Raw genomic sequence first — 54954 nt, 5'->3', positions numbered from 1 at the left:
CGGCAGCGGCGATTGCCGCCGAAGCCGGCGTCGACGACTTCCTCGCCCAGGCGACGCCCGAGAACAAGCTGGCGCTCATCCGCGAAGAGCAGGCCAAGGGCAAGCTGGTGGCGATGTGCGGTGACGGCACCAACGACGCGCCCGCGCTCGCCCAGGCCGATGTCGGCGTGGCGATGAACACCGGCACGGTCGCTGCCCGCGAGGCCGGCAACATGGTCGACCTCGACAGCGACCCCACCAAGCTCATCGAGATCGTCGAGATCGGCAAGCAGCTGCTGATGACCCGCGGCGCGCTCACCACCTTCTCCATCGCCAACGACATCGCCAAATATTTCGCCATCATCCCGGCGATGTTCCTGGCCTTCTATCCGCAGCTCGGCGCGCTCAACGTCATGGGGCTTTCCACCCCGCAAAGCGCCATCCTGTCGGCCATCATTTTCAATGCGCTGATCATCGTCGCGCTCATCCCGCTATCGCTGCGTGGTGTGAAATACCGCGCCGTCGGTGCTGCCTCGCTGCTGCGCCGCAACATGCTGGTCTACGGCCTCGGCGGCATCGTCGTGCCCTTCATCGGCATCAAGGCCATCGACATGGCGATCACCGCCATCGGCCTCGCATAAGGACGTCTTCCCATGCTGAAGCAATTGAGACCCGCGCTCGTCATGATCGTAGCGCTCACCGCCATCACCGGCCTTGCCTATCCGCTCGGCATGACCGGCATCGCCCAGGTGCTGTTCCCCAAACAGGCAAATGGCAGCCTGATCGAGAAGGACGGCAAGGTGATCGGCTCCGAGCTGATCGGCCAGGCCTTCACGAGCGACCGCTACTTCCGTGGCCGCCCCTCGGCCGCCGGCAACGGCTACAACGCCGCCGCCTCCTCCGGCTCGAACCTCGGCCCGACCAGCGCCAAGCTGATCGACCGCATCAAGGCCGATGCCGAGAAGCTGAAGCAGACCGATCCCGGCGCGCCCATCCCCATCGAGATGGTCACCGCCTCCGGCAGCGGCCTCGACCCGCACGTCTCGCCCGAGGCGGCCTATTTCCAGGTCGCCCGCGTCGCCAAGGCGCGCGGCATGGACGAGGCGGCACCGCGCAAACTGGTCGACAGCCATGTCGAGGATCGCAAGCTCGGCTTCATGGGCGAGCCCGTGGTCAACGTGTTGAAGCTCAACCTGGCGCTCGACGATCTTGCGCCCTGACAACCGGCCGCCGAAGCTATACCTATGTGGGCAAGCTTCGGCGACCACCCATGCAGACAAGGCCTCCTGATGCCGGAAGACATTCGCGAATGGGAAGCCAGGCCTTCTCCCGAGGCGTTGCTTGACAAGGCCGAGCGCGAAACCCGCGGCCGGCTGAAGATCTTCCTCGGTGCTGCCCCCGGAGTCGGCAAGACCTACGAGATGCTGATGTCGGGCCGCGGCCGGCTCGCCGACGGCACCGACGTCGTCATCGGCGTGGTCGAGACCCATGGCCGCCGCGAAACCCAGGCACTGGTCGAAGGCTTCGAGGTTATCCCGCGCAAGGCGGTCGACTACAAGGGCCGCATGCTCGAGGAAATGGACCTCGACGCCATCATCGCGCGCCGGCCGAAGCTGGTGCTGGTCGACGAACTCGCGCATACCAACGCGCCCGGCAGCCGCCATCCCAAGCGCTACCTCGACGTCCAGGAGCTGCTGGGGCAGGGCATCGACGTCTACACCACGCTCAACATCCAGCATGTCGAGAGCCTCAACGACATCGTCGCCCAGATCACGCGCGTCACCGTGCGCGAGACGGTGCCGGACCTGATCATTGACCGCGCCGACGACGTCGAGATCATCGACCTCACCCCCGACGACCTGATCAAGCGCCTGCACGAGGGCAAGGTCTATGTGCCGACCACGGCGCGCCGGGCCATCGAGAACTACTTTTCGCCCGGCAATCTGACTGCGCTGCGCGAACTCGCCCTGCGCCGCACCGCACAGCGCGTCGACGAGCAGCTGCTCACCCACATGCAGGCCCATGCCATCGAGGGGCCGTGGGCCGCCGGCGACCGCGTGCTGGTCGCCGTCGACGAGCATCCGCGCAGCGCCTCGCTGGTGCGCTTCGCCCGCCGCCAGGCCGACCGGCTGCGCTGCCCCTGGGCAGCGCTCCACGTCGAGACCTCGCGCTCGGCCAATCTGGGCGACGCCGACAAGGACAGGCTGGCAGCCACCATGCGGCTCGCCGAACAGCTCGGCGGCGAGGCGGTCACCATCCCCGGCCAGTCGGTGGCAGAGGACATCGTCCGCCATGCCGGAACCCACAACTTCACCCACATCGTCATCGGCAAGCCGTCCAAGCCGCGCTGGCGAGAGCTGTTCGAGGGCTCGGTCACCCACGACCTGATCCGCCAGGCCGGCAACATCTCCGTCCACGTCACCTCGGGCACCGAACAGGACGCGGCCCTTGCCGCCCGCGACGTCAAGACGGCAGCACAGGGGCGGCGTTTCGATCCGTGGCCCTATCTCGTCTCCACGCTTCATGTGGCCGGTGCGCTGGCGGTCGGCTTCCTGCTCGACCAGTTCCTCGACGTGCGCTCCATCACGCTCGTCTTCCTGATGGCGGTGCTGACGTCGGCTGTCACCCTCGGCCTGTGGCCGGCGCTCTATGCCTCGGTGCTCAGCGCGCTCGCCTACAATTTCTTCTTCCTGCCGCCGCTCTACACGCTGACCATCGCCGATCCCGAAAGTGTGGTGGCGCTGGTCTTCTTCCTCATCGTCGCGGTCATAGCGTCGAACCTCACCGGCCGCGTCCAGCGTCAGGCGGCCGCGGCGCGCGAGCGGGCGCGCATGACCGAGGACCTCTATCTGTTTTCGAAGAAGCTCGCCGGCACCGGTACGCTCGACGACGTGCTCTGGGCAACTGCCTTCCAGATCGCCTCGATGCTCAAGGTCCGCGTCGTGCTGCTTCTACCGGAGGAAGGCACGATTGCCGTCAAGGCCGGCTACCCGCCCGACGACACGCTGGTCGACGCCGACATCGCCGCCGCCAAATGGGCCTGGGAGCACAACCGCGCCGCCGGCCGCGGCGCCGACACGCTGCCGGGCGCCAAGCGCCTCTATCTGCCGTTGCGCACCGGCCGCATGGCGGTCGGCGTCGTCGGCCTCGACAACGACCGCCAGGGCCCGATCCTCACGCCCGAGCAGCAGCGCCTGTTCGACGCGCTGGCCGACCAGGCGGCGGTCGCCATCGAGCGTATCCAACTCGTCGCCGACGTCGACCGCGCCCGCCTCGCCGTCGAGGCCGACCGGCTGCGCTCGGCGCTGCTCACCTCGATCTCGCACGACCTCAAGACCCCGCTCGCCGGCATCATGGGCGCGGCGGGCACGCTGCGCGAATTCGGCGGCGCGTTGCCGGAGGAGGGCAGGGCGGAGCTGGTCTCGACCGTGGTCGACGAGTCCGAGCGGCTCAACCGCTTCATCGCCAACCTGCTCGACATGACCAAGATCGAGTCTGGCGCGATGGAGCCCAACTACGCGCTGCATTATCCCGGCGACATCGTCGGCTCGGCGCTGCGCCGCGCCGCCAAGATCACCGCCCGGCACAGGACCGAAGTCGATATGCCGGCCGACCTGCCGATGCTCAGGGTCGACCCGGTGCTGTTCGAACAGGTGCTGTTCAACCTGCTCGACAATGCCGCCAAATATGCGCCCGAGGGATCGCTGATCCGCATTCGCGGCTGGTCCGACCATGGCTCGGTGGTCATCCAGGTGATGGACGAGGGCCCCGGCATCCCGCAGGCCGACCTGGAACGGATCTTCGATACGTTCTATCGGGTGCGCAAGGGCGATCATGTCCGCGCCGGCACCGGCCTCGGCCTGTCGATCTGCCGCGGCTTCGTCGAGGCGATGGGCGGCACGATCGTCGCCTCCAACCGGGGCGACCGGCCGGGCGCGGTCTTTACCATCACCATGCCGGTGCCGGGCGAGGCATCGAAGCTCGAAGGATTGGCATGACCAACGCCGCCGTGAAGATCCTCGTCGTCGACGACGAGCCGCCCATCCGCAAGCTCCTGCGCGTCGGGCTCGGGACCCAGGGCTATGCCATATTCGAGGCGCCCGCGGCCAAGCCGGCGCTTGCCGTTGCCAGGGCGGAACAGCCGGACCTCGTCCTGCTCGATCTCGGCCTGCCCGACATGGCCGGCCACGACCTGCTCGCCGCCTGGCGGGCGGAAGGCATGCAGGCCCCGGTCATCATCCTGTCGAGCCGCACCGACGAGGCCGGCATCGTCAAGGCGCTCGAACTCGGCGCCGACGACTACGTCACAAAACCCTTCGGCATGAACGAGCTCATCGCCCGCATCCGCACTGCGCTGCGCCACCGGCTGCAGCAGCAGGGCGAGAAGCCGGTGTTCCAGACCGGCGAGCTGTCGGTCGACCTGGTCAAGCGCATCGTCAAGGTCGCCGGCCTGGAGGTGAAGCTGTCGCCCAAGGAATACGACATCCTGCGGGCGCTCGTGCAGCATGCCGGCAAGGTGCTCACCCACCGCTTCCTGCTCGAGCATGTCTGGGGCGGTTCGGCCGACGTGCAGTATCTCCGCGTCTACGTCCGCCAGCTCCGCCAGAAGATCGAGAAGACCCCCGACGAGCCGCAATACATCACCACCGAGACCGGCGTCGGCTACCGCCTGCGCGAGGCCGATTGAGGCCGGAGCGTAGCGAGCCCTGAAGGATGCACTCGGCAGCCGGACAGCACGCCCAGAAACACAATCGCCCCCTGCGCGGCTGCGAAGGGGGCGAAGGATCAAGCGTTCGATCTGCTGCGATCAGACGTCGAGGTTGGCGACGCTCAGTGCGTTTTCCTGGATGAAGTCGCGGCGCGGCTCCACCTCGTCGCCCATCAGGCGGGCAAACAGCGAGTCGGCATCCGTCGCGTCCGTCACCTGCACCTTGAGCAGCGAGCGCACGTTCGGGTCGAGCGTGGTCTCCCACAGCTGCTCGGCGTTCATCTCGCCCAGGCCCTTGTAGCGCTGCATGGTCAGGCCCTTGCGGCCCGAGGCGAACACCGCGTCGAGCAAGGCGAGCGGCCCGGCGATTGATTCCGAGTTCTCTTTGCGGCGCAGCACCGGCGGCTGGCTGTAGACCTCGCCGAGGCGGGCCGCGTAGCGGTCGAGCGCGCGCGCGTCGGCCGAGTTGATCAGCGCCATGTCGAGATGCACATGTTCGGTCACGCCGCGCAGCGTGCGTTTGAACACATAGCCGCCAGGGCCTTCGTTGGAGGTCGACACCTCGCCGCTCCAGCCACGCTCGATGTCCTCGGAGATCAGGTCGAGACGCTTGGCGATGGCTTCGGCCATGTTCTTGGCGCGGCCGAGATCGCCGAAGATATCGGGGTTGAGCGCGCCGGCGATCGCCGCCTGCTCGACCACGGGGCGCGAATAGCGCGTGTGCAGCCCGTCCATGAGCATGCGCACGCCGAGCGCGTCGGTCACCGCCGCGCGCAGGTCCTGGCCGACGCGCACCTCGCCGTTGGCGAGTGTCAGCGACGCCTCGTCCAGGCCGACGTCGACCAGATACTCCTCGAAGGCACCCTCGTCCTTCAGGTACTGCGAGCTCTTGCCGCGCGTCACCTTGTAGAGCGGCGGCTGGGCGATGTAGAGGTGCCCGCGCTCGATCAGCTCCGGCATCTGGCGGAAGAAGAACGTCAAAAGCAGCGTGCGGATGTGGGCGCCGTCGACGTCGGCGTCGGTCATGATGATGATCTTGTGGTAGCGCAGCTTGTCGGCGTTGAACTCGTCCTTGCCGATCGAGGTGCCGAGCGCGGTGATCAGCGTGCCGATCATGTCCGACGACAGCATGCGGTCGAAGCGGGCGCGCTCGACGTTCAGGATCTTGCCGCGCAGCGGCAGGATCGCCTGGTTCTGGCGCGACCGGCCGCTCTTGGCCGAACCGCCTGCCGAGTCGCCCTCGACGATGAAGATTTCGGATTTTGCCGGATCGCGCTCCTGGCAGTCGGCGAGCTTGCCGGGCAGCGAGGTAATGTCGAGCACGCCCTTGCGGCGGGTGAGTTCCCGCGCCTTGCGCGCGGCCTCGCGGGCGGCGGCGGCTTCCACCACCTTGCCGACCAGCGTCTTGCCTTCGGCCGGATGCTCTTCCAGCCAGGTGCCGAGCGCCTCGTTGACCAGGCTTTCGACCACCGGGCGCACTTCCGACGACACCAGCTTGTCCTTGGTCTGCGACGAGAATTTGGGATCCGGCACCTTGACCGACAAAACGGCGGTCAGGCCTTCGCGGCAGTCGTCGCCGGTCAGCGTCACCTTTTCCTTCTTGGTCAGGCCGGAGCTTTCGGCATAACCCGTCACCTGGCGCGTCAGCGCGCCACGGAAACCGGCGAGATGCGTGCCGCCGTCGCGCTGCGGGATGTTGTTGGTGAAGGCCAGCACGTTCTCGTGGTAGCTGTCGTTCCACCACATCGCCACTTCGACGGTGATGCCGTCGCGCTCCGCCTTGATGGCGATCGGCTTTTCGATCAGCGGCTTCTTGGCGCGGTCGAGATACTTCACGAATTCGATCAGGCCGCCGTCATAGAGCAGTTCCTGGCTCTTGATGTCGGCGTGGCGCTTGTCGGTCAGCACGATGCGCACGCCCGAGTTCAGGAATGCGAGCTCGCGCAGGCGGTGCTCCAGCGTGTTGTAGTCGAATTCCACCATGGTGAAGGTGTCGGACGAGGGCAGGAAGGTCACTTCCGTGCCGGTCTCGTCGCCGGCCTGGCCGATCACCTTCAGCGGCGCAACCGCATTGCCGTGGCTGAAGGTCATCTCGTGGATCTCGCCCTTGCGGCGGATCTTGAGCTTCAGCCACACCGACAGCGCGTTGACCACCGACACGCCGACGCCGTGCAGGCCGCCCGAAACCTTGTAGGAGTTCTGGTCGAACTTGCCGCCGGCATGCAGCTGGGTCATGATCACCTCGGCGGCGGACACGCCTTCCGAAGGGTGGATGTCGGTCGGGATGCCGCGGCCGTTGTCGGTCACGGTGCACGAGCCGTCCGGGTTCAGCGTCACCGTCACCAGCGTCGCATGGCCGGCCAGCGCCTCGTCGATGGCGTTGTCCACCACCTCGTAGACCATGTGGTGCAGGCCCGAGCCGTCGTCGGTGTCGCCGATATACATGCCCGGCCGCTTGCGGACGGCATCCAAGCCCTTCAAAACCTTGATGGAATCTGCGCCGTACTCGGCCTGCGCGCCGGGAAGGTTCTCGGACTGGTCGCTCATGGAAATCTTTCGTCTGGCTGCCGCGGGAGGACGCGGCAGAATCGGCCCCGAATCGCACGCCCACTAGTCCCCGAGATATAGGGGTTAAGTGTGTCTTTTCCAAGTTTTACGGGGGTTTTGGGCGGGGATAACGGGCTTTGCGAGCCAGCCGCCGCCGCTGTGCGGGCGGCGGTTGCGAGCCTTCGAAATGTGCGTCGCCACTCGGGACTGTCGGCAGCCAAGATCGGTGCGGGGCGGTTGTCGCCCCGTTGTCATGCAGAGCAGTCAGGCAGCCCTGAGCGGCCTGAGCGCCTCGCTCCAGCGATGCAGTTCGTCCAGCATCGTCCTGGCGCTGTCCTTGACCAGGTCGTTGGCCTTGAACTCGCCCTCCTCGTCGAGGTGCTGTGCGAAGGCGGGAATCGCGATCGCCTCGGGGATCGGCATGATCTTCAGCGTCGTCAGCAGCATCTTTTCCGACTGCACCGCGCGCAGGCCGGCCGAGACGCCGCCATAGCTCAGGAAGCCGGCCGGCTTGTAGTTCCACTCGCGCGCCAGGTAGTTGACGGCGTTGACCAGTGCGGGCGCTGCGAAGAAGTTGTATTCCGGCGTCACGAACACGAAGGCGTCGCCGGCCTTGATCGCCTCGGACCATTTCTTCGTGTGTTCGTTCTCATACTGGCCGAGCCTCGGGTGCCTTGGCTCGTCGAAGATCGGCAGGCCGAAGGCCTCGATGTCGGTGATGACGGGCTCGAACTTGCCATGCTCGCGCGCATAGGCATCGAGCCAGCGGGCGAAAACGGGTCCGACGCGGCCGGGGCGGGTGCTGGCCACGACGATGTTGAGCTGGTGTTTCAAGATTTCAGTCCTTGGTGGGCAGGTATCCAATGGTGACCGGCGAGACATAGTCGCCCGGACCCTCCAGTTGCAAGAAGGCACCTTTCGGTAACTGGATCACATTCCGGTAATCTGGCCGGTAATCAGCGCCTTCTTCCCGGCGATCTCGGTCGCGAGAAAATCGGCCACGCCGCGGATCAGCGGGTCGTTGCGCCGGCTCTCGTGCCAGCACAGCCAGAACGGGCTGGGGAAGCTGCCGAGCGCGTCGCACCGCACCAGCAAGGTCGATCCATGCGCGGCAATCGCGGGCAGGGCGGCGAGCCCGAGCCCCGCTTCGGCCGCGGCAAGCAGTCCCGGCAGCGAGTTGGAGCGCAGCGCGATCCGCGCCGGATCGGCTCGCTTTTCCAGCAGCGCCACCGGCCCGGCGGCGGCAATGGCGCCTTCGCCGGCGATGACGGGGAAGCGGGCGATCGCCGCGTCGTTTTCGGGCATGCCCAAGGTCTCGGCCAGCGACCGCGCCATGTAGATCGCCCACACCGAGTCCGGCAGCCTGCGCCGCACGATGTCGTCGCGCTCTCCGGCACCGCCGGCGCGCAGGGCGATGTCGGCCTCGCCCTTGCCGAGGTCGAGCCTGTCGTCCGTGGAAATGATCTCGGTGGCGATCTCGGGAAAGGCCGTCCGCAGCCTGGACATGGCGGGCGCCAGCAGCAGGCGCGCCGCCAGTTCCGTTCCCGTGATCCTGATCTTGCCCGACAATGCCCGCTTGCGCGCCGCGACCTTCTCTTCGAGCCGCGCGACCGCCTCCTCCGTCGCCCTGGCGAGGTCGAGCACGGCGCGCCCTTCCTCCGTCGCCACGTAGCCGGTCTGCCGGCGGTGGAACAGCTCGATGCCGAGCGCGTCCTCCAGCACCTTGATCCGCCGGGCTACGGTCGTCTGGTTGACGCCGAGCGCGCCCGCCGCCTTCAGCGTCGATCCGTGGCGGGCGGTGGCGATCAGGTAGCGCAGGTCGTTCCAGTCGAACATCGCCGCATTCTGCACTTTCGCAGAACCGTTCTGCAAGTGGCGCACTGCCCGGCGGCGCACAGTCGCGATAGACCGGCCCGAACCCGCACGATCTCGGGCGCCGCAATGCGCCCCTGCCATCCTCTCATGGAGCCCGTCGCATGCTGAGCCAGACCCCCGCCAAGACCGTCGTGCGCGCCTATGTCGAGGCGATGAACGCCAGCGATTTTTCTGCCCTCGCCTCCCTGTTCGCGCCCGACGCCGTTATCCACGGGGTGCTCGGTCACGGCACGCTCGACTTTGCGCTACCGATCTGGCGCGAGCTGCACGAGTGCCTGGCGATGCGCCTCGATGTCCTCGACATGGCCGAGGAAGGCGACAACGTCGTCGTCCGTTTCCGCGAGACCGGCAAGGCGGTGCTCCCCTTTCGCGGCATGCCGGCCACCGGCAGGAGCTTCGAGCTGACGGCGATCGAATGGTTCACCGTCGTCGGCGGCCGCATCACCCAGCGCTGGGGCATCCGCGACAGCGGCCACCAGGCCCGCCAGCTCGGCTGGAGCGCCTGAGCGCCGTTCGGCCGCATGGACGCCCGCTTGTCGCGTAACTACATTGTAGGAACCAGCGGAGCCGTCCATGGACACCAATCCAGCCCCCTTCGTGCCGCCAGCGCCCGTGCCGCGCACCACGCCGCCGTCGACGCTGGAGATGATGCGCATCGTCTACCGAAATCCGCTCGAGCTGTGGGGCGAGCCCTCCTACAACGAACCCTGGATCTCGGTGTCGGGCATCGGCGGGCCGCTGGTCATCGCCAACGATCCCGGCCTCATCCGCCACGTGCTGGTCGACAACGCCAAAAACTACAAGATGGCGACCGTCCGCCAGATGATCCTGCGCCCGATCCTGCGCGACGGGCTGCTGACCGCCGAGGGCGACGTCTGGAAGCGCTCGCGCAAGGCCATGGCGCCGGTCTTCACCCCGCGCAACATCTTCGGCTTCGCCCGGCCGATGCTTGCCCGCACGCTCGACTTCGTCAAACGCTACGACGATGCCGCCGGCCCGGTCGATGTCGCCCAGGACATGACCTTGCTCACCTACGAGGTCCTCGCCGAGACGCTGTTCTCCGGCGAGATCGCCGGCGAGGCGGGCAGCTTCGGCCACGAGATCGACCGGTTGTTCGAGACCATGGGCCGCGTCGACCCGCTCGACCTGCTGCGCGCGCCCGAATGGCTGCCGCGCATCACCCGCATCCGCGGCCGCAAGACCATGGCCTACTTCCGCAAGATCGTCACCGATACGGTGGCGATGCGCAGCGACAGGCTGGCCCGCGATCCCGCCGGCGCGCCGCAGGATTTTTTGACCCTCTTGCTCCGCGCTGAAGGCCCCGATGGCCTCTCGCGCCAGGAGATCGAGGACAACATCATCACCTTCATCGGCGCCGGCCACGAGACCACGGCCCGCGCGCTCGGCTGGACCATCTACTGCCTCGCCGAGGCCACCTGGGAGCGCGAGCGCATCGAGCGCGAGGTCGACGCGGTGCTGGCGCGAGAGCCCGACCCGGTGAAATGGCTCGACGCCATGCCGCTCACCCGCGCCGCCTTCGAAGAGGCGCTCCGGCTCTATCCGCCGGCGCCGTCGATCAACCGCGAGCCGATCGCCGACGACGAGTACAAGGGGCTGAAGATCCCGCGGAAAGCCCAGGTGCTGGTCATGCCCTGGACTGTCCATCGCCACCGCAAGCTCTGGGACAAGCCGGAAGCCTTCATGCCCGAGCGCTTCCACCCCGAGAACAGGGACAGGATCGACCGCTACCAGTACCTGCCTTTCGGCGCCGGTCCGCGCGTCTGCATCGGCGCGAGCTTCGCCATGCAGGAGGCGATCATCGCGCTCGCCGTCATGCTGTCGCGCTACCGTTTCGACGTGCTGCCCGAAACCAAGCCCTGGCCGGTGCAGAAGCTCACCACCCAGCCGCAGGGCGGCCTGCCGATGCGGGTGACGCGGCGCTGAGCCTGAAAGTCGGTCGCCGCAGCCGGCCAACTCAGCCGCCCGGCTGTCCCGGCGCCAGCGCTTCCCGCCGCTTTTCCAGGAAGCGACGGACGGCGGGGTCGGTCTCGAGCCCGATGGCGACCAGATAGGCCTTGCGGGCCAGTTCGGCGTCGCCGGTGAGCGACAAAAGCTCGGCCCGCGCCGCCCAGTAGGGCTGGTATGTGTCGAGCCTCGTGTCGCCGATCGCATCGAGCAGCCGCAGGCCCTCGGCCGGCCGCCCGGCATAGGCGACGGCGACCGCGTGGTTGACCGCGGCGACCGGCGACGCCGAGATCGCCAGGATCGCGGCATAGAGGGTGGCGATCGCCGGCCAGTCGGTGCAGCCGGTGAAGCGCCGAGCCGCATGCGCCGACTGGATCGCCGCCTCGATCTGGTAGCGGCCAAGCGCGGCGAATGGGCCGGCGCGCATGATGAGGGCGTCGGCCTCGCCGGCAAGGTCGGCATCCCAGAGGCGCGTGTCCTGCTGGCTCAGCGGCACGAATTCGCCGGCGGCGTCGCGCCTCGCCTCGCGGCGTGCCTCGGCGTGCAGCATCAGCGCCAGCAGGCCGAGCGCCTCCGGCTCGTCCGGCATCAGCCGCACCACCAGCCGGCCGAGCCAGATCGCCTCGGAGGCGAGGTTGCGGCGGCGCGATTCCGAGCCGGCGGCGTCGCCCCAGCCTTCGGAGAAGGCGGCATAGATCGCCTCCAGCACCGCCTGCAGCCGCTCGCCGAGTTCCGTCCTGTCGGGAATGCGGAAGGGAATGCCGGCTTGGCGGATGCGCGCCTTGGCGCGCACCAGCCGCTGCCCCATGGCGGCCGGCGAGACCAGGAAGGCGGAGGCGATGGTGGCCGCGTCGAAGCCGAGCAGGGTCTGCAGGATCAGCGGCGCCCGCACGCCCGGGTCGAGGGCGGGGTGGGCGCAGGCGAAGATCAGGCCCAGGCGCTCGTCGGGCAGGTCGTCATGCACGGTCTCCGCCTCCGTTTCCTCGCTCATCAGCCTGAGGTGCGGCAGGGCCGCCTGGCGCGTGGCGCGGCGGCGGTGCTGGTCGGCCGCGCGGCGGCGCGCGACGCTGAGCAGCCACGCTTCCGGACGGGCGGGAACGCCCGTCTCCGGCCAGCTGGCGAGTGCTGCGGCAAAGGCGTCGGCCAGCGCGTCCTCGGCACCGGCCACGTCGCGCGAGCGCGCGGCAAGGAAGGCGACCAGCTTGCCGTAGCTCCGGCGGGCGGCCGCTTCCGCCGCCGCCCGGGCCTCGTCCGCCGCCTCCGGCATGGCTAGCGGGTCGGCCAGACCGGCCGCACCTCGATGGTGCCGTTGCTGGCGGTAGGGCAGCGCGCCGCCCAGTTGAGCGCGGCGTCGAGGTCGGGCGCCTCGATGACGTAGAAGCCGCCGAGTTGCTCCTTGGTCGCGGCGAAGGGGCCGTCGAGCACCTGCGTCTTGCCGTCGCGCACGCGCACGATGGTCGCGTTGGACGTCGGCTGCAGCCGCTCGCCGGACACGAGCGCGCCGGCCTTGATCAGCGCCTCGTTGTAGGCGGCGTAGGGAGCGCTCATCTGCTTTGCCACTTCAGGGGAGGGAATGTCGCCCGGCACTTCTTCGGCATGGATGAGAAGCACGTATTGCATGGTGGTCTCCTGTGTTTGCCAGGGCCGCGTCGTCGCGGCCGAACGAATGTCGTCGACGCCCGGGGGATTTCGACATGCTGACGGAAATTTTTGCAAGATGGCGGCGGAAGGGCGCCGCTGGTCTGGCGAAAATCCCGTGCTGGCGGGGGCCGAGATGCTTGAGAAGTCGGCCCGGCGCATGTCAAATCCCCCGCTTCAAATTCAGGGGGGATGAACATGTACAAGCTCTACACCCGCGCCGGCAGCGGCGGGTTCGTGGTCGAGGCGGCGCTGGAACTGGCGGGCGCGCCGTTCGAACGCATCGATGTCGCCAAGGGTGCCGATCCCGATTTACTCTTCCGAGAGATCAGTCCGCTCCGCCAGGTGCCGGCGCTGGTGCTGCCGGATGGCGAGGCGATGACGGAGTCGGCCGCCATCTGCCAGCTGATCGCCGAGCGCTATCCCTATGCGCGGCTGGCGCCGGCCTCCGACGGCATCGGGCGTGCCGATTTCCTGCGCTGGATGGCGTTCATGACATCGGTGGTCTACCCGGCGATCCTGCGTATCTACTACGCGTCGCGCTATACCGCCGACGCCGCGGGCGCCGGTGCGGTCAGGGCCGCCGCCATCGCGGAACTGGACCGTGGCTTCGGCATCGTCGAGCAAGCGCTTGCAGGCCGTCGCTGGCTCGCGGGCGAGCGCATGTCGGTCGCCGACGTCTATCTGCTGATGCTGGTCTACTGGCTCCCCGAAGCCGGCAAGGCGGATGCCGCCTGGCCCAACATCGCCCGGCTGTGCGCGATGCTGAAGGACGTGCCGGTGATCAAGGACCTGAACGTCCGCCACGAACTGTGGTGAGGTCGGGCAGCGCCCGACCAGGCGCGCCCCGTTGAGGCGCGCCAAATGCGTTGCCCGGCCGAAGGCGGCTAGGCCCTCGGCGCGTTGATGCGGCTGCTTGTGGAGGAGCGTGGTGTGCCGGGCTTGCGCCGCCTGGCAGGCGTGTGCCTTACAGGCGGGAGGCTGCAGCCCGGCGTTCGCCGCGCAGGGTGGTGCTGCGGTGGTCGCTGGCCGGCCGCGCGATGCGGCTGTCGTGACGTCCGGTAACGGTCATGATCAGTGAATCGTCACGCGGGTCTTGAGCTGGTGGGCGCGGCGCGCGCAGGCCGGTCCCGGGCCGCGCATGTAGTGGCGCTCGGGGCGGTAGGTTGGAGCGATGAATTCGCGAAACGCCACGGCGGCGTGAGAGAGTTGGTTCCAGATAGCCATTGTTCTTATCCCTGTCCCTTCGGAAGCCCGTTCCGAATGTGGAAGCGATCATAGCCGTCGGTCGTGAATCTTCGGTGAACGCGATGTTAATCTTCGTGTGAAAATGCGCCCGATCGGGGCTGAATTGCGTTCTTTTCTGGGCATTTAGGCCGGATCGGGCGGCAATGGTTAAGATGTGCCTTTTCGACCACACAAGTAACCGCCGATTGCCGCGAAACTATCCACAGGTTTCGGGCGCCGGTTACAAACAGAGGCGTATTCGCAGCACTTCCGCGAGGCCCGTCTGGGCCGTGGAAGGTTCTAGCCGAGGAAGGTCTTCTCGAACGCCTTGCGGCCGGGCGGCGTGAATTCGACGACCCGGCTGCCGGCCGGCCGGCGCGCCCATCTCTCGGCGACGATCTTGTCGAGGATGGCTGCACCCAGCGAACCGGCCAGGTGCGAACGGCGCACGCTCCAGTCGAGGCAGGCGCGGCACATCGGCCGGCGCGAGCTGCCGAGGTTTGCGGTGTCGATGCCGATGGCGGCGAAGAAGGACGCCCCGGCCGGCCCGAGGCGGGCCTCGTCATCGTGGTTCAGGATGATCTCTTCGGCGATGAAGCGGTCGAACATCGCAACCGCGTGCTCGCCGGCGAGGTGGTCATAGCAGACGCGTGCCTCGCGCATCGACTTGTCGCGCGGTCCCGGCCGCGCGCGTTGCGGCCCGGAACCGGCGGCCACGCCGCTGATCGCCTCGATCATCGTCGCGACCTCGGTGCCGGCCAGCGCGTAGTAGCGGTGCCGGCCCTGGCTCGCCACCTTGAGCAGCCTGCCGTCCATCAGCTTTGCCAGGTGCGAGCTCGCCGTCGGCAGGCCGACGCCGGCCTCGAGCGCCAGCTCGCTGGCGGTGAGCGCGCCGCCGTCCATCAGCGCCATCAGCATGTTGGCGCGGGCGGGATCGCCGACCAGGCTGGCGATGCGGGCGATGTCGGGACCTTCCTTCATGGCGACCTCCGGCTCCTGGTGGCCTTTGACCCTGGGCGAGCATCATTCGATGCTAGTCGAAGCATTGTCGTCGGGCAATCCGTATTCTGGCAACAGAAGGGAGATCGCCATGACCACGGACTTCGACATCGCCGCGGCAAGGCAACAGCCGGCCGGCCGGAGGTTCCCGGTACTTCGGTTGCTTATGCGTTGCTACGACCGGCACCTGCAGCGGCTCCATCTTTCCGACCTGGACGACAAGGCGCTCGAAGACATCGGGCTCACCCGCCGCGACGTCGAGCGCGAATGCGCGCGGCCGTTCTGGCGCTGAACCTGCCTCAGTCTGCCATATCGACGACGGCGGATGCTTCGATGCCGGTCGAAGCGTTTCGAGCAGGCGCGGGGTGTCCGTTGTCGGGACCTCGCCCTGCAGGCGGAGAAGGAGGCTGGTCGCAACGCCGACGCCCCCTCTCCCCGTCCTGAGCTTGTCGAAGGATCACGGGGAGAGGGTAAGGGTGAGGGGCAGCACCATGGTTCACGCGTTGCCGATCAAAACGCCCGCCGCAAGGACCAGCCCGCCGCCGAGCACCACCTGGAAGGCGGCGCGCAGGAACGGCGTCTCCATGTAGCGGTTCTGGATGAAGGCGATCGCCCAGAGCTCCACGAAAACCACGGCTGCGGCCACGGTCGTCGCCGTCCAGAAATGCGGGATGAGGTAGGGCAGCGCGTGGCCGAGGCCGCCGATCGCGGTCATGATGCCGGAGGCGAGGCCGCGCTTGATCGGTGAGCCGCGCCCGGACAGCTTGCCGTCGTCATGGGCGGCTTCGGTGAAGCCCATCGAGATGCCGGCGCCGACGGAAGCCGACAGGCCGACCAGGAAGGTCTGCCAGGTGTCCTGCGTGGCGAAGGCTGCGGCGAAGATCGGCGCCAGCGTCGACACCGACCCGTCCATGAGGCCGGCGAGGCCGGGCTGCACATAGGTCAGGATGAACTGCCGCCGCTCGCCTGTCCGCTCCTCTTCCCTGACGTCCTCGGGGACGTGCTTGAGGCCGAGGCGATGGGCGAGCGATTCATGGCCCTGCTCGGCCGCCGCCAGGTCGCCCAGCAGCTTGCGGGTGGAGGCGTCCGACGTGCGCTTCGCCGCCTCTATGTAGAAGCGGTGGGCCTGCCGCTCCATCTCCTCGGCCTGGTCGCGCACCTTGTCGATGCCGAGCGGGCGCACCAGCCAGTCGGGCTTGCGCTCGTAGTAGCCGCGCACATGCTCGCGCCGGATCAGCGGGATGCGCTCGCCGAAGCGTTTGCGGTGCAGCTCGATCAGCGCGGCGCGGTGGCCGTCCTCCTCCTCGGCCATGGCGTCGAACATCTTGGCCGATTGCGCAAACTCGTCGCGTAAGCCGTCGGCATAGGCGCGGTAGATGCGGGCGTCGTCCTCCTCCGACGAAATGGCGAGCGCCAGGATCTCCTGCTCGGAAAGGGAATCGAAGGCGCGGCGGCCGAAGCCGAAGACACGGGAAAGCATGCTGATTCCTTAGTTTAGAATTATTCTAAACTAGGTCGAGCAAGACGGGCGGTCAATGCGCCAGCGGCGCAACAATTTTCCGCTTCATGGTCCAGCTCGGCAACGCAAAGGCTTGTTATAGCCTCACCTACGCCTATATAGGCTAACCTTACTATATGGAGAGAGGTTTCCCATGGCGGCCAGGCAGCAAGCCCATCGCATCGACCCCAAGCCCGTGCTCGAGCTGATCGCCAGCCTCGAGGCCGACCTGCAGCGCCTCAGGAAGATGCTGGAGCCGGCGCCGGAGAAATTCGATCCTGACAACCCGCTCAACAAGGCCACCGACGGCAAGCTGACCGAGCAGGGGGTCGAGTGCTGCTACCGCATGTTCGACGAGGGCAAGTCGCGCTATTCGGTGTCGCGCGCCATGAAGATCTCGTTTGCCGCCGCCACCCACCGCTTCAACGCCTGGCGCAAGGCCGGCGGCGAGAAGCGGCAGCGGGCGCTGCTGGGCTGATTGCCCTCACGACGGCTTCGACAGCGAAAAGACGTCGAGGCCGTCGACATCCCTTTCGATGCGCCGCCAGCCGAGCCCTTCATAGAAGCCGGCCTTGGCCGGCTCGGCGCAGAGATAGACTGTCTCGAAGCCCTGCCCGAACGCAGTCTCGGCTGCGGCCCGGACCAGGGCCGAACCGATACCGGCCTTGCGCGCCGCCTCGTCGACCCAGACGGCCGCCACCCAGGGCGCGTATTGCGGGCGGGCCTCGAGGTCGTCGTCGATCAAATGGGCGGTGCCGAGGAAGGTGTCGCCGTCATGGGCGACGAGCGCCATCGGGCGGCCGGCGGGCGTCAAGCTCTCGTCGACCAGCCCTTGCAGGTGATCGAGCCCGACCCCCTGGTCGCGCCACCAGGCGTTCCAGACGCGTTCGGCCACCGTCGAAGCAAATTCCGGCCTGTCGCGAAGATCGGATATGGAATAATTCTGGTCGCGGCGATCCGGCATGCTTGTTTCCGTCCAACTGGTCTTTCGGTTGTTGGCATAGAGATGACCGGGCAGCCATCCAATGGCCAGCTAGACCATTCCACGGAGCCAGACATGCCCCTCGAATCCTGGCAGTTCTGGGCGGTGCTGTCCGCCGTCTTCGCGGCGCTGACGGCGATCTTCGCCAAGGTCGGCGTCGAGAACGTCAATTCCGATTTCGCCACGCTGATCAGGACCGTGGTCATCCTTCTGGTCCTGGCGGGGATCGTGACCGCGACCGGGCAGGCGCAGGCGCTGGGCACGATTTCGGGGAAGACCTATGCCTTCCTGGCTCTCTCGGGTCTCGCCACGGGCGCTTCGTGGCTGTGCTATTTCCGCGCCCTGAAACTGGGCAACGCCGCGCAGGTGGCGCCGATCGACAAGCTAAGCGTCGTTCTTGTCGCGGTGTTTGGCGCCGTCTTTCTGGGCGAGCGTCTTGGCCCGGCGAACTGGCTCGGCGTCGCGCTGATCGCGGCGGGGGCGGTGCTGGTCGCCTACAAGGCCTGAGGGGGGAACCGCCTTGGTGGCGGCGTCGATGCGGGAGATGAAGGCGTCGAAGCGATGGGGCATGGCTGGTGCTTTTGCCTTTGTTAGCGAATCGCTATGCCGATCCGCGGCCGCGATTACCGTCCCGCACTATGGCAAAGCCATGGCGGAGCCGATCACAACCTTTTGCAAGCCGGCGCTCGCCGTGCCAAACAGAAGCCAAGGGCCGTCACCCTGAATCGGACGGCAAGCGGGGCTCGGTGCAGACAGGCGAAAAAAGGCGGGTTTATGTGGTCGGGCAGACCGAGATCGCGGCGCGGCCGCTCGATCCGGCGCTCTATCTGGTCGCCACTCCGATCGGCAATCTCGGCGACATCACCCTGCGCGCGCTGGAAACGCTTGCGGGTGCCGATCACGTCGCCTGCGAGGACACGCGCGTCACCCGCGTGCTGCTCGACCGCTACGGCATCCGCCAGCGGCCGACCGCCTATCACGAGCACAATGCGGCCGAGGCCGGGCCGCGGCTGATCGAGGCGCTGGAGAGCGGCAGGAGCGTGGCGCTGGTCTCGGACGCAGGCACGCCGCTGGTCTCCGACCCCGGCTTCCGTCTGGTCGAGCAGGCGCAGGCGCACGGCATCCGCGTCGTGCCCATCCCCGGCGCGTCCGCCGTGCTCGCCGCGCTGACCGCGTCCGGGCTGCCGTCCGACGCGTTCTTCTTCGCCGGCTTCCCGCCGGTCAAGGACGGGCAGAAGCGGTCGCGGCTGGAAGAGCTGAAGGCCGTGCCCGGCACGCTGATCCTGTTCGAATCGCCGCGCCGGCTGGCCGACACGCTTGAGGCCATGGCCGACGTGCTGGGCGACCGGCGGGCGGCGATCGGCCGCGAGCTCACCAAGGCCTTCGAGGAGATCCGCACCGGCACGCTGGCCGAACTCGCCGCGCATTATGCCGAGGCCGACACGCCGAAGGGCGAGATCGTCATCTGCGTCGCCCCGCCCGAGGCGCGCACCGAAACGGTCGAGGACATCGACAAGCTCTTGGTGTCGCTGGCCAGGGAGATGCCGGCATCGAAGGCGGCGGCGGAAGCCGCGCGCATGACCGGCCGGCAGAAGCCTGCGCTCTACCGCCGCCTGCTCGAACTCAAGGAAGGGGCGGGTGACTGACCGGCTCGCCCGGCAGAAGGCGCACAGCCGCGGCCACCGCGGCGAATGGCTCGCCGCCCTTGCCCTCATGCTCAAGGGTTTTCGGATCGTCGCCCGGCGCTACAGGACGAAGCTCGGCGAGATCGACCTGATCGCGAGGCGCGGCAACCTGGTGCTGATCGTCGAGGTCAAGTCGCGGAAAACGCTGCTCGAGGCGATGGACGCGCTGGCTTATGGCTCGGAGCGGCGCATCGAGGCGGCGGCCGATCTCTGGCTGGCGCGCCAGCCCGACTACGGAAAGCTCTCGGTACGCTTCGACATGGTGGCGGTGCTGCCCCGGCGCTGGCCGGTGCATGTCGAGAACGCATTCCAGGGGCGCAACTGAGCATGGAGCGCCGCGCCCCCGATTGGACGCGCAGGGACGCTCCAGCTCCTTGAACCTGCGCATCGTGCTTTGCGAAAATCGGTGCCGATTTTCGGGCCGATGCGGCAGGGCCTTTACGCTGGACGCCAATGCCCTTAACAGGCCTCGCAACGCCCGCGGCGCGGGCAATCGCGTTTCGCGTCGCGCAAGGACGCCCGAACTCCTGGAGAGAGCAATGACCCTTCCCGACCGGCTGAGCATCGACCCGCGCAGCCCCTTCTTCGACGGCGAGGCGCTGGAGCGCGGCGTCGGCATCCTGTTCAACGGCCGCGAGCGCGAGGATGTCAGCGAATATTGCGTCAGCGAGGGCTGGATCCGCGTGCCGGCCGGCAAGTCCAAGGACCGCTTCGGCCAGCCGATCACCATCAAGCTCAAGGGCACCGTCGAGCCTTTCCCGAAGCCGTGAGGTAACGGACCGGCGCGGCTCACCATGCGGCGGGCCGTCAGCCGGTGATGTCGAAGCCCGGCGGCACGTCCCGCTGCTCGGCCGCTTCGGCAACGACGTTCGTCACCGCGGCGCCGCGCGGCCCGACCCACAACGCCTCAAGCATCGCCTCGACCGCCTTGTCCGGGCCTGAGATCAGCGCCCGCACCGAGCCGTCGCGCTCGTTGCGCACCCAGCCGCGCAGGCCGAGCCGCTGCGCTTCCCGCAGCGTCCAGACCCTGAAGCTGACGCCCTGCACGCGCCCGGTGACGCTCACCAGCAGCGTGCGGTAGGTGTCGTTCATCGCTGCCTCCTGCCTAGCCGTAAGACATGCCCTGCCGGCCGGCAGGGCGCTCGGGGCGGCGGCAGGTGCTGGAGTTGGCCTACCCGCCCAGTCCCTCGAACAGCACCGTCGACAGGTAGCGCTCGGCGAAGGAGGGGATCACCACCACGATGTTCTTGCCGGCGTTCTCCGGCCGCGAGCCGACGACCACCGCCGCCTGCAGCGCCGCACCCGAGGAGATGCCGACCGGCACGCCTTCCAGCCGCGCCACCAGCCGGGCGTTTGCCACGGCCTCCTCGTTGGAGACCTTGACGATCTCGTCGTAGATCGTGGTGTCCAGCACCTTTGGCGCGAAGCCGGCGCCGATGCCCTGGATCTTGTGCGGGCCCGGTTGGCCGCCCGAAAGCACCGGCGAACCCTCCGGTTCCACCGCCACCACATGCAGCGACGGCTTGCGGCCCTTGATCACCTGGCCGACGCCGGTGATGGTGCCGCCGGTGCCGATGCCGGCGACGAGGATGTCGATCTCGCCCTGCGTGTCGTTCCAGATCTCCTCGGCCGTGGTCTGGCGGTGGATTTCCGGGTTGGCCGGGTTCTCGAACTGCTGCGGGATGACGGCGTTGGGGATGGTCTGCACCAGTTCCTCCGCCTTGGCGATGGCGCCTTTCATGCCCTTTGCGCCTTCGGTCAGCACCAGTTCGGCGCCGAGCAGCGCCAGCATCTTGCGGCGCTCGATCGACATGGTCTCCGGCATGGTCAGGATCAGCTTGTAGCCCTTGGCCGCCGCGGCGAAGGCGAGCGCGATGCCGGTATTGCCCGAGGTCGGCTCGATCAGCGTGCTCTTGCCGGGCGTGATCCGGCCCGATGCCTCCAGCGCCTCGACCATCGCCACGCCGATGCGGTCCTTGACGCTGGCGATGGGGTTGAAGAATTCGAGCTTGGCGAGCAGGTTCGCCGCCACGCCCCGTTCCTTGGCGAACTTGTCGAGCCTGACCAGCGGCGTGTCGCCGATCGTCTCGGTGATCGAACCGTAGATGCGCCCGCGGCCGGGTACGCGCGTGGGGGTGACGGGCTTGTTCATACGGTTCGCTCCCTGCCTGGATGACGCATTGCCGGCGACGAAGATAGGGTGTCGCCGGGCAGATTCCGAGTGGGTCGCATCCTGATTAGCGGCATTGCACGGAAATGCGTTTCCGCCAATGCGCCGTCATTGGAATGAGATTCTCGGAACACCCTTACTGGCGGGCGGCGATCGCTGCCGCCGCACCCACCATGAAGGCGGCCGCGGTGCGGTTCAGCGCCTTCAGCGCCCTGGGCGTCTTCAGGAACCAGCGCGCCTGCGAGGCCAGCGCCAGATAGGGCACCAGCACCAGCAGCAGCACCACGACGGTGATCGCCACGAGGACACCGTAGTCGGCCAGCGTCACCGACCTCAGGTCGATCACCGTCGGTGTGATCGCCAGGTAGAAGATCATCGTCTTGGGGTTGCCGAGCGTCAGCGTCAGCCCGGCCAGCAGGCTGGGGAGGAAGCCGTCCTTGCCCTTCTTCGCCTCGATCGTCTCGGGCGTGATGCCGCTGGTCCAGAAGCTCCAGGCGAGCCAGGCGAGGTAGGCGACGCCGAGCCACTTGATCGCCAGGAACACCATGCCGAAGGTCTGCGCCACCATGGCGAGCCCCAACACCACGGCGGTGAGATAGGTCAGGTCGCCCAGCACCAGCCCGAGCGACATGGCGAGCGACGAGCGGAAGCCCGAGCCGAGCGCCCGCGCCACGAGTGCGGTCACGCCGGGGCCCGGTATGGCCGCGGCAATGGCGAGCGCGCCGCTATAGGCGAGAAATCCTGCAAGCGTCATCGGAACAGCCTGATTGTCGGTTGATCGCCGGCTCTATGGCACAAATGCCGTTTCCAGCAAATGTCGCGTCGCTTGGGCCAGCGATCACATTTTGCCGAAATCGCCGTTTCGGTCATCGACATGTCATGCCTGCTCGTGTACGCGCACGGTCCCGCTGCGGCCTCATTGCTCAGGCCGCCCGTTCACGCAGCAAGATTCAGGATATTCAGATGCGACCGGCTTACGGCGGCATAGACTTCGGCACTTCCAATTCCACCGTCGGCGTCATCGAGAACGGCCGGCCGCGCCTCGTTGCGCTGGAGGGCGAGAGCGTCACCCTGCCGTCGGCCATCTTTTTCAACTTCGAGGACGACAACACCGCCATGGGCCGCCGCGCCATCGGCGAGTACACCGATGGCGCCGAGGGCCGCCTGATGCGCGCCCTGAAGAGCGTTCTCGGCTCGTCCCTGGTGCACGAGAAGACGCGCATCAAGGCCAGGCAGATCGCCTTCACCGACATCATCGGCATGTTCGTCGGCCACCTCAAGGACAAGCTCGAAGGCCATGTTGGCGAAGCGGTCGAAAACGTCGTGCTCGGCCGTCCGGTCCAGTTCGTCGACGAGGACGCCAAGGCCGATGCCGAAGCTCAGGGCGAGCTCGAAAAGGCCGCCCGCAAGCAGGGCTTCAAGCACATCGACTTCCAGTTCGAACCCATCGCTGCCGCCCTCGACTACGAGCGCACGGTTGCCGGCGAGGAACTGGCGCTCATCGTCGACATGGGCGGCGGCACCTCCGACTTCTCCATCGTCCGCGTCTCGCCCGAGCGCGCGGCCGCCCCCGAACGCAAGGCCGACATCCTCGCCAACCGCGGCGTCCACATCGGCGGCACCGATTTCGACCGCTTGCTCTCGATCGCCCATGTCATGCCCGAGCTCGGCTATCTGACGCCGACCAAGGACGGCAAGCGCAACCTGCCGGCCGGCTACTTCATCGACCTGGCAACGTGGCAGCGCATCAACCTGCTCTATACCCCCAAGGCCAAGCTCGACCTGCGCCAGATCCGCTTCGAGGCGGCCCGGCCCGACCTGGTCGACCGCATGATCGAGGTGGTCGAGCAGCGTTTCGGCCACGCGCTCGCGACCCGGGTCGAAAAGGCCAAGATCGAGCTCACCGACGCCGACCGCGCCACCGTCGAGGTCGACCTGCCGGCTGCGCATTTCTCCGCTTCCTTCACCCGCGGGCAGCTGGAAGACACGATCCGCACCGAGGTCGGCCGTGTCACCGCCACCGTCGCCGACACGCTGACCGAGGCCGGCGTGCGCGCCGAGGACATCACCGCCGTGTTCCTGACGGGTGGCTCGACCGCCATCCCGCTGGCACGCCAGAGCATCCTCGAGCTCGTCCCCGGCGCCAAGGTGGTGCAGGGCGATGCCTTCGGCAGCGTCGGGATGGGGCTCGCGCTCGATGCCCAGCGCAAGTTCGGCTGACTGGACCCGCGTCGAAGCATGATCTTGCGCCGGGTCGAGCCCGGCGCTTCATGAAGCGAAGCAGCGGCGGCTATGAAAGGTCGGCGTCGAGGCGCCGTTCGAGTTCGACCAGGTCCTGCGGCAGCGGCAGGCCTTGCGCGCGCAGCTCGGCGAGCTTCTCGCGGATCTGCTCCTGCAGCTCGTGGGCGTCCTCGGGCTGGTTGACCATTTCCTGAAACAGGACCGCGATCTGGGCCTTGATCTGTTCGAGCGCCATCTGGGTCTCCCCTGGCTGTGCGGCTATCGCAGCATGCGCGAAATAAGCTGCGCCGTATAGTCCACCATCGGCACGATGCGCGCATAGTTGAGCCGGGTCGGGCCGATGACGCCGAGCGCGCCGACGACGCGGGCGTCCTTGTCGCGATAGGGTGCCACCACCAGCGACGAGCCCGAAAGCGAGAACAGCCGGTTTTCCGAGCCGATGAAGATGCGCACGCCGGAGCCCTCCTCGGCGAGGTCGAGCAGCTGGATCAGCCCGTCCTGCGTCTCCATGTCCTCGAACAGGTGCTTGAGCAGCTCGATGTCGGCCTGGGCGGTGACGTTTTCCAGCAGGTTGGCGCGGCCGCGCACGATGAGGCGGGCCGGCAGGCCGCTGTCGGCCCCGGCCCAGACGGCGAGGCCCTTCTCGACCAGCTGCTGCGACAGCGTGTCGAGCGCTGCCTTGGTCTCGTCCTTGAGGCGGGCGATCTCGGTGCGCGCCTCGGCCAGCGTGCGGCCGCGGATATGGGCGTTGAGGAAGTTGGTGGCCTCCTGCAGCTGGGACAGCGTGACCCCCAGCGGCAGCTCGACGACGCGGTTCTCGACGTCGCCGTTCTGCGACACCAGCACCACGAGCGCCCGCGACGGCTCCAGCTGGATGAACTCGATGTGCTTGAGCGGCACCTCGTTCTTGGTGGCGAGCACGAGGCCCGCGCCGCGCGACAGGCCCGACAGCATCTGGCTCGCCTCGGTCAGCATGTGCTCGAGCGAGGCGCCGTCGCCCGAGGCCTTGACCTGGGCGTCGATGGTGCGGCGTTCCTCGTCGGAGAGGTCGCCCAGTTCCATGAAGGCGTCGACGAAGAACCTGAGGCCCTTCTGCGTCGGCAGGCGGCCGGCGGAGATGTGCGGCGCATAGACGAGGCCAAGATGTTCGAGGTCGCTCATGACGTTGCGCACGGTGGCCGGCGACAGCGACGAGGGCAGCATGCGCGACAGGTTGCGCGAGCCCATCGGCTCGCCGTCGCGCAGGTAGGATTCGACGATGCGCCGGAAGATGTCGCGCGAGCGCATGTCGAGGGACTGCAGGCTGGGGTCGGTAACCGCTTTGGTCATCTTCTTCTTGGTCTCCGCCTCGAATGATATAGACAGCGCCGGCCCGAACACAACCATGGTCCGGCTTGCCGGTTTTCCTTTGCGCTCCCGTGGGCATGGGGCTACAAGCCGGCGACATCTGCCAAATTCCTGAGAAAGAACCCGCATGCGCCCCTCCAAACGCCAGTTCGACGAAATGCGCGCCATCTCCTTCGAGCGCAACGTGTCCAAGCACGCCGAAGGCTCGTGCCTGGTCAAGTTCGGCGACACGCATGTGCTGTGCACGGCGAGCCTCGAGGAGAAGGTGCCGGGCTGGATGCGCAATTCCGGCAAGGGCTGGGTCACGGCCGAATACGGCATGCTGCCGCGTTCGACCGGCGAGCGCATGCGCCGCGAGGCATCGGCCGGCAAGCAGGGCGGACGCACGCTGGAGATCCAGCGGCTGATCGGCCGCTCCTTGCGCGCCGTGGTCGACATGCAGGCCTTGGGCGAGCGCCAGATCACCGTCGACTGCGACGTGATCCAGGCCGACGGCGGCACGCGCACGGCGTCGATCACCGGCGCCTGGATTGCCCTTCACGATTGCCTGCGCTGGATGGAAGCGCGCCAGATGGTCAGCGTCGACAAGGTGCTCAAGGACCATGTCGCGGCCATTTCCTGCGGTATCCATGACGGCCAGGCGGTGATCGACCTCGACTATCTCGAGGATTCCGCGGCTGGCACCGACGCCAACTTCGTCATGACCGGCAAGGGCGGCATCGTCGAGATCCAGGGCACCGCCGAGGGCGTTCCGTTCTCGGAGGAGGAGTTCCTGCAGCTGATGGGCCTCGCCCGCAAGGGCATCTCGCGGCTGGTCAGCCTGCAGCAGATGGCGGTGGCGTAAGCAACGAAGGCGATGACGTCGCACCTAGACACCCCCCTCTGGCCTGCCGGCCATCTCCCCCGCAAGGGGGGAGATCGGCAGCTCAACTGCGGGCGATCCTGTTGCGATTTCGACGTTGAGGCGGTGCGGCTGCCACAGCCAATCTCCCCCCTTGCGGGGGAGATGGCCGGCAGGCCAGCGGGGGGTGTCTAGGTGCAGCCCTCCGCCATCCTCGAATCCGCCCTCTATGTCGCCGATCTCGACGCCGCGGAGAAATTCTACGGCGAGGTGATGGGGCTGACGCGGATCGCCAGGGTGGAAGGCCGCCACGTGTTCTTCCGTTGCGGCCAGGGCGTGCTTTTGCTGTTCAACGCGGACGCCACGCGCCAGCCGCCGAAGCCCGACGCCAGGCTGCCGGTGCCGCCGCATGGCACGACTGGCCAGGGCCATCTCTGCTTTGCCGGCACCGCAAGCGAGATCGAAGACTGGAAGCAGCGGCTCGAGGGCGAGGGCATCGCCATCGAAGCCGATTTCGAGTGGCCGAACGGCGGCCGCTCCATCTATTTTCGCGATCCCGACGGCAATTCGCTGGAGATCGCCGAACCGAGAATCTGGGGACTTTGATGCGTGAACTCGCCGACAGGAAGATCGTCATCGCCAGCCACAACGCCGGCAAGCTGCGCGAGTTCGCCGACCTGATGGCACCGTTCGGCTTCGAGGCCAGGTCGGCCAGGGAGTATGGCCTGCCCGAGCCCGACGAGACCGGCACGACCTTCGAGCAGAACGCCTACATCAAGGCGCATGCCGCCGCCGAGAAGACCGGCCTGCCGGCGCTTTCAGACGATTCCGGCCTGGTCGTCGACGCGCTCGACGGCGCGCCCGGCGTCTACACCGCCAACTGGGCCGAGAAGGAAGACGGCAGCCGCGACTTCGGCATGGCGATGCAGCGCACCGAGGATGCCATGCAGGAGCGCGGCGCAACGAAGCCGGACCAGCGCAGCGGCCGCTTCGTCGCCGTCATCTGCCTCGCCTGGCCCGACGGGCACGCCGAATATTTCCGCGGCGAGGCCGAGGGTACGCTGGTCTGGCCGCCGCGCGGCGAAATGGGCTTTGGCTATGACCCGGTGTTCCTGCCCGAGGGCTTCGACAAGACCTTCGGCGAGATGAGCGCCGAAGAAAAGCACGGCTGGAAGCCGGGCCAGCCTGATGCGCTGTCCCACCGTGCCCGCGCCTTCCAGAAGTTCGCCCGCGCCAAGCTCGGTTCGGCCTGAACGATGCGTCTTTCCTTCGGCACTTTGCGACGCGACGCACCCCCACCCCTGACCCCTCCCCACAAGGGGGAGGGGGACGATCGCCGCCCTGCCGCCAGCCTCTTGTCGACATCGGCATGGGCAGTCGGGCAGGGATGGAGCCAGAATCCCCCTCCCCCTTGTGGGGAGGGGTCAGGGGTGGGGGTACTGCCGCCACACTCCACCCTGATGGGCGCTGTCCGATGATCTTCGATCGCTCGCCCGGCTTCGGCGTCTACGTGCATTGGCCGTTCTGCGCGGCCAAGTGCCCCTATTGCGACTTCAACAGCCATGTCCGCCACCAGCCGGTCGACCAGGTGCGCTTTGCCCGCGCCTTCGCCACCGAACTCGCGACCATGCGCGCCCGCACCGGCCCGCGCGAGGTGACCAGTATCTTCCTCGGCGGCGGCACGCCGTCGCTGATGCAGCCCGAGACGGTCGGCGCCGTGCTCGACGCCATCGCCGCCAACTGGACGGTGTCGGCCAATGCCGAGATCACGCTCGAAGCCAACCCCTCGTCGGTCGAGGCCGAGCGCTTCCGTGGCTACCGCTCGGCCGGCGTCAACCGCGTCTCCCTCGGCGTCCAGGCGCTCAACGATGCCGATTTGCGCTTCCTCGGCCGCCTCCACAATGTCGAGGAGGCGCTGCACGCCATCGGCCTGGCGCGCGAGATTTTTCCGCGCCTGTCGTTCGACCTGATCTATGCCCGGCCGGGCCAGAAGCCCGACGCCTGGGCGGCGGAACTCACGCAGGCGATCGGCTACGCCGTCGACCATCTGTCGCTCTACCAGCTGACCATCGAGGAAGGCACGCGCTTCTTCCAGCTCTACAATGCCGGCAAGTTCGAGATCCCCGACGGCGAGCATGCCGCCGAGCTCTACGCCATCACGCAGGCAGTGACGGCTGCGCACGGCCTGCCGGCCTACGAGATCTCCAACCACGCCAGGCCCGGCGCCGAGAGCCGGCACAACCTGACCTACTGGCGCTACGGCGAATATGTCGGCGTCGGCCCCGGCGCGCATGGCCGCTTCGTCGAGGACGGCCGGCGCGTCGTCACCATTGCCGAGAAGCTGCCCGAGCGCTGGGCCGAGCTGGTCGAGGAACGCGGCCACGGCATCGTCGGCGGCGAGACGCTGACGCGTTCGGAAGAAGCCGACGAGTTCCTGCTGATGGGCCTGAGACTCGTCGAAGGCATCGACCTCGCCCGCTACGAGCAGCTTTCCGGCAAGTCCTTGTCCTCGGCGCGGCTGTCGATCCTGCAGGGCGAGGGGCTGGTGGCGCCGATCGGCAATTCGCGCCTGCGCGCCACGCCCGAGGGCATGATCGTGCTCGACGCGGTCGTCGCCGACCTCGCGCGCTGACGTCGTCAGTCCAGCGTCCGCCTGAATCTGAGCAGCGCCAGCCCCGCGAAAACCACCACGAACAGCACGAGTATGCCCACCTCCTGGGCGATCGCCGGGAATTCGGCGCCCTTCAGCATCACCGCCCGGATGATGCGCAGGAAATGTGTCAGCGGCAGTATCTCGCCCAGCGCCTGGGCCCAGCCGGGCATGCCGCGATAGGGAAACATGAAGCCCGAAAGCAGGATCGACGGCAGGAAGAAGAAGAAGGTCAGCTGCATCGCCTGCATCTGCGTGCGCGCCATGGTCGAGATGGTGTAGCCGAGCAGCACCAGCGCCATCACGAACACCAGGATCGCCGAAAGCAGCAGCGGCAGCGAGCCGATGAACGGGATGGCGAACAGGAGCTTCGACGCCACCAGCACCACCGTCACCTGCACCGCGCCGACCACCAGATAGGGCAGCACCTTGCCGAGCATGATCTCGGCCGGGCTCGCCGGCATCGCCAGCAGGTTCTCCATCGTGCCGCGCTCGGTTTCGCGGGTCAGCGCCATCGAGGTCATCATCACCATCGTCATCTGCAGGATCACGCCGAGCAGCCCGGGCACGATGTTGTACTGCGAGATGCCCTCGGGATTGTAGCGCCGGTGGACGACCACCTGGAGCTGGCCCTTGGCGTTCTCGGCGGCGGCCGCCTCCATGCCCTGGGCCCTGAGCAGCGCCTGGTTGGCGACAGTGCCGAGCGTCGACACCGCGCCGCTGGACGCCGAGGGATCGGTGGCGTCGGCCTCGATCAGGATCTGCGGCGCGTTGCCGCCGGCGACGCGGCGTCCGAAGTCGGCCGGGATGGTGACGACGAAGGCCACCGCGCCGCTCGCCATCAGCTCCTCCGCCTCGGCGGCCGTTGCTGCGACATGGTCGAAGCGGTAGTAGTTGGTGTTCTGCAGTGCCGCCACGATGGCGCGCGTGTAGGGGTCGTTGCTGGTCGCCACCAGCGCTGCCGGCAGGCTTTTGGGGTCGCTGTTGATGGCGAAACCGAACAGCACCAGCTGCATCAGCGGCACCCCCAGCATCATGGCGAAGGTGATGCGGTCGCGCCGCATCTGGATGAACTCCTTCATCAGCAGCGCCCCCAGCCGCGCGAAGGAGAACAGCCCGTTGGCGATCGACTTCATGACATGTTGTCCCGGGAGCCGGCCATGAACTGGATGAACACGTCCTCGAGGCTGGTTTCGCCCGGCTCGACCGTCACGCCCTTGCGCTGGCCGATGTCGGCGAGCGCCGCCTCCAGCCGCTCGCGGTCGGAGCCCACCACATGCAGCGTCGTGCCGAAGGGCGCCACCTGGTCGACGCCCGGGCGGCCTTCGAGTGCCGCCGCCACCTGGTCGAGCCGCGGCCCCGACACGATGAAGGTCGTGAGCCCCGCGTTGCGCACCACCTCGTCCACCGTGCCGGTGGCCAGCAGCTTGCCGTAGGAGATGTAGCTGATGCGGTGGCAGCGCTCGGCCTCGTCCATGTAGTGGGTCGACACCAGCACCGTCAGCCCGTCATGCGCGAGCCTGTGGATCTCGTCCCAGAATTCGCGCCGCGCCTTGGGATCGACACCGGCGGTCGGCTCGTCGAGCAACAGCAGCTTCGGCTTGTGCATGATGCAGGCGGCGAGCGCCAGCCGCTGCTTCCAGCCGCCCGACAGCGTGCCCGCCAGCTGGTTGCGGCGGCTCGTCAGGCCGAGGTGCTCGAGCGTATTGGCGACATGGTCCTCGACCGGCCGGAGCTTGTAGAGCCGGGCGACGAATTCGAGGTTCTCGCCGATCGTCAGGTCCTCGTAGAACGAGAACCGCTGCGTCATGTAGCCGACCTCGCTCTTGATCTTCAGCCCCTCGCGGCGCAGGTCGTAGCCGAGCACCTGGCCCTGGCCCTCGTCGGGGGTGAGCAGCCCGCACATGATGCGGATGGTCGTGGTCTTGCCCGAGCCGTTGGGGCCGAGGAAGCCGACGATCTCGCCCTCGGCGACCTGCATCGTCACATGATCGACGACGGTCTTGTCGCCGAAGCGCTTGACCAGGTTCCTGACGTCGATGGCGTTCATTGTTGTCTCCGGAAGGGAGTAGGGGAGTATGTTTGGCGACCGGCCTAGTCCCCTGCTGCCTTACTCCCTATTCCCCTGCCTCCACCGCCACATCCACGATCTGCCCCGGCTGCAGCCCGGCGGCGCCGGCCTCCGGCCTGGCCTCGACGAGGTAGACCAGCTTCTGCCTGTTCTCGAGCGAGTAGATCACCGGCGGGGTGAATTCGGGGTCGGGCGAGACGTAGCTCACCTTGGCCTTGAGCCCTTCGGGGCAGCCGTCGCAGCGCACCGAAAGCCGGGTGCCGATCTCGACCGACGAGAACGCGCTTTCCGGGATGAACAGGGTCAGCTTCGCCGCGCCGTCGGGCAGCACCGAGACGACTGGGGCCGACGGGCTCGCCGTGTCGCCGGCATTGCGGATCACGTCGCTGACGCGGCCCGCCGCCGGGGCCGCCAGCACACGCTTCGACAGGCGCCAGCGTGCCTGCTCGAGCTCCGCGCGTGCCTGCTCCACCTTTTTCTCCGCCGCCTTGATCGCCTCGATGCGGGCCGGCAGGCCGGCCACGTCGAGATTTGCCTGGGCAAGCCCGATCGCCGCTTCCGCGACCGCGACCTGGGTCCTCGCTTCGTCCAGCTGCGCTTCGGTGGCGATGCCGCGCTTGAACAGGTCCTCCGTGCGGACGAGGACGCGCCCCGCCTCCTCGGCCTGCGCCCTGGCCGAGCGGACGCCGGCTTCGAGCGCGGCGATCTCCTCCGGCCGCTTGCCCACCTTGAGGTCGGCCAGCTCCGCCTCCGCCTGGGCGAGCGCCGCTTCCGCCTGGGTCACGGCGATCTTGGCGTCGCCGCTCTCCAGCGTGACGATCGGCTTGCCGGCTTCCACCCGGTCGCCGCGGCGCACCGCGATGCTTTCCACCTGCGCCACCTCGATCGGGGCGAGCAGCACGTAGTCGCCCTCGACATAGCCGACCGCGAGCGGCGCGGGGCCGGCGCAGGCCGAGAACAGCGACGCCGCGAAAGGTATCGAACAGAGGATGCTCATGGCTTTCCTGCCTTCCGTGCGGCGATGACGGCCGCGACGTTTTCCTTGGCAATGGCGACGACCTTGGCGGCCTCGGCCGCGCCGATGTCCGCCCAGCCCATCCGCCGCACGACGGCGGGGCGGGCGATGCGGAAATAGACCACCTGGCCGATCATCATGAACACCGTGATGCGGGTGCGCTCGCTTTCGGCCTCCTCGCCGGTGGCCGTGGCCCACAGCTGGCAGAGGCGCCGGTGCAGCGGTTCGAACACGCCGGCATAGATGCGGTCCAGCGCTTCCGTCGGCGTCGACAGTTCGCGCAGCATGAACTGCACGATCTCGCCGGCCTCGGGGCGGGCGACCATGAAGCCGACCATGCGCTCGACGGCCGCCTCGATCTGTGCCGTCGCCTCGGCCGCGCTCGCCGGCGCCGGCTGCGACAGCGTGCTGCTGCCGAAGGCCTGCATGGCGACGCCCTGGATGGTGTCGACGATGTAGTCCGCAGCCGCCAGCCGCAATCCTTCCTTGCCGCCGAAATGATAGGCGATGGAACCGATATTGGCATTGGCGGCTGCCGCGATCTCGCGCGTCGAGGTGCCCGCGAACCCCTGGTGGCCGAACAGTCTCAGTGCCGCCAGCACCAGCGACGTGCGGGTTGCCTCGGCCGCCGAGGCCGGCTGCGGGATGTTGCCCTGCGTCTTGCTCATGCTAATAATTTAATCAATCGATTGATTAAAGTCAAGTCGTTGTTGCAACCGGCGGCCAGCCACGCTTTACTGCCGCATGGCCAAGGAAATCGAACGCAAGTTCCTGGTGCGTGGACAGGAGTGGCGGAGCCTTGTCGAGGACAGGATTCGTATCCGCCAGTTCTACCTCGCCTCGTCGCCCGGCCGCTCCGTCCGGCTGCGCATATCGAACGACAGGGTGGCGACGCTGACGCTCAAGTTTGGCTCCAGGGGGCGCGAACGCGACGAGTTCGAATATGAAGTGCCGCTCGACGACGCCAGGGAGATGCAGGACCAGGCCGTCGGACGTGTCATCGAGAAGACACGTCATCATGTTAGCCACCGCGGGTATCTGTATGAGGTGGACGTTTTCAGCGGGGACCTGAGCGGGCTGGTCATCGCCGAATTGGAAACGCCCGACGACGTGCCGGCCGCTGAATTGCCGGCCTGGCTCGGTCGGGAGGTGACCGGCGACCCGCGCTATTACAACGCGTCGCTTGCCCTTGGCGATGCCCCGGAGGCGGTTGCATGAGCTTTCGCATCGATCCGCGCACGCCCCTGACCGATGAGGTTCGCCGCATCGCGCGCGAGGAGATCGACAAGGCCGTGGCATATCTCGATGCCGCGCGCGACAATCCGGAAAAGGCGCTCCACGCCGTGCGCCGCCGCATCAAGGCGCTGCGGGCGCTGCTGCGTCTCGTCCGGCCGGGCGACGAAGCCTTCTGCCGGGCCGAGAACGACCGTTTCCGCGATGTGGCGAGGTCGATCGCCGGCCCGCGCCAGGCGACCGCCCTGATCGAGACCATCGACCGCCTGATTGCGGACTATCCTGAAGAGGCAGACTCCGCCGGTCTTGCGGGGATCCGCGCCATGCTGGTCCGCTTTCGCGCTTCCGTCGTCTATGGCGAGATCGGGCTCGCGGCGACGCTCGACGCTGCCGTCGCCGAGTGCCGCGCCGGTGCCGCCGCCTTCGATGCGCTGCATTTGCCCGATCACCCCGAGGATGCGGCCGACGTCCTGGCCGAGGGCGCGCTTGCCACCTTACGGCGGGCACGAAAGGCGTTGAAGCAGTGCCGCGACAGTGGCCAGGCCGAGGATTTCCACGAACTGCGCAAGGCGGTGAAGACGCATGCGGCGCATCTTTCGCTGCTGCGCAGGCTCTGGCCTTCGCCGGTCAAGCCGCGCCGCGAGCGGGCCGACCTGCTCGGCGAGAGCCTCGGCGAACTGCACGACGTCTTCATCATGCGCGCGCTCATCGACGCGCGCGAGGCGCCCTTCGACGGTCCCGAGCCCAAGCTCCTGGTCAAGCTGCTCAAGCGTTCGGAAAAGGCGCTGCGCAAGCTTTGCCTCGCTGCCGCCGAGGAGCTGTTCGAGGACAAGCCCAGGCGCACGGTGCGCCGGCTTGCCAGGAAATGCCGCACCGACCTTGGCGAGGCCGCTGCGATGCCGGAACCCGAGGGCACGCCCGGCGAGTAGCGTCGGGCTGGCGCGCGTCGCCTGCATCATGTTACTTCCCTTGGGTCATGACGCAGACGACAGATACCTTGCTCGACCGCATCGGCCGCTGGCTGGCTTCACGACTGCAGGCGGAATCCTCCGGCTACGAGCCCTATACGCCGTCCGATCCCGAAACGCTGCGCCGCACGCTGGAGCCGGGCGATGTCCTGCTCGTCGAGGGCAACCAGCGCATCTCGGCGGTGATCAAGTATCTCACCCAGTCGACCTGGTCGCATTCGGCGCTCTATGTCGGCGACGCGCTTCCCGAGCCTGCCGACGGTTCCGAGCGGCCGCGGCTGATCGAGGTCAACCTCGGCGAGGGCTGCGTTGCGGTGCCGCTGTCCAAGTACCGCACCTACAACACCCGCATCTGCCGCGCCAACGGCCTCACCCCGGAGGATCGCGAGCAGGTGGTCAAGTTCATGGTCGAGCGGCTCGGCCTGAGATACGACCTCAAGAACATCGTCGACATGCTGCGCTATTTCTTCCCGACGCCGCCGGTGCCGGTGCGCTGGCGCCGGCGCATGATCGCCTTCGGCTCGGGCGACCCGACCCGCGCCATCTGCTCCACCATGATCGCCGAGGCCTATGGCCGGATCCGCTACCCCATCCTGCCGGAGATCACCCGCGCCCCCGGCCGCGCCTCGGCGCAGTCCAACTACATGCGGCGCGAGATCATGCAGATCCGCCACCATTCGCTCTACACGCCGCGCGACTTCGACCTGTCGCCCTATTTCCGCATCGTCAAGCCGACGCTGGAATATGGCTTCGACTACCGGCAGATCACCTGGGGCGAGCAGCGCGAGATCGATCTCACCGAGCTGCCGAAGACGCCGCTGCCCGTTCCGCCGCAAGCAGGTCGCGCGCGTCCCTGACGGTCGCCGCATAGCTGACATAGGGCCGCTTGACCCCGTGGTTGATCAGCATGCGCCGCGTCTGCGGCGAGGCCCCGGCGATGAAGAAGCGCACGCCCGCCTTCCTCGCCTTGCGCGCCGCCCCCTCCAGCACGTTGGCCGCGGTCGAATCGAGGAAGGGCACCTGCGAGCAGTCGAGGATGAAGTTCCGGCGCTGGTCGGCGATGCGGTCGAGCACGGCGCCCACCGTCGAGGCCGCGCCGAAGAAGAAGGCGCCGGAGATGCGGTAGATCACCGTGTCGGCGTCGCCCGCGTCGCTCGCCTCGTAGGCGTGGCGGTTGCCGTTGGTGGCGTCCGCCATGTCCTCCTGCACCAGCGGCTGGTCGGTCTCGACGGCGATGCTCTTGGCCATCCGGTCGATGAACAGCACCGAGCCCAGCGCGAAGCCGACCACGATGCCTTCGGTGAGGTCGCGGAAGACGACGAGCGCGAAGGTCACGAGCAAGACCAACGCGTCGCCGCGCGAGCTGCGGACCAGCGTCGCGAAGGCCTGCTTCTCGACCATGTTCCACGCCACCACCGCGAGGATGCCGGCCAGCGCCGACAGCGGGATGTAGGAGGCGAGCGGTGCGGCCACCAGCATGAAGGCGAGCAGGAAGGCCGAGTGCAGCATGCCCGAGACCGGCCCGTGCGCGCCGGCCCGGACGTTGGTCGCGGTGCGCGCGATGGTGCCGGTGGCGCAGATGCCGCCGAACAGGGCCGCGCCGATATTGGCGAAGCCCTGCGCCACCAGCTCGCAGTTCGAGCGGTGCCGCCGCCCGGTCATGCCGTCGGCGACGACGGCCGAAAGCAGCGATTCGATCGCGCCGAGCAGCGCGAACGACACCGCGTCCGGCAGCACGGCTATCGCCTTGTCGACGCTCAAATCGGGTAGGGCCGGCCAGGGCAGGCTGCGCGGGATGCCGCCGAAGCGCGTGCCGATGGTCTCGACGGGCAGCGCGAGCGCCGCCGCGGCGAGCGAGGCGACGCCGACCGCGATCAGCATGCCCGGCCATCCCGGCCTCAGCCGCTTGAGCACCAGGATCGTGCCGATCGTCAGCACCGCCACCGCGATCGCCGCCGGGTTGGCCGTGCCCGCGGCGTCCGCCAGCGCCAGCAGCTTGGGCACCAGCGGTCCAGGCTCCTTGCCGGCGAGCGTCAGCCCGAACATCTCGCTCAGCTGGCTGGCGAAGATGATGACGGCGATGCCGGCGGTGAAGCCCACCGTCACCGGATAGGGGATGAACTTGATGTAGGTGCCGAGCCGGAGATAGCCGATGGCGACGAGAAAGATGCCCGCCATCATCGTCGCCAGGATCAGCCCGTCGACGCCCTCGCGCGCCACCGTCGCCGCCACCAGCACGATGAACGCGCCCGCCGGCCCGCCGATTTGGAAGCGGCTGCCGCCCAGCGCCGAGATGATGAAGCCGCCGACGATCGCCGTGAACAGGCCCCTGTCGGGCGACACGCCCGAGGCGATGGCGATCGCCATCGACAGCGGCAGCGCCACGATTGCCACCGTCAGCCCGGCGATCGCGTCGGCCTTGAGCTGCGCTGCGCCATAGCCCTCGCGGAAAACCGTCACCAGCTTGGGCGTGAACAGTTCGGAAAATGTCGGTCGGTCGTGTCTGTGCCTGCTGCCTGCTGCGTCCATGCCTGCATCGTCCTGCAATGCGGCGGGATCGTCGGCATGTCTGTCGGCGGTCGCCGTCGCGAACCTTTGCGGAGGGTTGACGGGCTCAGCCGGCCTTCTTCTTCAGGCGCACGCCGCGGCCGCCGGCCTCGTTCTCGCCGATGAGTTCCACACCGGCGGCGTCGAGCGCTTCGATGACCTTGGTCAGCGTGTCGACCACGCCGCGCACCACGCCCTCGCTCGCTTCCATGCGCTGGATCGTCGGAACCGAGACCCCGGCCTTTTCGGCAAGCGTCTTCTGGTCGATGCCTGCCAGCGCTCGAGCGGCGCGCATCTGTGCGGCGGTGATCAATGTCGGCGTTCCCGTCTCTGTCCGCAGAATGAATGTATCATACATTCATGATGATGTTTCAAGCATGAATATCGATGTTCAGCGCATGTCGTCTTCAGTCCCCTCGCCGGGCCGCAGCAGGTAGCGGCTGACCACCCAGCACAGCGTCGCCCAGGCGAAGCCGGCGCTCCATCCGGCCAGCACGTCCGAGGGCCAGTGCACGCCGAGATAGACGCGGCTGATGCCGACCAGCAGCGCGGTCAGGATCGCGACGAAGAAGACGAAGACGGTGGTGGCGCGGCCGGGCACCACGCGGGCCAGCACCACGCCCAGCGTCAGATAGGTCACCGCCGCGAGCATGGCGTGCCCGCTGGGGAAGCTCATGGTCTGCACCTGCGCCAGGTGCGAGACCAGGTCCGGCCGTGGCCGGTCGATGCCGAGCTTGAGCAGGCTCGACAGCACCTGCGCGCCGGCGACCGAGGCGAACACGAACAGCGCCGGTCCCCAGCGCCGGATCAGGCACAGATAGATGATGGCGACGGCAGTGATGTAGATCAGCACCGCTGCACTTCCGAGTGCGGTGATGTCGCGCATCGCTTCCTCGAACCAGCCCGGTCCGATCGGGTTGTTGGGCTCGCCCGCCACGCGGAAGGCGAGCAGGATGTCGGTGTCGAAGGAGCGCGGTGCGGCGTCGCGCGCGACCTCCGCCAATTCGACGAAGGCCCACAGCCCGCCGGCGATGACGACGCCCGCTGCCAGCAGCGACAGCTGGATACTGTTCCACAGTTTCTGATGCATCGTCCTGCCGTTCCGTTACAGCTCCGGGATGGCCGCTTCCGGGCCCGTGCGCAACAAGTGGGGAGACCTTTCCCAAAGAAAAGGCGCGCAAGCAAAAGGTCGCAGCACATTTCGTCGGCAAGGGCCGATCCTCGACGCTGTATAGCGGCGCCCGACTTTCGGCGAAACTGTCATGCTACTGTTATGTCGTCCGATTAGCGGTCTCGGCGAACCCCAAGCGAAGCATCAGCCAGAGGTCGAAAACATGAACCAGCACGCTCCCAACGATCAGAAATTCCGCACCAGCCTGCTCGAGGAGAATGACGGTCCCGGCCACAACCCGACCGACAACCGCACCATGGGCGACATCATCGCCACGCGCTTCTCGCGCCGCAATTTCCTCAAGGGATCGCTCGCCGTCTCGGCGATTGCCGCCACCGTCAGCCCCATCGCCATCATCCTCGCCGACGACGCCCGCGCCGCAGCCGCTTCGGCCTTCAGCTTCGACGAGGTCGAGGCCGGCATCGACGACAAGCACCATGTCGCCGCCGGCTACGACGCCGACGTCCTGCTGCGCTGGGGCGACCCGATATTTGCGGACGCTCCCGAGTTCGACCCCACCAACCAGTCGGCCGAGGCGCAAGGCAAGCAGTTCGGCTACAACAACGACTATGTCGGCTACGTGCCGCTCGAAGGCTCGGCCGAGCACGGCCTGCTGGTCGTCAACCACGAATACACCAACGAGCACCTGATGTTCCCCGGCATCGTCAAGATCGTCGAGGGCAAGATCGAGGTTGCGCCCGCCGACCAGAAGCGCGTCGACATCGAGATGGCAGCTCACGGCGGCTCCATCGTCGAGATCCGCAAGGAAGGCGGCAAGTGGCAGGTCGTGCGCGACGGCAAGCTCAACCGCCGCATCACCTCCACCACCGAGATGCAGCTCACCGGTCCGGCCGCCGGCCACGACCGCCTCAAGACCAATGCGGACGCCACCGGCACCAAGGTGTTCGGCACCCTCAACAACTGCGCCGGCGGCGTCACGCCCTGGGGCACCTACATCATGGCCGAGGAGAACTTCCACGGCTATTTCGGCGGCGAGCTGCCGGCCGACCACAAGGAGGCCGCCAACTACAAGCGCCTCGGCGTGCCGGAAGGCACCTATGAGTGGCTCAAGTTCTATGACCGCTTCGACGTCGCCAAGGAGCCGAACGAGCCCAACCGCTTCGGCTGGATCGTCGAGGTCGACGTCCAGGACCCGAACTCGGTGCCAAAGAAGCGTACCGCGCTCGGCCGCTTCAAGCACGAGGGCGCCGAATCCATCGTTGCCCCCGACGGCCGCGTCGTCTTCTACCTCGGCGACGACGAGCGCTTCGACTACGTCTACAAGTTCGTGACCAAGGGCAAGTTCAACCCCGACGATCGCGCCGCCAACCTCGGCCTGCTCGACGAGGGCACGCTCTATGTCGCCAAGTTCGCCGAGGACGGTTCGTTCGAGTGGCTGCCGCTGGTCCAGGGCGAGGGCCCGCTCAATGCCGACAACGGCTTCGTCAGCCAGGCCGACGTGGTCATCGAGGCGCGCCGCGCCGCCGACCTGCTCGGCGCCACCAAGATGGACCGGCCGGAGGACATCCAGCCCAACGGCGTCAACGGCAAGGTCTATGTCATGCTGACCAACAACTCGAAGCGCAAGGCCGACAAGGTCGACGCCGCCAACCCGCGCGCCGAGAACGCCTTCGGCCACATCATCGAGCTGGCCGAGGACGGCGGCGATTTCGCCGCCACCAAGGGCAAGTGGGAAATCCTGCTCAAGTGCGGCGATCCGTCGGTCGCCGAGGTCGGCGCTTCCTTCTCGACCTCGACCACCCAGAACGGATGGTTCGGCATGCCCGACAATTGCGCAGTCGATACCGCCGGCCGCCTCTGGGTCGCGACTGACGGCAACAACCCCAAGGCCACCGGCCGCACCGACGGCCTCTGGGCCGTCGACACCGAGGGCGAGGCGCGTGCCACCTCGAAGCTGTTCTTCCGTGTGCCGGTCGGCGCCGAGATGTGCGGCCCGCTGTTTGCGCCGGACGACCAGACCGCCTTCGTCGCCGTCCAGCATCCGGGCGACGGCGGCGAGGATTGGGAAGGCTTCGGCCGCCCGTCCTACTACGAGGACCTTTCGACCCGCTGGCCCGATTTCAAGCCCGACATGCCGGTCCGCCCGGCCGTCGTCGCCATCACCAAGCAGGGCGGTGGCAAGATCGCCGTCTGATTCAGGATGGACACAGGAAAACAAAAGCCGGCGGGGTCGCCCCGCCGGCTTTCTTGTGAACAGCGCATACCCCGGTCGCCGCCGCGCGAAAGACGGGTACGAGAATCGCCATTGTGCCCCTATGATGCCGCGTCACGAGGAGGCAGGGTGCGCGCGTTCGAACGACTTGGCCGGAGGTGGACCGGATTGTCGCTGGCCGTCCAGTTCTTGGTCGCCGGCGGCGCCGTGCTGCTGGCGGCGATGTTTCTTGCCGGCTATTGGGTCACCTCCCGCATCGAGGACGGCGTTACCAGCAATGCGGCCACCACCACGGCGCTCTACGTCGACAGCGTTATTGCCCCGATCCTGCCCGACATGCGCCGCAGCGAGGCGCTGGGCGAATCCGTCAAGCGGGCCCTCGACGAGACGCTCGACCAGGGTGGACTGGGCGATCGCATCGTCCTGTTCCGGCTCTGGTCGCGCGACGGCACCATCCTCTATTCCAAGGACGCCGGCCAGATCGGCAAGACATTCCCGCTCACGCCCAATCTCGAGGCTGCCTGGAGCGGTCGCGTCGTCGCCCGGTTCGACAAGGCCGACGAAAGCGAGAAGGGCTTGGGCGAGGCTGCGGGCTTGCCGTTGATGGCGATCTACAATCCCGTGCGGGAGCCCTGGTCGGGACAGGTCGTGGCGGTTTCGGAGTTTTACGAGATCGCCCACGAGTTCCGCGCGACGCTGTCGGCAGCGCGCATCTCCAGTTGGCTTTTCGTCGCCGGCACGACGCTGGCGATCTTCGGCCTGCTGTGGGGTATCGTCTATCGCGGCAGCAGGACCATCGACGACCAGCGCCAGGCGCTCCAGGAACGCGTCTCCGAGCTGCAGAGACTGCTGGCCCAGAACTCGGCGCTGCGCCTGCGGGTCCAGGGGGCCTCGCGCCGTGCAGCCGCCCTCAACGAACGCTATCTGCGTCGCATCGCCGCCGACCTGCACGACGGGCCGGCCCAGCTCCTGGCGCTCGCCTCGCTGCGCATGGACAGCCGGGCGATTTCCAGTCCTCGGGCGCGGGCGGTCGAACGCGAGGCGGAAGTGGGCGCCATCAAGGCCAGTCTCGACGAGGCGATGCGCGAGATCCGCGACATCTGCAACGGGCTGGTGCTGCCGCAGATCGAAACTGCGAACCTGGCGGAAATACTGGGCCTTGCCGTCGCCACCCATGAGCAGCGCACCGGGACGGCCGTGGCGCTGTCGGGCGACGTCCCCGAGCTCGGCCTTGCCTCGTCGGAAAAGATCAGCATCTTCCGCTTTGTCCAGGAGGCTCTCAACAACGCCTTCCGCCATGCCGGCGGGCAAGGGCAGGCCGTCAAGGTCGCCGCCGTCGACGGTCGCCTTGTCGTCGAGGTGATCGACGAGGGGGCGGGCTTCGACGTCGAAAACGTCCGCGCCGACAGGCTCGGCCTGGCAGGCCTGCGCGAGCGCGTGGAGAGCATCGGCGGCGACTTTTCGCTGGCATCGTCGCCGCAGGGCACGCGTGTCGCCGTCACCCTCGCCGTCCGGGAGAAGGAACAGACATGACCACGCCCCTGCGTCTCGCCGTCGTCGACGATCACCCGTTGTTCAGGGAGGGGGTCGCGCGCAGTCTGGTCGAGCACGGTGGCTTCGAGATCGTCGCCGAGGGCGCGAGCGCGGAGGACGCGCTGCGTATCGTCGGCCAGGTGGGTCCGGAGATCCTGCTGCTCGATATCAGCCTGCCGGGGGGAGGGCTGAACGCCGCGCAGGAGATCCTCGCCCGGCGTCCGGGACAGAAGATCGTCATGCTGACCGTCTCCGAGGCGCGCGACGACGTCACGACGGCCCTCAATCACGGCGTCCGCGGCTATGTGCTGAAGGGCGTCGGCTCCCGGATGCTGGCCGAGATCCTGCACAGTGTCGCCGCCGGCGAAATCTACGTCTCGCCGGTGGTCTCGGCGCGGCTGATCAGCGACCTCCAGGCCATTCAGGTGGCCGATCCGAAGGCCGATCCGCTGCGCCAGCTCACCGATCGCGAGGCAGGCATCCTGGAACTGGTCTCGGCGGGCCTCAGCAACAAGGAGGTGGCTGGGCGCCTGTCGCTGCAGGAAAAGACGGTCAAGCATCACATGACGCGGGTTCTGGCCAAGCTCAACGTCCGCAACCGCACCGAGGCGGCGATGCTGCTGCGCGACGCGCGGGGCCGTGCGGCCGAGACCCATTAGAGCAATTCCAGGAAAAGTGCGCGGCGGTTTTCCGCCCGGAATTGCGTCAAAACAAGGAGATAGAGCGTTTCCGCGATTCGAAGAAAAGCGGAAGCGCTCTAGCGGGGGCAAATAAAAAGGCTGGAAGGTTGCCCTTCCAGCCTGTTGCCTGAGTTCCTTGCCGCGCTGCGGGGGGGGTGGGTCAGCCTGCCATCGCCTTCAATCGGTCGATGTCGGCCTGCTTGGCGCGGCGTTTGACGATTGTCCGACCTGCTGCATCCTTCATCTCGTAGATGCCGCTGTCGATTTCTTCTTTTATTCCGTCCGGGTAGATGACCTTGATGTTGTTCCCGTCGATTTCGACGCGGGTGCCTTTCGAAGGATTCGCGCTCTTGTCGCCGCCGTTGCCGCGGCCGTTCTTGCCTTTGTCGGCCTTGTCGCTCTTGCCGTCGTCCCGATCGTCGGCGCGGCGATCGCCGTCGCTCTTGCTGTTGTCCTCGCCCTTGCTGCCGGCACCGGCGTCTCCGCCGCTGGCCTTGCTGCTCGTGCCTGCCTCGCTGCCGGCGTCTCCGCCTCCGCCTTTCGATTCACGGCCGCCGTCGCGTGAATCGCGACCGCCTCGCGAGTCCGAGCCGTCCTTTTTGCCGGCCAGCGCCGCGGACGCGCTCAGCCTCGGCAGCACGCCGTCGAAGCCGAGCTGCAACGGCGCAAGCGTCAGCGCCAGCGCGGCAGAGGCGCGCAGCGCAAGCATTGCAAATGGCCGAAGCGACGTCCCACGCATTCCGAAACTCGTCGCAGCGCGCTGATTCTGCCGCTGCCCCCAATCGACGCGAACTTGCTCATCCGATTCAACGCGCGGAAGAGTCTTGCGACCACTGCGCCGTGGTCGCAGACCAAAGCGGCACCAATGTCGGACTTTGGTCTGATCTTCCGGCGGATCGGCGGAGACTATTTCCCGGCGATCGCCGGTCCGAGCGTGATCAGCGCCACCGCCACCACGGCCAGCCCGACGCCTATGCCCTGGATGCCGCTCAGCTTCTCGCCGAAATAGACGATGGCCACGAGGTTGACGGCGATCAGCTGGATCACCGCCGACAGGCTGAACGACACAGACATGCCGAAATCGCGCACCAGCCGGAGCATGATCAGGTTGCCGAGCGAATAGAGCAGCAGCGTCACCACCAGCTTGCCGATGGTCGGTTCGATCCCCCAGGTCTTGGCCACCATGGCGGCGACGAGGAAGATCACGGTCGAGAAACCGAGCAGCGAAAGGCCGATGGCGGACATTTAAGGCAAGCTCCCACGAATGCCCGGCGATTTGCTCCGAATGCCGCGCGAGCGTCAAGCAGCCCGGCGACACGCTCCGACACTATCGCGTCATGGCGCGCGAAAACCCTCCCGTCCGAAGACGGGAGGGTGCGCAGCTTGCTGTTTCGGGAGCCCCTGACGCGATCAGGGGTAGGTACACTTGCCCTTCTGCGGTTCGCCGTTCGGGCCCGGCGTGCCGGTCTCCTCCCAGTCGCCGCCATGGCCGACGCAGTAGGCGATGAGCAGGTTGCACGACGACTTGTTGTTGCACTTCTCGACATGGCCCTCGGCCTGGCCGCCGCCGGGTGCCGCGAGGCCGAGCTGGTGCGGCGGCGGCGCCGGCACCCGTGCCTTGAGCTGGGCGGCGGAAGCGGCACCGGCGAAGGCCGACATGGAAAGCGCGAGCGTCGCGATCAGCGACGTGCGGACGAGCGTCGTGGTCATGGTCATTTCGGTTCTCCTCTGGGACCTCTGGTCTTGCGGCTTGATGGCCGCCACACAGGTCAGTGCCCCGGTCCCGGGAGAAGGTTCATGGCCCCGGCAAAAAAGATGGCCGGCGCCGTCGGCCGCCCCCGCGGGCCGCCGTCACTCCAGTGTGTCCTGCCGCGGCTTGACCATCAGCACCCAGTCCTGGCCGGGCGTGTCCCAGCCCTCCCTGACGATCGGCCGCCGCGCCGCCTCGCGATAGCCGCCGCGCTCGTAGAGCCCGCGCGCCGCGCGATTGGCGTCCGAGACGATCAGGCTGGTACCGTTGCAGCCCGTCGCCTCGGCGATCGTGTCGGCCATGGCCAGCAGCCGCGTCCCGAACCCCTGCCGGCGCGCCTCGGGCACGGTGGCGAGCACGTTGACGTACCAGCTGCCCGTTGCCAGCGCCTCGAGCTCGTTCATCGGCGCGAAGATCGCCGGCGTATCGGGGTCCGGTGGTGCCGGCACGATCGGATAGCCGATCAGGCAGGCGAGCACCTTGCCGCGCTCGAGCACGATGGCGTTGCGGTAGGAGAAGCTGCCCGTCTCGCGCCGCGCCCGCTGGCGCCCCACCTCCCACGGGTCGCCGCCATCGGCCATCTGCGTCCACAAATGCAGCGGCAGCCCGTCGCCGGCCATGTTGACCAGTTCTGCCAGCACCGCCGCGTCCGCCTTGGTGGCGGGGCGGGCATGCGCGGCGAGCGCCTCCTCGCTCGGCTGGGCTCGCTCCGGCATGGCAGTCTCCTCCATTTCGACCGCATTGGAGCGCGCCGCCGCGCCTGCGTCAACCTGCCGCCACAGGCTTCCGGCGACCTCGCGCGGCCCGGATTTTAAACTTGATATTTTTACTCATATTATATAATCGACATGCGGCGCGCCGCGGCAACCGGCGCCACGCACCCGCGACCCGCCCGGAGACCCCCATGCCCCCCATCGACGACCACGATCGCCGCGCCGACGAGGCCGAGGCGCTGTTGCGCACCGCCGTCATGAACGGCTTTGCCGACGCCATGCGCAAATCCGGCCTGCCGCCGATGGTGGTGCTGAGATTGGCCGCCCGCGCGGTCGGTTCGGTCTACCGCGAGGCGGCCGACGCGCATGCCGGCCCGCATGCCTGCGGCTGCGGCTGGTGCCCGCAGGAAGGTACCGACATCGACCTGCTGTGCTCGGCGCTGCTCTCCGCCTCTGCCCGTCGCCGCCACCGCCGCGACCTCGCCGCCATGCAGGTCGCCGGCCGCGCCTGACCTGGTGCGCCGCAAACCCTTATGCCCGCGCTTGTGAAGCCTTGCCGCCCCTGCTAAAGCGCGGCGATGACCACACCGCTCGACCACATCCGCAACTTCTCCATCGTTGCCCACATCGATCACGGCAAGTCGACGCTTGCCGACCGCCTGATCCAGTCCACCGGCGGGCTGGAAGCGCGCGAGATGACCGAGCAGGTGCTCGACAACATGGACATCGAGCGCGAGCGCGGCATCACCATCAAGGCCCAGACCGTTCGTCTCAACTACAAGGCCCAGAACGGCGAGGACTATGTCCTCAACCTCATCGACACGCCCGGCCACGTCGACTTCGCCTATGAGGTGTCGCGCTCGCTGTCGGCCTGCGAGGGTTCGCTGCTCGTCGTCGACGCCAGCCAGGGCGTCGAAGCCCAGACGCTCGCCAACGTCTACCAGGCCATCGACAACAACCACGAGATCGTCGTCGTCCTCAACAAGATCGACCTGCCCGCAGCCGAGCCCGAGCGCATCAAGGAGCAGGTCGAGGAAGTCATCGGCATCGACGCCTCCCAGGCCGTGCACATCTCGGCCAAGACCGGCCTCGGCATCGAGGACGTGCTGGAGGCGATCGTCACCCAGCTGCCGCCGCCGCGCGAGGGCGACATCGACGCCCCGCTCAAGGCGATGCTGGTCGACAGCTGGTACGACACCTATCTCGGCGTCATCGTGCTCGTCCGCGTCATCGACGGCAGGCTCAAGAAGGGCCAGACCATCCGCATGATGGACACCAACGCCAGGTACCTGGTCGAGCGCACCGGCGTCTTCACCCCCAAGATGGTCCAGGTCGACGAGCTCGGCCCCGGCGAGTTCGGCTTCTTCACCGGCTCGATCAAGGAAGTGGCCGACACCCGCGTCGGCGACACCATCACCGAGGACAAGCGCCCCACGGCAAAAGCCCTGCCGGGCTTCAAGCCGGCCCAGCCGGTGGTGTTCTGCGGCCTGTTCCCGGTCGACGCCGCCGACTTCGAGGACCTGCGCGCCGCCATGGGCAAGCTGCGCCTCAACGACGCGTCCTTCTCCTTCGAGATGGAAACCTCGGCCGCACTCGGCTTCGGCTTCCGCTGCGGTTTCCTCGGCCTGCTCCACCTCGAGATCATCCAGGAGCGCCTCGAGCGCGAGTTCAACCTCGACCTCATCGCCACCGCGCCCAGCGTCGTCTACCGCATGAACCTCAACGACGGTTCGACCAAGGAGCTGCACAACCCCGCCGACATGCCCGACGTGGTCAGGATCGCCGCGATCGAGGAGCCGTGGATCCGCGCTACCATCCTCACCCCCGACGACTATCTCGGCTCGATCCTCAAGCTCTGCCAGGAGCGTCGCGGCATCCAGGCCGACCTCAGCTATGTCGGCAAGCGCGCCATGCTGGTCTACGACCTGCCGCTCAACGAGGTCGTGTTCGACTTCTACGATCGCCTCAAGTCGATCTCCAAGGGCTACGCCTCCTTCGACTACCACCTCACCGACTACCGCGAGGGCGACCTCGTCAAGATGTCGATCCTGGTCAACGAGGAGCCGGTCGACGCGCTCTCCATGCTCGTCCACCGCACGGCCGCCGAAAAGCGCGGCCGCGTCATGGTCGAGAAGCTGAAGGAGCTGATCCCGCAGCACATGTTCAAGATCCCGGTCCAGGCCGCCATCGGCGGCAAGGTCATCGCCCGCGAGACCATCTCGGCGCTCCGCAAGGACGTCACCGCCAAGTGCTACGGCGGCGACGTCACCCGCAAGCGCAAGCTGCTCGAGAAGCAGAAGGAGGGCAAGAAGCGCATGCGCCAGTTCGGCAAGGTCGACATCCCGCAGGAAGCCTTCATCCAGGCCCTCAAGATGGGTGATAACTGAGGCTCTTTACCCTCCCCCTTGTGGGGAGGGTGGCGGCGCAGCCGCCGGGTGGGGGTAGGCCCGCAGGGCCGGATGAGGGGCGTTACGCTGCCTTCAATCTCTCCAGCTCTCGCTCGAATGCGAAGGTCAGCTGTGCTGCCTCCTCTTCCGGCAGGAAGCTGCCCATCTGCGGCACGAGCCTTTCATAGAGCCTCAATCGTTCCGCGCTCCAGGGCATGCGCTCGGCCGCGCGCGCCTCTGCAAGGATGTTGGCAAGCCGCAGCCGAATTCGCGTCGGGTCGGCGCGATAGACGATTGGCGCCGCGTCCTCGTCGAAGAGTTCGGGCTGTGCGTCGGCTGCGAAGAGGTCGAGTTGGCTGCGGGTCATGGCGCCCTGTTGCGTGCTTTTCGCCGTCACTATGCACCGCGCGGCTCAGGCTTGCGACCCTGCGCACGGCGTTTTCCACTGGCTCACGCGGTCGCGGGTTCGGCTGGATTGGCCGCGTCGATCATCTCGGATGCCAGGATGCGCTCAAGCAGCTCTGCCTGGCGCGGCTCCAGGGCCACCAGCCGCCCCAGCACGTTGAGCAAATCGATCAGGTCGCTGGTGTATTCCGCCAGCCAGTGCTCCGGCTGCACCCTGTCCAGCGGTGAAGGCGGCCGCTTGTCGCCGATCTGCGGGCGCGTTCGGTCGCGGCGGCGATAGCTGAACCATTGCCACACCACCTGCTTGCCCGAAACCTCGTAGTTCCACATTTCGGGCGAGACATTGTCGATGAAGCCGCTTCCCACCTTCAGTCGCTTCGAGGCGGCATCATACTCCATCGTCTCCGGCAGCGGCTCCGGCGCGCCGGGAATGGCGCCCTCGGCGGGAATGGTGGGGCGCAGGTCAGGCGCCATGCGCGGCGGAGCCTTTGGCCTATCCTTGGCCGGATCGAAGAAGCGCTCCCCGTAGCTGTGCAGCCAGATCACCTCGCGGCCAAGCTTTGCCGCTTCCGTGAAAAGCTCTGGGTCGGCCGTCAGCGGCACGCGCAGCCCCGGTTGCACCAAGTCGGGGAGGAAGCGTTTCGTGAAAGCCGGATGCGCCATCACCGCGGCGAGGTAGGCCATCACATCTTCGGGTGACACCACGCCATAGGCGTCTGCAAGCAAAGTCAGTATCTTCCGCGAGATGTTGGGCTTGGTTGCAGCAGCGTCGGCCCATAACGGAAAAGCGCGGCCGCCAAATGAACCTTTGTAGTGATGGAGGTCTGGCATCAATCCGGCGAACGTGACTGCCGGCCCAGCTGAAGGTGAATGAGCGTCGAGTGCTGTCAGGTAGACCTGCCAAGCCGAGTACGCATCCCAAAGTACAGGTCGTACATCGTTAATCAGCCGCGCGTCCGCAAGCAGCCATTGTCGATCGAACGATCGATAAGCATACTGAACGCTACTCTCGGAGGAACCAAAATCATTAATAACTGGACACGAGCGTGTAGGACGCAGGCCAAGAGGTTGTAAGACCACCTTCCGAATATGACGGCTGGCAACCACGCCGTCGCGCAACTGCGGGTGGAACAGCGTTTCCTTCCTCGCCGGATCCTTCTCAGCAACCAGCATGTCCCAGCGATCGCTCAACGACTGGGCGTCGGGCGCGATCACCCAGGTGCGTCCCGGCATGACGCCCGAGCCGTCATAGACGAAGAAATCCTTCAGCGCCGGGAAGGTCGCCCAGTCGCCGGTTGCGGCGGGGAAAAACGGCTCGCGCCAGCCCGAGGGCGCGTCGGCCCAGCCCGGCCCGTCGAGCGACAGCGTTTCCAGCGCCTTGAATTTCTCGTCGCGTCGCCCCTTCGGCAGAGCCTTGTATCGGACATGCGCCGGCTTGTTCCTGTCCTTGCCCAGCGGCTTGGCTGCCAGCACGATGCAGACTGGTTGCTGCACGCCCTGGAAGATGCGGGTGGCGACCTCCGGCTGGTGCCCGTCTGGCGAGCAGTCGATCACCCAGATGTCCGAGCATGTCCTTCGCAGATCGTCGCGCATCTTCTGGAAGCCTGGACCGCCGAGAAATCCGGCAACGGTGATGAAGCAGACGATGCCTTCTTCGTCCCTGTCCTGGTTTCCGGTTGCGGCGTAGTTGCCTGTCCCGAAGACCTTCCATGTCGCCCAGCGCCAGAAATAGATATAGAGATTCTTGAGGTGCTTGGTGTGGGCACCTACGCCCCACTCTGGAGGGGGCGTCCACCAGTCCATTGGCGCGACGAGCTTTCCACCCGTACCTTGCTCCACCCAGGAGCCCATGCCCTTCGCCTTCTCCTTGTAGGGCGGGTTGCCGAGCACGACGGTGATGTCGCGGGTCTTCTTGATCGTGTTCGCGTCGCGGCGGGATTTTGCGATTGCGCCCCCCTGGACCAGTGTCTCCTCTTCGATGAACGGGTTTCCAAGCGTGTCGGTGATGAAGAGTTTCAGTTCTGGAAGCGACTGAGCCTTTCCGGCAGTCGGCTTGGTCAAGGCCTGCATCTCGGCGATCAGACGAAGCTGTGCGACGGCGAAAGGACCGAACTGCAGTTCGAAACCGATGAGGCGGTTCATCGCAGCCTCGATCGCCCCGCGCACGCCGCCGGGACCCTGGTCCTTCTCGACCGTCTCGGCGATCTTGCGCATCACGCCGAGCAGGAACGTGCCGGTGCCCACGGCGGGGTCGGCCAGGGTCACGTCGTTTGCCGCCAGGCCCGCGGGACGCCCGAACAGCGGCCCGCGCAACGTCTCGTCGACCAGGCGCGTCATCGCCGAAACCACTTCCGGCGGCGTGTAGTACGAGCCGGTCTGCTTGCGCAGGTCGTTGTCGTAGACCTCGAGGAAGTTCTCGTAGAAATAGAGCCAGGCCTCCGGCTTGTCTTTGCTGACGGTGTGCCAGTTCACCTCGTTCAGCACCCGTGTCAGCGTACCGATCGAGGTTTCGAGCGCTTTCTGGATCGCTTCGTCGTCGGTGAGCAGGCCGAGCGCCGTTCCGATCAGCGAGTTCGATTTTCGCAATTCACGCGCCGCGTCGTGAATGCCGGCGGCGAGTTGAATATCCATCGCTCTGGCGACCAGGAGGCCGAACGTCACCGCCTGCGCGTAGCCGTCCGCGAAGCGGTGGTCATTCGCTTCGGGAAACAACAGCTTGCGCCAGTCCTTGGCAAGCTCCGACAGGCCGCCGCTTTTGCGGTCGAGTTGCTCGATGACCTCGTCGCGAAGCAGGCGGCAAAGTCGCGCAGATATGCGTGCAAGCTCTCTCGCATTGGTCGGTGGGGTCGGCTTCCAGTTCAGGAAGTCTGCGATCAGCGGCAACAGCGTCTCGGGCGCTGCAAGGCTTGCACCTGCGTCGAGTACGTCGCCTTCCAGTTGCACCACGCGGCCAACGATTTCGCCATCGCGCCACAGGCTGAAGCTGTTGCCGTCCGTGTAGAGCAGATTGGGAAGCGACTTGAGCTTCTGCCACTGCCCCTTGTCATGAGGATCGGTGAAACGTCTCGGGTCGGCACCCTTGCCAGGCGCCTTGACCTCGATGAATCCCGCCAGCGCCCCATGGACGGTGACCGCGAAATCTGGCCGGGTTTTGATGTCGGAAAGACTGGTTTCGCCGACGAGATGTGCCTTGTCGCGGGCAATGCCGCAAAGTTCGGCAAGGTCACGCATGAGCGTTTCGAGTGGCCCGCGAAGTTGATCTTCAGGAGCGCCAACAACAACCGCACTCGAAAGCTTAGGCTTCAATGCAGCCCCGAAGGCCGAAATTACGGTATGCAAATCTGTGTCCACCCAAATGCCCAGACGTATAGCCTACTGGCAATCGGACAGATATCAACTGGTGCGATGGGCATCGCTACGTTGAAGAATCTTGCATGGCGCCCTCAGATGTCGCCCCTCTCTCGCCACACCTTCCGCCTAACGCCCGCTCCATGAAGTCCGCAGCCATCCTCCTTGCCCTGGCAATCCTCTCCGCCTGCGCTGCCCGCGCGCCGGTGCCGCCGGCCCCCGTCGCCGCGCCCCAGCCCGCGGTCGAGCCGGTGCCCGACGGGGTCAAGCCGCTCACCGTCGAGCAGGACGAGCAGATTTCGCGAGGCTGAGCGTGGGATGGCTTTTCCACGCCTGCAACATTTTTCTTTTGATGTCGTGATCCTTCCCATCCCCCTCTGGGCTGCCGCCCATCTCCCCCGCAAGGGGGGAGATCAGTCGCGTCATCGCCGTGCTATTTCCTGAGGCTTGGGCGGGAATTTCGCTTTCGACATATCCGGTTAAGCGATGGGGCCATGAAGGCCTGATCTCCCCCCTTGCGGGGGAGATGCCCGGCAGGGCAGAGGGGGGTGCGAAGGATCGCGAGCCCTCGGGACCTGCCTTCGCGCACAAGGCCCCCGTGGAAATCCGCGCCCCTTTCTCCAACGCCCGAAAACCTGGCGTAGAATCCATCCCGTCCCTGCCGCGGGAACACCGGTCATGACGGTGATTGCGTGGGCAGGGGCCGGCGCCTCCGGCGGCGGGCCAACGTAGCCTGCCGCCCGGGGAGGTTCCGTCCAAGGGTTCCCCTCCGGGCACTACGGCCCGGATGCGCTGGACGATGCGCTAGTGGGGCAGGGGCGAAAGCCCCGCGCCCCGGAAGCGGAACGGACGGGATCAGAAATCGCCGGACGGGCGGTCGCGAGACCGCGCCAATAGCATCCCGAGCGGCCTTGCGACCGCCCGTCTTCCCACCTTTCAATGGCCAGACCGGCAACGGGGCGTGGTGCGGGGGAAGTGCGCGACGCCTTCCCTCCCCCTCGAGGGGAGGGTCGATCCGCGTAGCGGATCGGGGTGGGGTCGCCCGAAGCCGCGCGAAAAGGCCCTTCCCCCTCAACCCACCCAATCCAATGGAGCCTCTCATGAGCGAACACCCGACGGAAAGACCCTGGCACCCCACCTTCAAGGTCAACACCTTTCCGCGCGATGCCTGGCGGACCGACGCGCAATGGGCTGCGGTGCTGGCCGACCAGGAGCACGACGCCAAGGTCAAGGGCCTCTATCTCGGCCTGTTCCAGCTGCTCGCCGGCCATCTCGACTTCCACCGCAAATGCCCTCTGCCGGGCTGCCGGCGGCTGCGGAAATGCGTCGGCCGCCGCGCCGAAAACGACTGGTCCTTCGCCTTCAAGCCGATGATCCCGCCCTGCGTGCCGCTCGATCCCAAGGTGGTCGAGGCGATGCGGGCCGAGATCCGCGCCGAGGTCAGCCGCGTCAATGCCGCCGCCAAGGCGCGCGGCGGTGGCTGACCTGCTCGATTGCGGCTGCTGGCCGGTTTCCCTTTGCCGGCCATTTCGGCTAAGGCGGGCGGGATCACCCCCGAGCCCGGACCGCCCCGAATGACTTCCAGCCACCGCCCGCACCCGCTTTTCCTCGGCATCGACACCGGCGGCACCTACACCGACGCGGTGCTGTGGAGCGAGCAACATGGGGTCGCCGCCAAAGCCAAGTCGCTCACCACCCGCCACGATCTCGCCGAGGGCATTGCGGGCGCGGTCGACGCGGTGCTGGAGAAGGCAAAAGTCGACCCCGCCGCCATCAAGCTGGTGTCGATGTCGACCACGCTCGCCACCAACGCCCTCGTCGAGGGGCAAGGCGGCCGGGTGGCGCTGGTCATGATCGGCTTCTCCGAAGCCGATCTCGGCCGCGACGGCTTGAAGACCGCGCTCGGCACCGACCCGCTGGTGCTCTGCGAAGGCGGCCACGACGTCCACGGCAACGCGCGGCCCCTCGACCTCGCGCCGCTCGAGGCCGCGCTGCCGGAACTGGCGAAGTCCGTGTCGGGTTTCGCCGTCTGCGCCTATTTCGCCACCCGCAACCCCGCCCACGAGATCGCCGCGCGCGACCTGATCCGCGAGCGCACCGGCCTGCCCGTCACCGCCAGCCACGAGCTCTCCGCCAAGCTGGGCGGCCCGCGCCGGGCGCTGACCACACTGCTCAACGCCCGCCTGATCGCGATGATCGACCGCCTCGTCGCCGCCACCGAAGGTTTTCTCGAGAAGCGCGAGATCAACGCCCCGCTGATGGTGGTGCGCGGCGACGGCGCGCTGGTGTCGGCCGAGTTCGCCCGCCAGCGGCCGATCGAGACCATCCTCTCCGGCCCCGCCGCCAGCCTCGTCGGCGCCCGCCACATGACCGGGCTCGACAATGCGGTCGTCTCCGACATCGGCGGCACCACCACCGACGTCGCGGTCCTCGACCACGGCCGTCCGCGGCTCGACCCGGAGGGCGCCACCGTCGGCGGCTTCCGCACCATGGTCGAGGCGGTGGCGATGCGCACCTTCGGCCTCGGCGGCGATTCCGAAGTGGCGTTGGAGGACGGCGGGTTGAGGCCGCGGATAAAGCTCGGGCCGCGTCGCGTGGTGCCGCTGGCGCTCGCCGGCATGGTCCATGGCGAGGCGGTGACGGGCGAGCTGGAGCGCCAGCTGCGCGCGCCCAATCCCGGCCGCATGGACGGCCGTTTCGCCGTCCGCACCGGCGTGCCGGAACGGCTTGCTGCAGGCCTTACGCAGCCCGAGGCCAAGCTCTACGAGCAGATCACGGCCGTACCGCTGCCGCTCGACCGGCTGCTGACGTCCAATGCCCAGAACGCAACCCTCAACCGTCTCGTGTCGCGCGGGCTGGTCCATGTCATAGGCTTCACCCCGTCGGATGCGGCGCACACGCTCGGTCGCCAGGCCAATTGGGACGAGGGTACCGCCCGCATGGGAGCCGAGCTCTTCGCCCGCAAGCGCGACGGCCGTGGCCAGCCGATCGCGGCGACGCCCGAGGCGCTGGCCGAGCGCATACTGGCTGCACTTACGCGCATCTCGGCCGAAGTCATCCTCGAAACCGCCTTCGCCGAGGACGGGCTCGACGGTGCTGCCACGGTCGCGCATGCGCTGGTGCAGCGCGCGGTCGACGCCCATCCCGGCATCGCCCGCTTCACCGTGGCGCTGGACAGGCCGGTGATCGGGCTCGGCGCGTCCGCGCCGCTGCACTATGCCGGCCTGCCGCCCCTGGTCGGCAATGAATGCGTCGTGCCCGAGGACACAGACGTCGCCAACGCGCTGGGCGCGGTGGTCGGCCAGGTCAGGGTCACGGCGGAGGCCCGCGTCAGCCAGCCCAAGGAAGGGCTATTCCGGTTGGCCGTCGGCGAACTTGTGCGCGACTTCACCGACGAGGCGGCGGCGATGGCGCTGGCCGAGGCCGAAGTGCGCGCCATCGTCGCGGCCAAGGCGCGCGACGCAGGTACCGACGCCGCCGAGATCGAGGTCGCGACGGAGCTCAAGGTCTCGACCGTGGAAGGCCAGCGCATGTTCATCGAGGCGCATGTCGTCGCCACCGCCAGCGGCCGCCCGCGCATTGCTGTCTGAGGGCCAGATTGATTTTCTCTGCACAAGGCGGCGTTCAGATGCTGCCATGCAACATTGGGCGAATTGACCCTGCGCGCTTTGCATGTCAAACGCCCCTGAAAAGCTGTTTTCACCGCTCTCGCGGGACTGGATTTCTGGAGCGCATGTTATGACCGAGACCGTCGAGCTGTTTGGCCTTTCGATATCGCGCGAGCTGCACGACTTCGTCGTGTCTGAGGCCATGCCCGGGACCGGAGTGGATGCGGAGAAATTCTGGTCCGGCTTTGCCGATATCGTGCACGACTTGGCGCCGAAGAACCGGGCGCTCCTGGAAAAGCGCGACGACTTCCAGCTGAAGCTCGACGCCTGGTATCGCAAGCACGGCGCGCCGCACGACATGGCCGCCTACAAGGCGTTCTTGTCCGACATCGGCTATCTCGTGCCGGAAGGTCCTGCCTTTGCGGTGACGACCGAGAACGTCGATCCCGAGATCGCCACCGTCGCCGGCCCGCAGCTGGTGGTGCCGGTGATGAACGCGCGTTATGCGCTGAACGCGGCCAACGCGCGCTGGGGCTCGCTCTACGACGCGCTCTACGGCACCGATGCGATTTCCGACGCCGACGGCGCCGAGAAGGGCAAGGGCTACAACCCCAAGCGCGGCCAAAAGGTCATCGCCTGGGCCAAGGCGTTCCTCGACGGGTCCGCGCCGCTGGAAAAGGGCGGCTGGAGCGACGTGGCGGGGCTTGCGGTCGAGGGCGGGGCGCTGAAGCTCGCCACCGCTTCCGGCCCGGTGTCGCTGCGCGATGCAAAACAGTTCGCCGGCTATCGTGGCGAGGCCAAGAACCCCGACGCGGTGCTGCTGGTCAAGAACGGCCTGCATGTCGAGGTGGTGGTCAATCGTGAAAGTGCGATCGGCAAGACCGACCCGGCCGGCATTTCCGACATGATCCTGGAATCGGCCCTGACCACCATCCAGGACTGCGAGGATTCGGTCGCCGCGGTCGACGCCGAGGACAAGGTTCTGGTCTACCGCAACTGG

The 54954-nt window shown here is 67.4% G+C and carries 56 protein-coding genes and 1 pseudogene (1 of these 57 only partly in view); 30 read left to right on the top strand and 27 right to left on the bottom strand.

The window, feature by feature from the left end:
- The 4 genes from kdpB to PV773_RS21685 all read left to right on the top strand — a co-directional run.
- On the top strand, positions 1 to 620 hold the final stretch of the coding sequence (gene kdpB / locus PV773_RS21700; RefSeq protein ID WP_347968361.1) for a potassium-transporting ATPase subunit KdpB. Its footprint begins 1453 nt before the window's first position; 620 of the gene's 2073 nt are visible here — the last part of the coding sequence; its start codon lies off the left edge, out of view; its stop codon occupies positions 618 to 620.
- 12 nt (positions 621 to 632) lie between these two features.
- A complete protein-coding gene (gene kdpC, locus PV773_RS21695; protein WP_347968360.1) occupies positions 633 to 1199 on the top strand; it encodes a potassium-transporting ATPase subunit KdpC in 567 nt (188 codons plus the stop codon).
- 69 nt (positions 1200 to 1268) lie between these two features.
- Complete coding sequence (locus tag PV773_RS21690) at positions 1269 to 3977, top strand: sensor histidine kinase KdpD (protein WP_347968359.1); 2709 nt, start codon at positions 1269 to 1271, stop codon at positions 3975 to 3977.
- Positions 3974 to 4666, top strand: a complete 693-nt coding sequence (locus tag PV773_RS21685) for a response regulator transcription factor (RefSeq protein WP_347968358.1) — start codon at positions 3974 to 3976, stop codon at positions 4664 to 4666. Before PV773_RS21690 ends, PV773_RS21685 begins: the two co-directional genes overlap by 4 nt.
- Before the next feature lie 120 nt (positions 4667 to 4786).
- Here the strand turns inward: PV773_RS21685 and gyrB are convergent, their stop codons facing one another.
- From gyrB to PV773_RS21670, 3 genes are all read right to left on the bottom strand, one after another.
- Positions 4787 to 7234 (bottom strand): DNA topoisomerase (ATP-hydrolyzing) subunit B, encoded by a 2448-nt coding sequence (gene gyrB, locus PV773_RS21680; RefSeq protein ID WP_347968357.1) that lies wholly within the window; start codon positions 7232 to 7234, stop codon positions 4787 to 4789.
- 264 nt (positions 7235 to 7498) lie between these two features.
- A complete protein-coding gene (locus PV773_RS21675; RefSeq protein ID WP_347968356.1) occupies positions 7499 to 8068 on the bottom strand; it encodes an NADPH-dependent FMN reductase in 570 nt (189 codons plus the stop codon).
- A 96-nt stretch (positions 8069 to 8164) separates the two neighbouring features.
- Positions 8165 to 9070, bottom strand: a complete 906-nt coding sequence (locus tag PV773_RS21670) for a LysR family transcriptional regulator (RefSeq protein ID WP_347968355.1) — start codon at positions 9068 to 9070, stop codon at positions 8165 to 8167.
- Positions 9071 to 9210: 140 nt separating this feature from the next.
- Between PV773_RS21670 and PV773_RS21665 the strand changes: the two genes are divergently transcribed.
- Complete coding sequence (locus tag PV773_RS21665) at positions 9211 to 9615, top strand: nuclear transport factor 2 family protein (RefSeq protein WP_347968354.1); 405 nt, start codon at positions 9211 to 9213, stop codon at positions 9613 to 9615.
- A gap of 67 nt (positions 9616 to 9682) precedes the next feature.
- Positions 9683 to 11053, top strand: a complete 1371-nt coding sequence (locus tag PV773_RS21660) for a cytochrome P450 (RefSeq protein WP_347968353.1) — start codon at positions 9683 to 9685, stop codon at positions 11051 to 11053.
- A gap of 31 nt (positions 11054 to 11084) precedes the next feature.
- Here the strand turns inward: PV773_RS21660 and PV773_RS21655 are convergent, their stop codons facing one another.
- A complete protein-coding gene (locus tag PV773_RS21655) occupies positions 11085 to 12341 on the bottom strand; it encodes a DUF6596 domain-containing protein (protein WP_347968352.1) in 1257 nt (418 codons plus the stop codon).
- A 2-nt stretch (positions 12342 to 12343) separates the two neighbouring features.
- Complete coding sequence (locus PV773_RS21650; RefSeq protein WP_347968351.1) at positions 12344 to 12694, bottom strand: YciI family protein; 351 nt, start codon at positions 12692 to 12694, stop codon at positions 12344 to 12346.
- Positions 12695 to 12910: 216 nt separating this feature from the next.
- On the opposite strand from PV773_RS21650, the gene PV773_RS21645 reads away from it, so the two are divergent.
- Positions 12911 to 13531 (top strand): glutathione S-transferase family protein, encoded by a 621-nt coding sequence (locus tag PV773_RS21645; RefSeq protein ID WP_347968350.1) that lies wholly within the window; start codon positions 12911 to 12913, stop codon positions 13529 to 13531.
- A 255-nt stretch (positions 13532 to 13786) separates the two neighbouring features.
- Here PV773_RS21645 and PV773_RS21640 read toward each other — a convergent pair whose 3' ends face one another.
- Positions 13787 to 13939: a hypothetical protein gene (locus tag PV773_RS21640; RefSeq protein WP_340036037.1), complete on the bottom strand. Its 153-nt coding sequence runs from the start codon at positions 13937 to 13939 to the stop codon at positions 13787 to 13789.
- 300 nt (positions 13940 to 14239) lie between these two features.
- Positions 14240 to 14920 (bottom strand): winged helix-turn-helix domain-containing protein, encoded by a 681-nt coding sequence (locus tag PV773_RS21635; RefSeq protein ID WP_347968349.1) that lies wholly within the window; start codon positions 14918 to 14920, stop codon positions 14240 to 14242.
- Between the two features lie 109 nt (positions 14921 to 15029).
- On the opposite strand from PV773_RS21635, the gene PV773_RS21630 reads away from it, so the two are divergent.
- Positions 15030 to 15230 (top strand): DUF1127 domain-containing protein, encoded by a 201-nt coding sequence (locus tag PV773_RS21630; RefSeq protein WP_347968348.1) that lies wholly within the window; start codon positions 15030 to 15032, stop codon positions 15228 to 15230.
- Between the two features lie 204 nt (positions 15231 to 15434).
- Here the strand turns inward: PV773_RS21630 and mbfA are convergent, their stop codons facing one another.
- Positions 15435 to 16418 carry an iron exporter MbfA gene (gene mbfA / locus PV773_RS21625; RefSeq protein WP_347968347.1) on the bottom strand — a complete coding sequence of 328 codons (984 nt, stop codon included), beginning with the start codon at positions 16416 to 16418 and terminating at the stop codon, positions 15435 to 15437.
- A 172-nt stretch (positions 16419 to 16590) separates the two neighbouring features.
- On the opposite strand from mbfA, the gene PV773_RS21620 reads away from it, so the two are divergent.
- Positions 16591 to 16914, top strand: coding sequence for a hypothetical protein (locus tag PV773_RS21620; RefSeq protein WP_340036041.1), 324 nt, complete (start codon positions 16591 to 16593; stop codon positions 16912 to 16914).
- A gap of 6 nt (positions 16915 to 16920) precedes the next feature.
- Here the strand turns inward: PV773_RS21620 and PV773_RS21615 are convergent, their stop codons facing one another.
- Positions 16921 to 17400, bottom strand: a complete 480-nt coding sequence (locus PV773_RS21615) for a GNAT family N-acetyltransferase (RefSeq protein WP_347968346.1) — start codon at positions 17398 to 17400, stop codon at positions 16921 to 16923.
- 93 nt (positions 17401 to 17493) lie between these two features.
- Between PV773_RS21615 and PV773_RS21610 the strand changes: the two genes are divergently transcribed.
- From PV773_RS21610 to PV773_RS21595, 4 genes are all read left to right on the top strand, one after another.
- On the top strand, positions 17494 to 17925 hold the full coding sequence (locus PV773_RS21610) for an EamA family transporter (protein WP_347968345.1): 432 nt from the start codon (positions 17494 to 17496) through the stop codon (positions 17923 to 17925).
- 239 nt (positions 17926 to 18164) lie between these two features.
- On the top strand, positions 18165 to 19064 hold the full coding sequence (gene rsmI / locus PV773_RS21605; protein ID WP_347968344.1) for a 16S rRNA (cytidine(1402)-2'-O)-methyltransferase: 900 nt from the start codon (positions 18165 to 18167) through the stop codon (positions 19062 to 19064).
- The gene (locus PV773_RS21600) at positions 19057 to 19428 is read left to right on the top strand and encodes a YraN family protein (RefSeq protein WP_347968343.1); all 372 of its coding nucleotides are present in this window, start codon (positions 19057 to 19059) and stop codon (positions 19426 to 19428) included. Before rsmI ends, PV773_RS21600 begins: the two co-directional genes overlap by 8 nt.
- 214 nt (positions 19429 to 19642) lie before the next feature.
- Positions 19643 to 19873 carry a DUF3297 family protein gene (locus tag PV773_RS21595; RefSeq protein WP_340036046.1) on the top strand — a complete coding sequence of 77 codons (231 nt, stop codon included), beginning with the start codon at positions 19643 to 19645 and terminating at the stop codon, positions 19871 to 19873.
- A 37-nt stretch (positions 19874 to 19910) separates the two neighbouring features.
- Here the strand turns inward: PV773_RS21595 and PV773_RS21590 are convergent, their stop codons facing one another.
- The 3 genes from PV773_RS21590 to PV773_RS21580 form a co-directional block, all read right to left on the bottom strand.
- Positions 19911 to 20195 (bottom strand): acylphosphatase, encoded by a 285-nt coding sequence (locus PV773_RS21590; protein WP_347968342.1) that lies wholly within the window; start codon positions 20193 to 20195, stop codon positions 19911 to 19913.
- A 79-nt stretch (positions 20196 to 20274) separates the two neighbouring features.
- On the bottom strand, positions 20275 to 21255 hold the full coding sequence (cysK, locus tag PV773_RS21585) for a cysteine synthase A (protein WP_347968341.1): 981 nt from the start codon (positions 21253 to 21255) through the stop codon (positions 20275 to 20277).
- Positions 21256 to 21409: 154 nt separating this feature from the next.
- The gene (locus tag PV773_RS21580; RefSeq protein ID WP_347968340.1) at positions 21410 to 22027 is read right to left on the bottom strand and encodes a LysE family translocator; all 618 of its coding nucleotides are present in this window, start codon (positions 22025 to 22027) and stop codon (positions 21410 to 21412) included.
- A gap of 209 nt (positions 22028 to 22236) precedes the next feature.
- On the opposite strand from PV773_RS21580, the gene PV773_RS21575 reads away from it, so the two are divergent.
- Entirely contained in the window at positions 22237 to 23493 is a 1257-nt protein-coding gene (locus PV773_RS21575; protein ID WP_347968339.1) for an Hsp70 family protein, read from the top strand.
- Between the two features lie 70 nt (positions 23494 to 23563).
- Here PV773_RS21575 and PV773_RS21570 read toward each other — a convergent pair whose 3' ends face one another.
- Positions 23564 to 23749 carry a hypothetical protein gene (locus PV773_RS21570; RefSeq protein ID WP_340036051.1) on the bottom strand — a complete coding sequence of 62 codons (186 nt, stop codon included), beginning with the start codon at positions 23747 to 23749 and terminating at the stop codon, positions 23564 to 23566.
- Positions 23750 to 23772: 23 nt separating this feature from the next.
- On the bottom strand, positions 23773 to 24843 hold the full coding sequence (gene hrcA, locus PV773_RS21565) for a heat-inducible transcriptional repressor HrcA (protein WP_340036052.1): 1071 nt from the start codon (positions 24841 to 24843) through the stop codon (positions 23773 to 23775).
- Between the two features lie 145 nt (positions 24844 to 24988).
- On the opposite strand from hrcA, the gene rph reads away from it, so the two are divergent.
- The 4 genes from rph to hemW all read left to right on the top strand — a co-directional run bounded on the left by rph (position 24989) and on the right by hemW (position 28334).
- Entirely contained in the window at positions 24989 to 25705 is a 717-nt protein-coding gene (rph, locus tag PV773_RS21560; protein WP_347968338.1) for a ribonuclease PH, read from the top strand.
- Positions 25706 to 25897: 192 nt separating this feature from the next.
- The gene (locus tag PV773_RS21555) at positions 25898 to 26308 is read left to right on the top strand and encodes a VOC family protein (protein ID WP_347968337.1); all 411 of its coding nucleotides are present in this window, start codon (positions 25898 to 25900) and stop codon (positions 26306 to 26308) included.
- Positions 26308 to 26955, top strand: a complete 648-nt coding sequence (gene rdgB / locus PV773_RS21550) for an RdgB/HAM1 family non-canonical purine NTP pyrophosphatase (protein ID WP_347968336.1) — start codon at positions 26308 to 26310, stop codon at positions 26953 to 26955. The genes PV773_RS21555 and rdgB overlap by 1 nt, the downstream gene beginning before the upstream one ends.
- A 221-nt stretch (positions 26956 to 27176) precedes the next feature.
- A complete protein-coding gene (hemW, locus tag PV773_RS21545) occupies positions 27177 to 28334 on the top strand; it encodes a radical SAM family heme chaperone HemW (RefSeq protein WP_347968335.1) in 1158 nt (385 codons plus the stop codon).
- Positions 28335 to 28339: 5 nt separating this feature from the next.
- On the opposite strand, the gene PV773_RS21540 is transcribed toward hemW, so the two are convergent.
- The 4 genes from PV773_RS21540 to PV773_RS21525 all read right to left on the bottom strand — a co-directional run bounded on the left by PV773_RS21540 (position 28340) and on the right by PV773_RS21525 (position 32106).
- On the bottom strand, positions 28340 to 29488 hold the full coding sequence (locus PV773_RS21540) for an ABC transporter permease (RefSeq protein WP_347968334.1): 1149 nt from the start codon (positions 29486 to 29488) through the stop codon (positions 28340 to 28342).
- Positions 29485 to 30402 carry an ABC transporter ATP-binding protein gene (locus tag PV773_RS21535; RefSeq protein WP_347968333.1) on the bottom strand — a complete coding sequence of 306 codons (918 nt, stop codon included), beginning with the start codon at positions 30400 to 30402 and terminating at the stop codon, positions 29485 to 29487. Before PV773_RS21535 ends, PV773_RS21540 begins: the two co-directional genes overlap by 4 nt.
- A 67-nt stretch (positions 30403 to 30469) precedes the next feature.
- Entirely contained in the window at positions 30470 to 31420 is a 951-nt protein-coding gene (locus PV773_RS21530; protein ID WP_347968332.1) for an HlyD family efflux transporter periplasmic adaptor subunit, read from the bottom strand.
- On the bottom strand, positions 31417 to 32106 hold the full coding sequence (locus PV773_RS21525) for a CerR family C-terminal domain-containing protein (protein WP_347968331.1): 690 nt from the start codon (positions 32104 to 32106) through the stop codon (positions 31417 to 31419). The genes PV773_RS21530 and PV773_RS21525 overlap by 4 nt, the downstream gene beginning before the upstream one ends.
- Positions 32107 to 32182: 76 nt before the next feature.
- On the opposite strand from PV773_RS21525, the gene PV773_RS21520 reads away from it, so the two are divergent.
- The 3 genes from PV773_RS21520 to PV773_RS21510 are packed head-to-tail and all read left to right on the top strand — an operon-like array spanning position 32183 to position 34496.
- The gene (locus tag PV773_RS21520; protein ID WP_347968330.1) at positions 32183 to 32656 is read left to right on the top strand and encodes a CYTH domain-containing protein; all 474 of its coding nucleotides are present in this window, start codon (positions 32183 to 32185) and stop codon (positions 32654 to 32656) included.
- Positions 32653 to 33600 (top strand): CHAD domain-containing protein, encoded by a 948-nt coding sequence (locus tag PV773_RS21515; RefSeq protein WP_347968329.1) that lies wholly within the window; start codon positions 32653 to 32655, stop codon positions 33598 to 33600. The genes PV773_RS21520 and PV773_RS21515 overlap by 4 nt, the downstream gene beginning before the upstream one ends.
- Positions 33601 to 33647: 47 nt before the next feature.
- Complete coding sequence (locus PV773_RS21510) at positions 33648 to 34496, top strand: YiiX/YebB-like N1pC/P60 family cysteine hydrolase (protein WP_347968328.1); 849 nt, start codon at positions 33648 to 33650, stop codon at positions 34494 to 34496.
- Here the strand turns inward: PV773_RS21510 and PV773_RS21505 are convergent.
- The 3 genes from PV773_RS21505 to PV773_RS21495 all read right to left on the bottom strand — a co-directional run bounded on the left by PV773_RS21505 (position 34435) and on the right by PV773_RS21495 (position 37276).
- Positions 34435 to 36168, bottom strand: coding sequence for a SulP family inorganic anion transporter (locus PV773_RS21505; RefSeq protein ID WP_347968327.1), 1734 nt, complete (start codon positions 36166 to 36168; stop codon positions 34435 to 34437). The two genes, PV773_RS21510 and PV773_RS21505, sit on opposite strands and share 62 nt — an antisense overlap.
- Before the next feature lie 85 nt (positions 36169 to 36253).
- Positions 36254 to 36499: a helix-turn-helix transcriptional regulator gene (locus tag PV773_RS21500; RefSeq protein WP_340036065.1), complete on the bottom strand. Its 246-nt coding sequence runs from the start codon at positions 36497 to 36499 to the stop codon at positions 36254 to 36256.
- Positions 36500 to 36577: 78 nt separating this feature from the next.
- Positions 36578 to 37276: a phosphatase PAP2 family protein gene (locus tag PV773_RS21495; RefSeq protein ID WP_347968326.1), complete on the bottom strand. Its 699-nt coding sequence runs from the start codon at positions 37274 to 37276 to the stop codon at positions 36578 to 36580.
- Between the two features lie 244 nt (positions 37277 to 37520).
- Here PV773_RS21495 and PV773_RS21490 point away from each other — a divergent pair, with 244 nt between their 5' ends.
- The 3 genes from PV773_RS21490 to PV773_RS21480 all read left to right on the top strand — a co-directional run bounded on the left by PV773_RS21490 (position 37521) and on the right by PV773_RS21480 (position 41722).
- A complete protein-coding gene (locus PV773_RS21490) occupies positions 37521 to 39512 on the top strand; it encodes a PhoX family phosphatase (protein ID WP_347968325.1) in 1992 nt (663 codons plus the stop codon).
- 186 nt (positions 39513 to 39698) lie between these two features.
- Positions 39699 to 41063, top strand: a complete 1365-nt coding sequence (locus PV773_RS21485; RefSeq protein WP_347968324.1) for a sensor histidine kinase — start codon at positions 39699 to 39701, stop codon at positions 41061 to 41063.
- A complete protein-coding gene (locus PV773_RS21480; protein ID WP_347968323.1) occupies positions 41060 to 41722 on the top strand; it encodes a response regulator transcription factor in 663 nt (220 codons plus the stop codon). The genes PV773_RS21485 and PV773_RS21480 overlap by 4 nt, the downstream gene beginning before the upstream one ends.
- Positions 41723 to 41903: 181 nt before the next feature.
- Here PV773_RS21480 and PV773_RS21475 read toward each other — a convergent pair whose 3' ends face one another.
- From PV773_RS21475 to PV773_RS21460, 4 genes are all read right to left on the bottom strand, one after another.
- Complete coding sequence (locus PV773_RS21475) at positions 41904 to 42452, bottom strand: hypothetical protein (protein WP_347968322.1); 549 nt, start codon at positions 42450 to 42452, stop codon at positions 41904 to 41906.
- 197 nt (positions 42453 to 42649) lie between these two features.
- Positions 42650 to 42988: a hypothetical protein gene (locus PV773_RS21470; protein ID WP_340036071.1), complete on the bottom strand. Its 339-nt coding sequence runs from the start codon at positions 42986 to 42988 to the stop codon at positions 42650 to 42652.
- Positions 42989 to 43153: 165 nt separating this feature from the next.
- A complete protein-coding gene (locus PV773_RS21465; RefSeq protein ID WP_347968321.1) occupies positions 43154 to 43459 on the bottom strand; it encodes a hypothetical protein in 306 nt (101 codons plus the stop codon).
- A 135-nt stretch (positions 43460 to 43594) separates the two neighbouring features.
- Positions 43595 to 44209, bottom strand: coding sequence for a GNAT family N-acetyltransferase (locus tag PV773_RS21460; protein WP_347968320.1), 615 nt, complete (start codon positions 44207 to 44209; stop codon positions 43595 to 43597).
- Positions 44210 to 44397: 188 nt separating this feature from the next.
- Here PV773_RS21460 and PV773_RS21455 point away from each other — a divergent pair, with 188 nt between their 5' ends.
- Positions 44398 to 44718, top strand: coding sequence for a hypothetical protein (locus PV773_RS21455; RefSeq protein WP_347968319.1), 321 nt, complete (start codon positions 44398 to 44400; stop codon positions 44716 to 44718).
- Positions 44719 to 44784: 66 nt separating this feature from the next.
- Positions 44785 to 46593: a translation elongation factor 4 gene (lepA, locus tag PV773_RS21450; RefSeq protein WP_347968318.1), complete on the top strand. Its 1809-nt coding sequence runs from the start codon at positions 44785 to 44787 to the stop codon at positions 46591 to 46593.
- Positions 46594 to 46675: 82 nt separating this feature from the next.
- Here the strand turns inward: lepA and PV773_RS21445 are convergent, their stop codons facing one another.
- Positions 46676 to 46960: a hypothetical protein gene (locus PV773_RS21445; RefSeq protein WP_347968317.1), complete on the bottom strand. Its 285-nt coding sequence runs from the start codon at positions 46958 to 46960 to the stop codon at positions 46676 to 46678.
- A gap of 83 nt (positions 46961 to 47043) precedes the next feature.
- Positions 47044 to 50229 (bottom strand): type ISP restriction/modification enzyme, encoded by a 3186-nt coding sequence (locus tag PV773_RS21440; RefSeq protein ID WP_347968316.1) that lies wholly within the window; start codon positions 50227 to 50229, stop codon positions 47044 to 47046.
- A 260-nt stretch (positions 50230 to 50489) separates the two neighbouring features.
- On the opposite strand from PV773_RS21440, the gene PV773_RS21435 reads away from it, so the two are divergent.
- The 4 genes and pseudogenes from PV773_RS21435 to PV773_RS21420 form a co-directional block, all read left to right on the top strand.
- On the top strand, positions 50490 to 50657 hold the full coding sequence (locus PV773_RS21435; RefSeq protein WP_347968315.1) for a hypothetical protein: 168 nt from the start codon (positions 50490 to 50492) through the stop codon (positions 50655 to 50657).
- Between the two features lie 789 nt (positions 50658 to 51446).
- Entirely contained in the window at positions 51447 to 51830 is a 384-nt protein-coding gene (locus PV773_RS21430; protein ID WP_347968314.1) for a hypothetical protein, read from the top strand.
- 90 nt (positions 51831 to 51920) lie between these two features.
- Complete coding sequence (locus PV773_RS21425; RefSeq protein ID WP_347968313.1) at positions 51921 to 53936, top strand: hydantoinase/oxoprolinase family protein; 2016 nt, start codon at positions 51921 to 51923, stop codon at positions 53934 to 53936.
- 148 nt (positions 53937 to 54084) lie between these two features.
- A pseudogene (locus PV773_RS21420) lies at positions 54085 to 54954 on the top strand (malate synthase G); the annotation flags it as partial.

Source organism: Mesorhizobium sp. CC13 (assembly GCF_039907765.1).
Taxonomy (GTDB): domain Bacteria; phylum Pseudomonadota; class Alphaproteobacteria; order Rhizobiales; family Rhizobiaceae; genus Aminobacter.
Note: the sequence above shows the minus strand (reverse complement) of the source record. Positions and strands in the feature narration are given on the sequence as shown.

Excerpts from the sequence above, each read along its gene's own strand:
- kdpC (WP_347968360.1), top strand. The coding sequence starts at position 633 with ATGCTGAAGCAATTGAGACCCGCGCTCGTCATGATCGTAGCGCTCACC.
- PV773_RS21690 (WP_347968359.1), top strand. The coding sequence starts at position 1,269 with ATGCCGGAAGACATTCGCGAATGGGAAGCCAGGCCTTCTCCCGAGGCG.
- PV773_RS21685 (WP_347968358.1), top strand. The coding sequence starts at position 3,974 with ATGACCAACGCCGCCGTGAAGATCCTCGTCGTCGACGACGAGCCGCCC.
- gyrB (WP_347968357.1), bottom strand. The coding sequence starts at position 7,234 with ATGAGCGACCAGTCCGAGAACCTTCCCGGCGCGCAGGCCGAGTACGGC.
- PV773_RS21670 (WP_347968355.1), bottom strand. The coding sequence starts at position 9,070 with ATGTTCGACTGGAACGACCTGCGCTACCTGATCGCCACCGCCCGCCAC.
- PV773_RS21665 (WP_347968354.1), top strand. The coding sequence starts at position 9,211 with ATGCTGAGCCAGACCCCCGCCAAGACCGTCGTGCGCGCCTATGTCGAG.
- PV773_RS21660 (WP_347968353.1), top strand. The coding sequence starts at position 9,683 with ATGGACACCAATCCAGCCCCCTTCGTGCCGCCAGCGCCCGTGCCGCGC.
- PV773_RS21655 (WP_347968352.1), bottom strand. The coding sequence starts at position 12,341 with ATGCCGGAGGCGGCGGACGAGGCCCGGGCGGCGGCGGAAGCGGCCGCC.
- PV773_RS21650 (WP_347968351.1), bottom strand. The coding sequence starts at position 12,694 with ATGCAATACGTGCTTCTCATCCATGCCGAAGAAGTGCCGGGCGACATT.
- PV773_RS21645 (WP_347968350.1), top strand. The coding sequence starts at position 12,911 with ATGTACAAGCTCTACACCCGCGCCGGCAGCGGCGGGTTCGTGGTCGAG.
- PV773_RS21640 (WP_340036037.1), bottom strand. The coding sequence starts at position 13,939 with ATGGCTATCTGGAACCAACTCTCTCACGCCGCCGTGGCGTTTCGCGAA.
- PV773_RS21635 (WP_347968349.1), bottom strand. The coding sequence starts at position 14,920 with ATGAAGGAAGGTCCCGACATCGCCCGCATCGCCAGCCTGGTCGGCGAT.
- PV773_RS21630 (WP_347968348.1), top strand. The coding sequence starts at position 15,030 with ATGACCACGGACTTCGACATCGCCGCGGCAAGGCAACAGCCGGCCGGC.
- mbfA (WP_347968347.1), bottom strand. The coding sequence starts at position 16,418 with ATGCTTTCCCGTGTCTTCGGCTTCGGCCGCCGCGCCTTCGATTCCCTT.
- PV773_RS21620 (WP_340036041.1), top strand. The coding sequence starts at position 16,591 with ATGGCGGCCAGGCAGCAAGCCCATCGCATCGACCCCAAGCCCGTGCTC.
- PV773_RS21615 (WP_347968346.1), bottom strand. The coding sequence starts at position 17,400 with ATGCCGGATCGCCGCGACCAGAATTATTCCATATCCGATCTTCGCGAC.
- PV773_RS21610 (WP_347968345.1), top strand. The coding sequence starts at position 17,494 with ATGCCCCTCGAATCCTGGCAGTTCTGGGCGGTGCTGTCCGCCGTCTTC.
- PV773_RS21595 (WP_340036046.1), top strand. The coding sequence starts at position 19,643 with ATGACCCTTCCCGACCGGCTGAGCATCGACCCGCGCAGCCCCTTCTTC.
- PV773_RS21590 (WP_347968342.1), bottom strand. The coding sequence starts at position 20,195 with ATGAACGACACCTACCGCACGCTGCTGGTGAGCGTCACCGGGCGCGTG.
- cysK (WP_347968341.1), bottom strand. The coding sequence starts at position 21,255 with ATGAACAAGCCCGTCACCCCCACGCGCGTACCCGGCCGCGGGCGCATC.
- PV773_RS21580 (WP_347968340.1), bottom strand. The coding sequence starts at position 22,027 with ATGACGCTTGCAGGATTTCTCGCCTATAGCGGCGCGCTCGCCATTGCC.
- PV773_RS21575 (WP_347968339.1), top strand. The coding sequence starts at position 22,237 with ATGCGACCGGCTTACGGCGGCATAGACTTCGGCACTTCCAATTCCACC.
- PV773_RS21570 (WP_340036051.1), bottom strand. The coding sequence starts at position 23,749 with ATGGCGCTCGAACAGATCAAGGCCCAGATCGCGGTCCTGTTTCAGGAA.
- hrcA (WP_340036052.1), bottom strand. The coding sequence starts at position 24,843 with ATGACCAAAGCGGTTACCGACCCCAGCCTGCAGTCCCTCGACATGCGC.
- rph (WP_347968338.1), top strand. The coding sequence starts at position 24,989 with ATGCGCCCCTCCAAACGCCAGTTCGACGAAATGCGCGCCATCTCCTTC.
- rdgB (WP_347968336.1), top strand. The coding sequence starts at position 26,308 with ATGCGTGAACTCGCCGACAGGAAGATCGTCATCGCCAGCCACAACGCC.
- hemW (WP_347968335.1), top strand. The coding sequence starts at position 27,177 with ATGATCTTCGATCGCTCGCCCGGCTTCGGCGTCTACGTGCATTGGCCG.
- PV773_RS21540 (WP_347968334.1), bottom strand. The coding sequence starts at position 29,488 with ATGAAGTCGATCGCCAACGGGCTGTTCTCCTTCGCGCGGCTGGGGGCG.
- PV773_RS21535 (WP_347968333.1), bottom strand. The coding sequence starts at position 30,402 with ATGAACGCCATCGACGTCAGGAACCTGGTCAAGCGCTTCGGCGACAAG.
- PV773_RS21530 (WP_347968332.1), bottom strand. The coding sequence starts at position 31,420 with ATGAGCATCCTCTGTTCGATACCTTTCGCGGCGTCGCTGTTCTCGGCC.
- PV773_RS21525 (WP_347968331.1), bottom strand. The coding sequence starts at position 32,106 with ATGAGCAAGACGCAGGGCAACATCCCGCAGCCGGCCTCGGCGGCCGAG.
- PV773_RS21520 (WP_347968330.1), top strand. The coding sequence starts at position 32,183 with ATGGCCAAGGAAATCGAACGCAAGTTCCTGGTGCGTGGACAGGAGTGG.
- PV773_RS21515 (WP_347968329.1), top strand. The coding sequence starts at position 32,653 with ATGAGCTTTCGCATCGATCCGCGCACGCCCCTGACCGATGAGGTTCGC.
- PV773_RS21510 (WP_347968328.1), top strand. The coding sequence starts at position 33,648 with ATGACGCAGACGACAGATACCTTGCTCGACCGCATCGGCCGCTGGCTG.
- PV773_RS21505 (WP_347968327.1), bottom strand. The coding sequence starts at position 36,168 with ATGGACGCAGCAGGCAGCAGGCACAGACACGACCGACCGACATTTTCC.
- PV773_RS21495 (WP_347968326.1), bottom strand. The coding sequence starts at position 37,276 with ATGCATCAGAAACTGTGGAACAGTATCCAGCTGTCGCTGCTGGCAGCG.
- PV773_RS21490 (WP_347968325.1), top strand. The coding sequence starts at position 37,521 with ATGAACCAGCACGCTCCCAACGATCAGAAATTCCGCACCAGCCTGCTC.
- PV773_RS21480 (WP_347968323.1), top strand. The coding sequence starts at position 41,060 with ATGACCACGCCCCTGCGTCTCGCCGTCGTCGACGATCACCCGTTGTTC.
- PV773_RS21475 (WP_347968322.1), bottom strand. The coding sequence starts at position 42,452 with ATGCTTGCGCTGCGCGCCTCTGCCGCGCTGGCGCTGACGCTTGCGCCG.
- PV773_RS21470 (WP_340036071.1), bottom strand. The coding sequence starts at position 42,988 with ATGTCCGCCATCGGCCTTTCGCTGCTCGGTTTCTCGACCGTGATCTTC.
- PV773_RS21465 (WP_347968321.1), bottom strand. The coding sequence starts at position 43,459 with ATGACCATGACCACGACGCTCGTCCGCACGTCGCTGATCGCGACGCTC.
- PV773_RS21460 (WP_347968320.1), bottom strand. The coding sequence starts at position 44,209 with ATGCCGGAGCGAGCCCAGCCGAGCGAGGAGGCGCTCGCCGCGCATGCC.
- PV773_RS21455 (WP_347968319.1), top strand. The coding sequence starts at position 44,398 with ATGCCCCCCATCGACGACCACGATCGCCGCGCCGACGAGGCCGAGGCG.
- lepA (WP_347968318.1), top strand. The coding sequence starts at position 44,785 with ATGACCACACCGCTCGACCACATCCGCAACTTCTCCATCGTTGCCCAC.
- PV773_RS21445 (WP_347968317.1), bottom strand. The coding sequence starts at position 46,960 with ATGACCCGCAGCCAACTCGACCTCTTCGCAGCCGACGCACAGCCCGAA.
- PV773_RS21440 (WP_347968316.1), bottom strand. The coding sequence starts at position 50,229 with ATGCGTGACCTTGCCGAACTTTGCGGCATTGCCCGCGACAAGGCACAT.
- PV773_RS21435 (WP_347968315.1), top strand. The coding sequence starts at position 50,490 with ATGAAGTCCGCAGCCATCCTCCTTGCCCTGGCAATCCTCTCCGCCTGC.
- PV773_RS21430 (WP_347968314.1), top strand. The coding sequence starts at position 51,447 with ATGAGCGAACACCCGACGGAAAGACCCTGGCACCCCACCTTCAAGGTC.
- PV773_RS21425 (WP_347968313.1), top strand. The coding sequence starts at position 51,921 with ATGACTTCCAGCCACCGCCCGCACCCGCTTTTCCTCGGCATCGACACC.